Annotated in this window: 50 protein-coding genes, 11 pseudogenes and 1 riboswitch (1 of these 62 running past the window's edge); of the genes and pseudogenes, 30 read left to right on the top strand and 31 right to left on the bottom strand. The window is 60.4% G+C overall.

Translation table 11 applies throughout. From position 1 onward, the window contains the following. From JCM25414_RS02250 to mtnA, 3 genes are all read right to left on the bottom strand, one after another. Nucleotides 1–922, bottom strand: the 5' portion of a protein-coding gene (locus JCM25414_RS02250) for an adenosylmethionine--8-amino-7-oxononanoate transaminase (RefSeq protein ID WP_025840589.1). Its footprint begins 353 nt before the window's first position; the window shows 922 of its 1,275 coding nt (coding positions 1–922); its start codon is at nt 920–922; the stop codon falls past the left edge of the window. 11 nt (nt 923–933) lie between these two features. Beyond that, nucleotides 934–1,800: a DUF2272 domain-containing protein gene (locus JCM25414_RS02245; protein WP_051535654.1), complete on the bottom strand. Its 867-nt coding sequence runs from the start codon at nt 1,798–1,800 to the stop codon at nt 934–936. A gap of 202 nt (nt 1,801–2,002) precedes the next feature. After that, entirely contained in the window at nt 2,003–3,106 is a 1,104-nt protein-coding gene (mtnA, locus tag JCM25414_RS02240) for an S-methyl-5-thioribose-1-phosphate isomerase (protein WP_025840587.1), read from the bottom strand. Between the two features lie 221 nt (nt 3,107–3,327). Between mtnA and JCM25414_RS02235 the strand changes: the two genes are divergently transcribed. The 8 genes from JCM25414_RS02235 (at nt 3,328) to bioD (ending at nt 9,822) form a co-directional block, all read left to right on the top strand. Continuing rightward, nucleotides 3,328–3,960, top strand: coding sequence for an NUDIX hydrolase (locus JCM25414_RS02235; protein WP_025840586.1), 633 nt, complete (start codon nt 3,328–3,330; stop codon nt 3,958–3,960). Between the two features lie 4 nt (nt 3,961–3,964). Continuing rightward, complete coding sequence (locus JCM25414_RS24265; RefSeq protein WP_242403277.1) at nt 3,965–4,591, top strand: glycosyltransferase; 627 nt, start codon at nt 3,965–3,967, stop codon at nt 4,589–4,591. Further along, the gene (locus tag JCM25414_RS24260; RefSeq protein ID WP_242403276.1) at nt 4,507–5,043 is read left to right on the top strand and encodes a glycosyltransferase family 4 protein; all 537 of its coding nucleotides are present in this window, start codon (nt 4,507–4,509) and stop codon (nt 5,041–5,043) included. The genes JCM25414_RS24265 and JCM25414_RS24260 overlap by 85 nt, the downstream gene beginning before the upstream one ends. Before the next feature lie 81 nt (nt 5,044–5,124). Continuing rightward, entirely contained in the window at nt 5,125–5,553 is a 429-nt protein-coding gene (locus JCM25414_RS02225) for a hypothetical protein (RefSeq protein ID WP_025840585.1), read from the top strand. Between the two features lie 235 nt (nt 5,554–5,788). Further along, nucleotides 5,789–6,595, top strand: coding sequence for an SDR family NAD(P)-dependent oxidoreductase (locus tag JCM25414_RS16270; RefSeq protein WP_051535638.1), 807 nt, complete (start codon nt 5,789–5,791; stop codon nt 6,593–6,595). A gap of 31 nt (nt 6,596–6,626) precedes the next feature. After that, nucleotides 6,627–7,811 (top strand): aminotransferase class I/II-fold pyridoxal phosphate-dependent enzyme, encoded by a 1,185-nt coding sequence (locus tag JCM25414_RS02215; protein WP_025840584.1) that lies wholly within the window; start codon nt 6,627–6,629, stop codon nt 7,809–7,811. Next, the gene (locus JCM25414_RS21245) at nt 7,808–8,440 is read left to right on the top strand and encodes an alpha/beta fold hydrolase (RefSeq protein ID WP_025840583.1); all 633 of its coding nucleotides are present in this window, start codon (nt 7,808–7,810) and stop codon (nt 8,438–8,440) included. The genes JCM25414_RS02215 and JCM25414_RS21245 overlap by 4 nt, the downstream gene beginning before the upstream one ends. Beyond that, a complete protein-coding gene (gene bioD, locus JCM25414_RS02205) occupies nt 8,437–9,822 on the top strand; it encodes a dethiobiotin synthase (RefSeq protein WP_025840582.1) in 1,386 nt (461 codons plus the stop codon). Before JCM25414_RS21245 ends, bioD begins: the two co-directional genes overlap by 4 nt. Nucleotides 9,823–9,826: 4 nt before the next feature. Here the strand turns inward: bioD and JCM25414_RS02200 are convergent, their stop codons facing one another. After that, complete coding sequence (locus JCM25414_RS02200; protein WP_025840581.1) at nt 9,827–10,228, bottom strand: rhodanese-like domain-containing protein; 402 nt, start codon at nt 10,226–10,228, stop codon at nt 9,827–9,829. Between the two features lie 72 nt (nt 10,229–10,300). On the opposite strand from JCM25414_RS02200, the gene JCM25414_RS02195 reads away from it, so the two are divergent. The 3 genes from JCM25414_RS02195 to JCM25414_RS02185 all read left to right on the top strand — a co-directional run bounded on the left by JCM25414_RS02195 (nt 10,301) and on the right by JCM25414_RS02185 (nt 13,701). Beyond that, nucleotides 10,301–11,356, top strand: coding sequence for a cysteine synthase A (locus tag JCM25414_RS02195; protein ID WP_025840580.1), 1,056 nt, complete (start codon nt 10,301–10,303; stop codon nt 11,354–11,356). Between the two features lie 76 nt (nt 11,357–11,432). Then, the gene (locus tag JCM25414_RS02190; protein WP_025840579.1) at nt 11,433–12,152 is read left to right on the top strand and encodes a response regulator; all 720 of its coding nucleotides are present in this window, start codon (nt 11,433–11,435) and stop codon (nt 12,150–12,152) included. Then, nucleotides 12,136–13,701 carry an ATP-binding protein gene (locus tag JCM25414_RS02185; RefSeq protein WP_242403275.1) on the top strand — a complete coding sequence of 522 codons (1,566 nt, stop codon included), beginning with the start codon at nt 12,136–12,138 and terminating at the stop codon, nt 13,699–13,701. The genes JCM25414_RS02190 and JCM25414_RS02185 overlap by 17 nt, the downstream gene beginning before the upstream one ends. A gap of 119 nt (nt 13,702–13,820) precedes the next feature. On the opposite strand, the pseudogene JCM25414_RS16260 reads toward JCM25414_RS02185, so the two are convergent. From JCM25414_RS16260 to JCM25414_RS16245, 6 genes and pseudogenes are all read right to left on the bottom strand, one after another. Beyond that, nucleotides 13,821–14,470: pseudogene (locus JCM25414_RS16260) on the bottom strand (methionine ABC transporter permease). Then, nucleotides 14,451–14,816 (bottom strand): hypothetical protein, encoded by a 366-nt coding sequence (locus tag JCM25414_RS24255; RefSeq protein WP_242403274.1) that lies wholly within the window; start codon nt 14,814–14,816, stop codon nt 14,451–14,453. The pseudogene JCM25414_RS16260 and the gene JCM25414_RS24255 overlap by 20 nt, the downstream one beginning before the upstream one ends. After that, the gene (locus JCM25414_RS16255) at nt 14,804–15,481 is read right to left on the bottom strand and encodes a methionine ABC transporter ATP-binding protein (protein WP_242403273.1); all 678 of its coding nucleotides are present in this window, start codon (nt 15,479–15,481) and stop codon (nt 14,804–14,806) included. Before JCM25414_RS16255 ends, JCM25414_RS24255 begins: the two co-directional genes overlap by 13 nt. Continuing rightward, nucleotides 15,478–15,660: a MetQ/NlpA family ABC transporter substrate-binding protein gene (locus tag JCM25414_RS26340; protein WP_277910945.1), complete on the bottom strand. Its 183-nt coding sequence runs from the start codon at nt 15,658–15,660 to the stop codon at nt 15,478–15,480. The genes JCM25414_RS16255 and JCM25414_RS26340 overlap by 4 nt, the downstream gene beginning before the upstream one ends. Further along, nucleotides 15,606–16,292, bottom strand: a complete 687-nt coding sequence (locus tag JCM25414_RS16250) for a MetQ/NlpA family ABC transporter substrate-binding protein (protein ID WP_277910944.1) — start codon at nt 16,290–16,292, stop codon at nt 15,606–15,608. Before JCM25414_RS16250 ends, JCM25414_RS26340 begins: the two co-directional genes overlap by 55 nt. A gap of 144 nt (nt 16,293–16,436) precedes the next feature. Beyond that, nucleotides 16,437–16,724, bottom strand: coding sequence for a hypothetical protein (locus JCM25414_RS16245; RefSeq protein ID WP_051535637.1), 288 nt, complete (start codon nt 16,722–16,724; stop codon nt 16,437–16,439). A gap of 218 nt (nt 16,725–16,942) precedes the next feature. On the opposite strand from JCM25414_RS16245, the gene JCM25414_RS02160 reads away from it, so the two are divergent. From JCM25414_RS02160 to JCM25414_RS24250, 3 genes and pseudogenes are all read left to right on the top strand, one after another. Continuing rightward, nucleotides 16,943–17,269 (top strand): YnfA family protein, encoded by a 327-nt coding sequence (locus JCM25414_RS02160; RefSeq protein WP_025840577.1) that lies wholly within the window; start codon nt 16,943–16,945, stop codon nt 17,267–17,269. Nucleotides 17,270–17,318: 49 nt separating this feature from the next. After that, nucleotides 17,319–17,896, top strand: a pseudogene (locus JCM25414_RS16240) (YqaA family protein). Nucleotides 17,897–17,916: 20 nt separating this feature from the next. Further along, complete coding sequence (locus JCM25414_RS24250; RefSeq protein ID WP_242403271.1) at nt 17,917–18,558, top strand: SDR family NAD(P)-dependent oxidoreductase; 642 nt, start codon at nt 17,917–17,919, stop codon at nt 18,556–18,558. Here JCM25414_RS24250 and JCM25414_RS24245 read toward each other — a convergent pair. Continuing rightward, nucleotides 18,543–18,773, bottom strand: coding sequence for a hypothetical protein (locus JCM25414_RS24245; protein ID WP_242403270.1), 231 nt, complete (start codon nt 18,771–18,773; stop codon nt 18,543–18,545). The genes JCM25414_RS24250 and JCM25414_RS24245 overlap by 16 nt on opposite strands. Nucleotides 18,774–19,445: 672 nt before the next feature. On the opposite strand from JCM25414_RS24245, the gene JCM25414_RS02135 reads away from it, so the two are divergent. Next, a complete protein-coding gene (locus tag JCM25414_RS02135) occupies nt 19,446–20,921 on the top strand; it encodes a discoidin domain-containing protein (RefSeq protein WP_159101693.1) in 1,476 nt (491 codons plus the stop codon). Nucleotides 20,922–20,996: 75 nt separating this feature from the next. Here JCM25414_RS02135 and JCM25414_RS02130 read toward each other — a convergent pair whose 3' ends face one another. The 3 genes and pseudogenes from JCM25414_RS02130 to JCM25414_RS02120 form a co-directional block, all read right to left on the bottom strand. Then, a complete protein-coding gene (locus JCM25414_RS02130) occupies nt 20,997–21,401 on the bottom strand; it encodes a hypothetical protein (protein WP_242403269.1) in 405 nt (134 codons plus the stop codon). Between the two features lie 72 nt (nt 21,402–21,473). After that, nucleotides 21,474–22,378: pseudogene (locus JCM25414_RS16230) on the bottom strand (4-(cytidine 5'-diphospho)-2-C-methyl-D-erythritol kinase). Nucleotides 22,379–22,445: 67 nt separating this feature from the next. Further along, nucleotides 22,446–24,179, bottom strand: coding sequence for a tetratricopeptide repeat protein (locus JCM25414_RS02120; RefSeq protein ID WP_025840573.1), 1,734 nt, complete (start codon nt 24,177–24,179; stop codon nt 22,446–22,448). Between the two features lie 51 nt (nt 24,180–24,230). Here JCM25414_RS02120 and JCM25414_RS16225 point away from each other — a divergent pair, with 51 nt between their 5' ends. The 5 genes from JCM25414_RS16225 (at nt 24,231) to JCM25414_RS26325 (ending at nt 27,200) form a co-directional block, all read left to right on the top strand. Beyond that, nucleotides 24,231–24,545 carry a hypothetical protein gene (locus tag JCM25414_RS16225; protein ID WP_035442518.1) on the top strand — a complete coding sequence of 105 codons (315 nt, stop codon included), beginning with the start codon at nt 24,231–24,233 and terminating at the stop codon, nt 24,543–24,545. Then, on the top strand, nt 24,527–25,015 hold the full coding sequence (locus JCM25414_RS16220; RefSeq protein WP_051535636.1) for a uracil-DNA glycosylase: 489 nt from the start codon (nt 24,527–24,529) through the stop codon (nt 25,013–25,015). Before JCM25414_RS16225 ends, JCM25414_RS16220 begins: the two co-directional genes overlap by 19 nt. A gap of 229 nt (nt 25,016–25,244) precedes the next feature. Continuing rightward, entirely contained in the window at nt 25,245–25,658 is a 414-nt protein-coding gene (locus tag JCM25414_RS26335) for a hypothetical protein (RefSeq protein WP_369345972.1), read from the top strand. After that, nucleotides 25,588–26,211 (top strand): hypothetical protein, encoded by a 624-nt coding sequence (locus tag JCM25414_RS26330; RefSeq protein ID WP_369345971.1) that lies wholly within the window; start codon nt 25,588–25,590, stop codon nt 26,209–26,211. Before JCM25414_RS26335 ends, JCM25414_RS26330 begins: the two co-directional genes overlap by 71 nt. A gap of 8 nt (nt 26,212–26,219) precedes the next feature. Beyond that, nucleotides 26,220–27,200, top strand: coding sequence for a lytic transglycosylase domain-containing protein (locus tag JCM25414_RS26325; protein ID WP_369345970.1), 981 nt, complete (start codon nt 26,220–26,222; stop codon nt 27,198–27,200). 15 nt (nt 27,201–27,215) lie between these two features. On the opposite strand, the gene JCM25414_RS23255 is transcribed toward JCM25414_RS26325, so the two are convergent. The 5 genes and pseudogenes from JCM25414_RS23255 to hpnH form a co-directional block, all read right to left on the bottom strand. Continuing rightward, on the bottom strand, nt 27,216–27,503 hold the full coding sequence (locus JCM25414_RS23255) for an AAA family ATPase (protein WP_051535635.1): 288 nt from the start codon (nt 27,501–27,503) through the stop codon (nt 27,216–27,218). Next, a complete protein-coding gene (locus JCM25414_RS21235) occupies nt 27,500–27,838 on the bottom strand; it encodes an ATP-binding cassette domain-containing protein (RefSeq protein WP_051535634.1) in 339 nt (112 codons plus the stop codon). The genes JCM25414_RS23255 and JCM25414_RS21235 overlap by 4 nt, the downstream gene beginning before the upstream one ends. Continuing rightward, on the bottom strand, nt 27,835–28,872 hold the full coding sequence (locus JCM25414_RS02100) for a hypothetical protein (RefSeq protein WP_148300908.1): 1,038 nt from the start codon (nt 28,870–28,872) through the stop codon (nt 27,835–27,837). The genes JCM25414_RS21235 and JCM25414_RS02100 overlap by 4 nt, the downstream gene beginning before the upstream one ends. A 293-nt stretch (nt 28,873–29,165) precedes the next feature. Beyond that, nucleotides 29,166–30,456 (bottom strand): annotated as a pseudogene (locus tag JCM25414_RS16205) (hemolysin family protein). Between the two features lie 153 nt (nt 30,457–30,609). Continuing rightward, nucleotides 30,610–31,796 (bottom strand): annotated as a pseudogene (gene hpnH, locus JCM25414_RS16200) (adenosyl-hopene transferase HpnH). A gap of 728 nt (nt 31,797–32,524) precedes the next feature. Between hpnH and JCM25414_RS22790 the strand changes: the two are divergent. The 4 genes and pseudogenes from JCM25414_RS22790 to hpnK all read left to right on the top strand — a co-directional run bounded on the left by JCM25414_RS22790 (nt 32,525) and on the right by hpnK (nt 36,606). Next, nucleotides 32,525–32,926 carry an ABC transporter substrate-binding protein gene (locus JCM25414_RS22790; RefSeq protein WP_051535633.1) on the top strand — a complete coding sequence of 134 codons (402 nt, stop codon included), beginning with the start codon at nt 32,525–32,527 and terminating at the stop codon, nt 32,924–32,926. Nucleotides 32,927–33,021: 95 nt separating this feature from the next. Continuing rightward, complete coding sequence (hpnI, locus tag JCM25414_RS02075) at nt 33,022–34,209, top strand: bacteriohopanetetrol glucosamine biosynthesis glycosyltransferase HpnI (RefSeq protein ID WP_025840570.1); 1,188 nt, start codon at nt 33,022–33,024, stop codon at nt 34,207–34,209. 109 nt (nt 34,210–34,318) lie between these two features. Then, a pseudogene (hpnJ, locus tag JCM25414_RS16190) lies at nt 34,319–35,742 on the top strand (hopanoid biosynthesis associated radical SAM protein HpnJ). Nucleotides 35,743–35,748: 6 nt separating this feature from the next. Then, on the top strand, nt 35,749–36,606 hold the full coding sequence (gene hpnK / locus JCM25414_RS02065; protein WP_025840569.1) for a hopanoid biosynthesis-associated protein HpnK: 858 nt from the start codon (nt 35,749–35,751) through the stop codon (nt 36,604–36,606). 32 nt (nt 36,607–36,638) lie between these two features. Here hpnK and trxA read toward each other — a convergent pair whose 3' ends face one another. Further along, the gene (gene trxA, locus JCM25414_RS02060) at nt 36,639–36,965 is read right to left on the bottom strand and encodes a thioredoxin TrxA (RefSeq protein ID WP_025840568.1); all 327 of its coding nucleotides are present in this window, start codon (nt 36,963–36,965) and stop codon (nt 36,639–36,641) included. Between the two features lie 216 nt (nt 36,966–37,181). On the opposite strand from trxA, the gene JCM25414_RS02055 reads away from it, so the two are divergent. Next, nucleotides 37,182–38,150, top strand: coding sequence for a VOC family protein (locus JCM25414_RS02055; RefSeq protein WP_025840567.1), 969 nt, complete (start codon nt 37,182–37,184; stop codon nt 38,148–38,150). Further along, entirely contained in the window at nt 38,147–38,467 is a 321-nt protein-coding gene (locus tag JCM25414_RS02050) for a hypothetical protein (protein WP_025840566.1), read from the top strand. The genes JCM25414_RS02055 and JCM25414_RS02050 overlap by 4 nt, the downstream gene beginning before the upstream one ends. A 153-nt stretch (nt 38,468–38,620) precedes the next feature. Here JCM25414_RS02050 and JCM25414_RS26320 read toward each other — a convergent pair whose 3' ends face one another. From JCM25414_RS26320 to JCM25414_RS16175, 7 genes and pseudogenes are all read right to left on the bottom strand, one after another. Next, on the bottom strand, nt 38,621–39,589 hold the full coding sequence (locus tag JCM25414_RS26320) for a PD-(D/E)XK nuclease family protein (protein ID WP_369345969.1): 969 nt from the start codon (nt 39,587–39,589) through the stop codon (nt 38,621–38,623). Next, nucleotides 39,487–42,138 (bottom strand): UvrD-helicase domain-containing protein, encoded by a 2,652-nt coding sequence (locus tag JCM25414_RS16185; RefSeq protein WP_369345968.1) that lies wholly within the window; start codon nt 42,136–42,138, stop codon nt 39,487–39,489. The genes JCM25414_RS26320 and JCM25414_RS16185 overlap by 103 nt, the downstream gene beginning before the upstream one ends. Continuing rightward, nucleotides 42,135–45,128: pseudogene (addB, locus tag JCM25414_RS26915) on the bottom strand (double-strand break repair protein AddB). Before addB ends, JCM25414_RS16185 begins: the two are co-directional and overlap by 4 nt. Then, nucleotides 45,110–45,544 (bottom strand): tRNA (adenosine(37)-N6)-threonylcarbamoyltransferase complex ATPase subunit type 1 TsaE, encoded by a 435-nt coding sequence (gene tsaE / locus JCM25414_RS02035; RefSeq protein WP_025840565.1) that lies wholly within the window; start codon nt 45,542–45,544, stop codon nt 45,110–45,112. Before tsaE ends, addB begins: the two are co-directional and overlap by 19 nt. 253 nt (nt 45,545–45,797) lie before the next feature. After that, complete coding sequence (locus JCM25414_RS24240) at nt 45,798–46,223, bottom strand: trimeric intracellular cation channel family protein (RefSeq protein WP_081775754.1); 426 nt, start codon at nt 46,221–46,223, stop codon at nt 45,798–45,800. After that, nucleotides 46,224–46,373: pseudogene (locus tag JCM25414_RS24235) on the bottom strand (TRIC cation channel family protein); the annotation flags it as partial. A 61-nt stretch (nt 46,374–46,434) separates the two neighbouring features. Continuing rightward, nucleotides 46,435–47,457 (bottom strand): annotated as a pseudogene (locus JCM25414_RS16175) (threonine aldolase family protein); the annotation flags it as partial. Nucleotides 47,458–47,508: 51 nt separating this feature from the next. Further along, a riboswitch (SAM-I-IV-variant riboswitch) is annotated at nt 47,509–47,621 on the bottom strand. A 161-nt stretch (nt 47,622–47,782) separates the two neighbouring features. On the opposite strand from JCM25414_RS16175, the pseudogene JCM25414_RS16165 reads away from it, so the two are divergent. The 4 genes and pseudogenes from JCM25414_RS16165 (at nt 47,783) to JCM25414_RS16155 (ending at nt 51,260) form a co-directional block, all read left to right on the top strand. Beyond that, nucleotides 47,783–48,804 (top strand): annotated as a pseudogene (locus JCM25414_RS16165) (NAD(P)/FAD-dependent oxidoreductase). Between the two features lie 57 nt (nt 48,805–48,861). After that, a complete protein-coding gene (locus tag JCM25414_RS16160; RefSeq protein ID WP_242403267.1) occupies nt 48,862–49,803 on the top strand; it encodes an alanine racemase in 942 nt (313 codons plus the stop codon). Continuing rightward, nucleotides 49,770–50,006 (top strand): alanine racemase C-terminal domain-containing protein, encoded by a 237-nt coding sequence (locus JCM25414_RS24230; protein WP_242403308.1) that lies wholly within the window; start codon nt 49,770–49,772, stop codon nt 50,004–50,006. The genes JCM25414_RS16160 and JCM25414_RS24230 overlap by 34 nt, the downstream gene beginning before the upstream one ends. Then, nucleotides 50,003–51,260, top strand: a pseudogene (locus JCM25414_RS16155) (D-amino acid dehydrogenase). Before JCM25414_RS24230 ends, JCM25414_RS16155 begins: the two are co-directional and overlap by 4 nt. 77 nt (nt 51,261–51,337) lie before the next feature. On the opposite strand, the gene JCM25414_RS02005 reads toward JCM25414_RS16155, so the two are convergent. The 4 genes from JCM25414_RS02005 to JCM25414_RS01990 all read right to left on the bottom strand — a co-directional run bounded on the left by JCM25414_RS02005 (nt 51,338) and on the right by JCM25414_RS01990 (nt 56,142). Next, a complete protein-coding gene (locus tag JCM25414_RS02005; RefSeq protein ID WP_025840563.1) occupies nt 51,338–52,297 on the bottom strand; it encodes a DUF2971 domain-containing protein in 960 nt (319 codons plus the stop codon). Nucleotides 52,298–52,403: 106 nt separating this feature from the next. After that, nucleotides 52,404–52,694 carry a hypothetical protein gene (locus JCM25414_RS23575; RefSeq protein WP_035442530.1) on the bottom strand — a complete coding sequence of 97 codons (291 nt, stop codon included), beginning with the start codon at nt 52,692–52,694 and terminating at the stop codon, nt 52,404–52,406. 321 nt (nt 52,695–53,015) lie between these two features. Further along, the gene (typA, locus tag JCM25414_RS01995) at nt 53,016–54,839 is read right to left on the bottom strand and encodes a translational GTPase TypA (RefSeq protein WP_025840561.1); all 1,824 of its coding nucleotides are present in this window, start codon (nt 54,837–54,839) and stop codon (nt 53,016–53,018) included. A 325-nt stretch (nt 54,840–55,164) separates the two neighbouring features. Further along, nucleotides 55,165–56,142, bottom strand: coding sequence for an adenosine kinase (locus JCM25414_RS01990; RefSeq protein WP_025840560.1), 978 nt, complete (start codon nt 56,140–56,142; stop codon nt 55,165–55,167). Between the last annotated feature and the right edge of the window lie 515 nt (nt 56,143–56,657).

Genomic DNA, 56,657 nt, shown 5'->3' with positions numbered 1-56,657 from the left:
GGTTGGCCATGAAAGTCGGCCCATGCATCAGCGCGGCCATGGGCGAATCCGACAAAAAGGCCTCGAACACATGACGGCGCGCCACGGTGGCCGCCAGCGCCATGGTGCCACCGGTCAGCGCCTTGGAAAGCGTGATAATATCGGGAACAATTCTGGCCTGCTCACAGGCAAACATGGTGCCGGTGCGCCCGAATCCGGTGAAGATCTCATCGAGAATCAGCAGCACATCATGCTTGTCGGCGAGCGCACGCAGACGAACCAGCACATCGGGCGCGTGAAAGATCATGCCGCCCGCCCCCTGAACCAGCGGTTCGAGGATGATGGCCGCAATCTCCTGACCGCGTTGGGCCAGAAGCGCGTCGAGCGCGTCGATACCCGCCTCATCGCGTGGCAGATCGGCGAGCACCTGCTCGGGAAAAGCCCCGGCGAAAAGGCTGTGCATGCCTTCTTCAGGGTCGCAGATCGACATCGTGGCCAGCGTGTCGCCATGATAGCCATCACGGAAAGACAGCAGCTTTTTCCGCCCCTGCACCCCGCGATTGATCCAGTACTGGATCGCCATTTTCATGGCGACTTCGACCGCGACCGAGCCGCTATCGGTAAAGAAGCAATGGTCGAGATCGCCCGGCAAGAGGGCCGCAAGACGACGCGCCAGCTCTTTCACCGGTTCATGCACCAGACCGCCGAGCATCACATGCGGCATACGCTCAAGCTGCGCGCCGACACGAGCGCGTATATGCGGATGGTTATAGCCATGGCAGGCCGTCCACCACGAGGCGATGCCATCGACCAGCTCGCGCCCGTCTTCCAGCACAATCGTCGTGCCTTCGGTGCGCGTGGCGACCAGAGGCGTCGGCGCGGTTTTCATCTGGGTATAGGGCAGCCAGATCTGCGGCAGATCGGGCAGGGTTTCAGTGCTCATTGAAGGCTGCCTTACTGGCCGCTATCGGGCTCGCGATCGGCATCATAGAGTACCTGAAGCACGGCGCACCAAGGATAGCGCGTATCGTAGAACTGCCCCTCCGATGTGGCCAGCGCGCCGTTCGAATCGGTCGGCACATGGGTGAGCGACACTGTATCGTCCACATTGCCACCGATAATGCTCAGCTCATTGCCGAAAGGCGGCGCATTCTGATGCGTTGCCACCACAATGCCGCAATGCGACGGAAAGCCATAGGAGGTCGGGAGCATGGCAAAGGTCACGCTGCGGCTCTTGCCTCGACCCACGCAAAGCAGGTCGCCAAGCTGCGGCACATAGGTTTTTGGGTCCTGAGCGCGTAGCCCGGTCGACTGGCCCGAAGCGGCGGCGTTGATATAGGTCGAGTGGTTGGGCGAATAGGGAAAGCGGTTATTCGCTCCGGCCACGCGCATCACATAAGAGATGAACGCGGCAGACCAGGCGTAATGCCCGTCGTTTTCAGGACGGAAGAGCTGGCCGTCGGCATTGTATTTACCGCTCCACGAGACTTCGGTCTCATAGGGGTCCTGACCGATCCACCAATATTCACCCACGCGCTGCCACAAACCGGGAATACGCTCCGGCTTGAGCGACGGGACACTGGCGTCGGGGCGTTCTTCCGGGTCGTCATCGCTCACCGGCATGCCGAACATCCGCCACTCACGCATGGCGATCGCCACGACATCCTGACGATTGAAGGGTACAAAATTGCGCGAGGCAAAATCGGGGACATGCCCGTCATAGCCATAGGCCCCGGTTCGGCCATTGGCATATTGCGCCAGCGGCGTCTGCGCCGCGCCCCGCGCGACGGGCGGGGTCGTTGACGAACATCCTGAAAGCATCAGAGCCGACCCGCCAGCCAGCACGAGGCCGAGCGTCGAAACGGATCGATGCGATCGTGTTGATGATGAAGAAGTCAGCCCGGCGCCCATGATTTGTTCCTATTCCTCAAACGCATAACGAGCGCCAAACAGCGCCGGTTCATGAAAACGAGATAGGAACGAGAGCGGCCCTTCGGTCAAGTGCCGCCCTCTTCACACCATGTCAGCCTGCCAGATCGGGAAACAGGGTAGCCAGACCTTCGGCACTGGCATCGCAACGCCCGCGCTCGGTGAGAAGCCCCGAGACCAGCCGGGCCGGAGTCACATCGAATGCCGGATTGGCGGCCTTCGTGCCCTGCGGCGTGACACGCAGACGCGCTGCCTGCCCCTGCTCGTCGAGGCCGTGCACATAAGTCACTTCCTCACCCGAGCGCTCCTCGATCGGAATTTCCTTCACGCCATCGGTAACACGCCAGTCGATGGTGGAAGAGGGCAGCGCCACCCAGAACGGCACATCGTTATCCTGTGCCGCAAGCGCCTTGAGATAGGTGCCGATCTTGTTGGCGACATCGCCCTGACGTGTGACGCGATCAGTGCCCACGATCACCAGATCGACCTCGCCATGCTGCATCAGATGGCCGCCCGCATTATCGGCCACCAGCGTATGCGGCACGCCATGCGCGCCCAGCTCCCACGCGGTGAGCAAGGCGCCCTGGTTGCGCGGGCGGGTCTCGTCCACCCAGACATGGACCGGCAGACCGGCATCATGCGCCATATAGATGGGGGCCAGAGCGGTGCCCCAGTCGACAGTCGCAATCCAGCCTGCATTGCAATGAGTCAGGATATTCAGACGCCCCTGGCCGGGGCGGCGCTTTTCCCAGAGGGTGCGAAACAGCTCCAGTCCATGACGCCCGATGGATTCATTGACCTGCACGTCTTCATTGCAGATCGCATCGGCCTCTTCATAGGCAGCAGCCACGCGTGAGTCGGGAGCAACCGGGCGGAGATGAGCGACCATGCGCTCGATGGCCCAGCGCAGATTGATGGCAGTCGGGCGCGTCTCGACCAGCATAGCAGCAGCCTCGGTCAGCCCTTTGTCCGACGCGTCCTTCTGCAATGCAAAAGCGAGCCCATAGGCAGCGACGGCACCAATCAGCGGCGCGCCGCGCACCTGCATGCTGCGTATGGCATGCGCTACCTGCGCCTCGTCGCGCAGCGCAAGAATATCGAGTGTCCAGGGCAGTTTCGTCTGGTCGAAAATATGCACCAGCTTGGGGTCATGTGCGTCGCGCCAGACGCTGCGATAGGGCGTGCCGTTGATTTTCACGTGAATATCCGTCTTTCGGGCGTCAGGATCAGAGGGCTCTCATGTGGCAAATAAGGGGGCAGGACTCAAGTTATCTGCACGTTCTTTCCTGTTCTGCGCGCAAAGTCTTCATGGTTCTGACATGAGACGCGTGCGCTCAGAACACATCGCGGAGGCCGGGAGAGTGTTTTACGACTGCACCGATCCGGTCTATATTGAGACTTGAGTAGAAGGACCTCGGGATGAGCGCACCGCAATGGCTGGTTTGGGCAAGGGACGTACAGGCAATCGCCCAGAATGGTCTCACCTTCTGCCAGAATCCCTATGATCGTGAACGCTACGAACAGCTCCGCCTGCTTTCATCGAACATGCTTGCCGCCCTGAGCGACACGACACCCGAGCCCGTTATGGCGCTTCTGGAAAACGAGCGCGGCTATGCGACGCCCAAGATCGACGTGCGCGGCGCCGTTTTCAACGAAAAAGGTGAGATCCTGATGGTGCGCGAGGCGATCGATCAGGACCGCTGGACGCTGCCTGGAGGCTGGGCCGAAGTGAATCTCACTACAGCCCAGAACACGCTCAAGGAAGTGCTGGAGGAGAGTGGCTATACCGCCGAAATCGTCAAGCTGGCCGCGCTATGGGACCGTGATAAACAGGGTCACCCGCCCGATCTCTTCAGCTGCGCCAAAGTCTTTTATGTCTGTCGCCTGACAGGGGGCACGGCAACGATCGATAATCTTGAAACCTCCGGCATCGGCTGGTTCGATCGAAACGCGTTGCCGACCGATCTCTCTCTCGGTCGCCTCCAGCCGCATCAGCTCACACGCATGTTCGATCATTACGATCGCCCCGAACTGGCGACGGATTACGACTGACACCATGAGAGTTCTGACTGTTCTCCCCCGCCGGGAAGGCTATGCGCCAGACCGGGCGGGCGCCATCGCTCTTCTGGTGTCGCGTCTCGCCACACCCGACGATATCGTCATCGGCACCGAGGTCACGGGCACGCCTTTGCCGGGCGGGCAGTTTTTCGCCATTACCGAACCAGGGGGGCTGCATCGCTGGAGACGCGACGGCACGCGCTATCGCATCGCCTGCCAGCGCGAGATCCGTCGGCACAAGCCCGATCTCATCGAGGTGCATAACCGCCCTGCCCTCGCGAATGCCCTGAGCCGGTGCGGTATTCCCGTTCATCTCATCCTGCATAACGACCCGCAGGACATGCACGGCGCCAAACGTCCCCGCCAGAGACAGGAATTGATGCAGCGTGTGCGCGTCTTCACTGTCTCTTTCTGGCTGCGCCGCCGGTTTCTGGAAGATCTGGATGACGGCCCCGTCACGGTCATGCCGAACTGCTCGATCTTTCGGCCCTGCCCGAGCCGCCGGCAGAACGCTCGAAGCTTGTTCTGTTTGCCGGGCGCATGGTGTCCGACAAGGGCGCCGATGCGTTTGTGCGCGCCTGGGCGGCCATCAGCGCACAGGCGCCGGAATGGCGTGCGATCATGATCGGTGCCGACCGGTTTCGCTTCAATTCGCCCCGCACGACCTTCGTCGATCGGGTCGAAGCCAATGCCCGTGCAGCGGGTATCACGCTGTGCGGCTATCAGATGCATCATCAGGTACTCGAAGCCATGGCTGCTGCCTCGATCGTGGTGGTGCCGAGCCGCTGGCCCGAACCTTTCGGCCTGACCGCACTCGAAGCCATGGCCAGCGGCGCTGCGGTGATTGCCTCACCTCGTGGGGGCTTGCCGGAAGTGGTCGGAGATGCGGCCCTTCTCGCCCTGCCCGATGACGGCGATGCTCTTGAGCGCGCGCTGCTGCGCTTGATCGGCGACCCGGCACTCAGGGCGGAATACATGGCCCGTGGGCGCGAACAGGCGCGAAAATTTGATCTCGTCACAGCACGCCAGTTGCTGCAGAAAATGCGTGAGCGTTCGATCAAGAACCGGAAATCTTGATAGAAATCTGTCTTTTACGCCGCATATTCGACACATTGAGATCATCTAAAATACGCCATCAGTATTTATTAGAGAGGCATCATGACCAACACTCGTTTTTTCTCCGCCATGACGCTGGCAACTCTGCTTTCCATCCCATTGGCCCATGCACAGACTTCGGGGTGCAATAACAATACTTCCAGAACCGATATGATTGGCCGCCTGGCCAATAAGGAAAACTGCCTGAATCAGCGCGCAGAGAACTGGCAGCAGAAAAATCGCGACGCCTCGGCGGCACGCCAGAAGAAGATCGATGATCTGCGCGACAAATACACCAACGCTCCGGAGCGGGAGCGCGAGAAAATTCAGGGCAAGATTGACGATCAGAAGAACAAACTGAACCAGCTCACACAGGATCGCACGCAGAAAATCGATCAGCTCCGTGCGGATCAGAAGGCACAACACGAGCGTATGAAGGCGCTTTCTGACAAGACGAAGCAGGATTTTCGTAATTTCGGCCGTCTGAACTGATCGCCTCAATCTCTTGTTCCGAACCGGAGCCCTCTGCGCCGACAGGTCAGAGGGCAAGAGAAACTGAGATTAAAAAAGACTAAGTCGTACCGAATTCGCATGTCTCAAGCCGAATTTCAGGGGTAAGACGAAACGTATGACGGTTTCCTCCCCCCTGCCGGGCACTCCTCTCGCGGCTTCTTTCCCTCGCGAGACCGGACATAGCCTGAATGCTTTATCCCGGAATCGGAAGCGCGTGGTTCTGACCGGTGCGTCGGGAGGGATTGGCATCCTGATCGCGAAGCGTCTGCTGGCCCTGGACTATCAGGTTATCGCTCTCTGCCGTTCTGCTCCGCCAATCGAGCACGATGGCTTCATGCATCTCCCCTGCGATCTCGGCTCACCCGACGCGCTGGATAAGGCGTCTGCTCTGATTGGCGAAAGCCGCGAACCTGTTTTTGCCGTTATTCATTGTGCAGGCACGATCGCGCCATCACCGGTCGCCCAGACCGATGAGCGCGCCATAGCCGATCAGATCGCGCTTAATCTGAGCGCTCCGGTTCTACTGACACGATTGATGCTGCCTTTGATGCAGACGGTCGATGGTCCGGAGAAGAGCCGTATTGTTTTCGTCAACTCGATGGCGGCCGTCATGCCGCTGGCCGACAGTGCCGTCTATGCTGCCGCAAAGGCCGGGCTGCGCAGTTTTGCCCTGTCACTCGCCCAGGAAATTCGTCCACGCGGCATTCTGGTCAGTTCCGTTTTTCCCGGCGCCGTACAGACCGATATGCTCATCCGCGAGATGCAGCAGGGCGGATCGATGCTGAACTATGTCAGCACGCCGCTCGATCCCGATCTGGTCGCCAAGGCCGTAACGGATCAGCTCACCCGGCACCGGGAGGAGCGGTTTCTGCCCGCCATCGATGCATTTTCGGGCGGTTCTGCATGCTGGCACCCTGCCTGCTACGGCTCTCCCTGCCGTTGCTCAGCCTTCTTGGGCGGCGCGGCTATCGCAAGGCCATGGGGCGTTGAGGCAGCACAGGGCGTCATAACGCGCAATTGACAAGGGCGGGTCACGACGGCAGGGACAGGGCATGACGCGTTTCGATCCGCTTCTCAGACAGGCCCTCGACTCTCTTGAGGCACGCGCCCTGCGCCGTCGATTACGCTCCCTGCAACGCACGCCCGATCAGGTACTGCGTAACGGGCAGGCCATTCTCGATTTCTCGTCCAATGACTATCTCGGCCTCTCGGGCCACGAATTGCTACGCACGCGTGCCGCAGACTGGGCCATGCGCCACGGCACCGGAGCGCGCGCCTCGCGACTGGTTTCCGGCACGCTCGACCTTCATGAGCAGGTCGAAACGCGTCTGGCCCGGTTCAAGGGCACCGAAGCCGCGCTTCTTTTCGCGTCGGGCTGGCAGGCCAATGCGTCAGTCCTGCCTGCGCTGTTCCGCCTCGCCAAAGAGCAGACCGGCGAGATACCGCTCGTTTTCTGCGACAAGCTCAATCATGCCAGCATGCACCAGGGCTGCGCTGCGTCAGGCATCAAGCAGATCCGGTTTCGTCATAATGACCTCGACCATCTCGAAACTTTGCTCAAGCGTCATGCCGATCTGCCGGGTATGCGCTTCATCCTGACGGAAAGCGTGTTTTCGATGGATGGCGACACTGCCGATATTGCCGCGCTTTCGGCTCTCGCAAAGCGTTATGACGCTTTTTTCTATCTGGATGAAGCTCATGCGACCGGGGTGCTCGGTCCGCAGGGGCGCGGCCTCTCCCACGGCCACGAAGTCGATCTCGTGATGGGCACGTTCAGCAAGGCACTTGGCGGCATGGGAGCCTATATCGTCGGATCGCGTGCGCTCTGCGACTGGCTCATCACGACGAGTTCGGGCTTCATTTACAGCACCGCGCCATCGCCCCCGATGCTGGGCGCAATGGATGCCGCGCTTGAACTCGTGCCCGGTCTCGACCCGCAACGACAGGCGCTTCAACAGAACGCCCTGCGGCTGCGCGAGAGACTGAACAGCGCCGGAATCGATACGGGGCTGTCGACCACCCAGATCGTCCCCGTCATTCTCGGCGATGAAACAGCGACGCTCGCTGTCGCAAGCAGGCTGGAGCAACAGGGACTTCTGACCATTGCGATCAGGCCCCCCACTGTGCCGCCCGGCTCAGCCAGGCTGCGTCTGGCCCTCAGCGCCACCCATGACTGCGCAGCCGTCGAGCGTCTGGCCGAGGCTGTCGTTGCAGCCAGACAGCAAATCCCGGCATGAGACTCGTCTTCGCTCATGGCTGGAGCTTCGACGCAGCCTTCTGGCGCCCCCTCTATCAGGCCCTGGGCCAGCCTGACGCCGTGTTTGTGGAACGTGGTTATGGCGGCGCTCCTGCTGTCACGGCGTTGCCTGAAGACCCGTTTTTCCTGATCGGCCACTCCGCCGGGGTGCTCTGGGCGCTGACCCGCCACCTACCCCGATGCCGGGGAATCATCGCCTTGAATGGCTTCTCACGCTTCAGCCAGTCGGAGGATTTCGCACCGGGCATTCCGAAACGGGTACTCGCACGCATGCGCAGCCGCCTCGCCAGCGCGGCGGAAGAAACCGTCACGCAGTTCAGGCAGCAATTCGAGCCTTTCCTTCCTTGCGATACCGCGCTCGATAAACGGGTGCTCGAAACCGGGCTGACCGACCTCCTCGAAGCGGACGGACGCGAGGCCGCGCGTCAATGGGGTCGCGCCCTGACCGCCATCCATGGCGCACAGGACGAGCTGGTGTCGACAGCCATGCATGAAGCCAGCTTTCCCGAAGCGACGCGTCACGTGATGGAAGGCGGGCATCTCCTGCCAGTCACCGCGCCTCACGCCTGCGCCGACCTTATTGCCGAGATCCTGAAAGCGGCCTCATGACCGACGCACGCAGCACAATTGCGTCGCGATTCGACGGCGCCGATTTCTATGACAGGGCAGCGCGCGTGCAGGCCATCGCCGCATCCGCCCTCGCCGACAAGCTGGCGTCGCTCTATGCGGATCGCCGCGCGCCAAAGCGCATTCTCGAACTCGGCTGCGGAACGGGGATACTGACTCGCGCCCTGCGCAGGCTTTTCCCGCATGTGCAGATCACGGCAATCGATCTTTCTCCGCGGATGGTCGAACGTACCCGTCAAACCGTGCCGGATGCGGTATTTCACGTGATGGACGCCGAGACGCCGACGCTGGATGGCCCTTTCGACCTGATCTGCTCCAGCTTCTGCCTGCAATGGTTTACCGATCGGCAGGCAGCGTTTCGACGTCTGGGCCAGTTGCTGGCGCCGGGCGGCAGGATCGAGGTCACGACGCTTGCGCGCGGCAGCTTCGCCCAATGGCGCAATTCCTGCGAGGCACTCGGTCTTCCCTGCGGCTTTCCAGATTATCCGACGCTCGACAACTTGCAGGCCGAATGGCCCCCAACGCTTCGGGGCCAATGGCGTATCACGACGCTAAGCGACCCGGTCGGGTCGGCGCGGCAGTTTCTGCTCGATCTGAAAGCGATTGGCGCGACCGCCCCCAGAACCGGCAGCACGCCTCTGCCCGCACGCGATCTGCGTCGGGTCATGGAGCATTTCGACAGGAACGCAGACAGCATGGATTATCAGGTCGCTTTCGGCTCTGCCGTGAAACAGCCGCAGTTTTTCGTTACCGGCACCGACACAGGTATCGGCAAGACCCTCGTCTCTGCCATTCTCACCAAAGCGCTCGGAGCCACCTACTGGAAACCCTTCCAGACCGGACTGAGTGAAGAAGCCGGCGACACGGCAAGTGTGATCACACTGGCGGGGCTGACGCCGGAGCGTATCATCTCTCCGGCCTATGCCTTTCAGGCTCCGCTTTCACCTCAGGACGCGGGCGCGCTCGAAAATGTAACGGTCGCACTCGACAGACTTGCGCTGCCCGACACCAACACGCCTCTGGTCGTGGAAGGTGCAGGCGGGCTGATGGTGCCGCTCAATGATGACACGCTGCTGATCGACTGGCTGGCCGGGATCGATCTTCCGGTCATTCTTGTTTGTCGCAGCGGACTCGGCACCATCAATCACACGCTGCTCAGCCTCGCCGCCCTGCGTGAGCGTGGCATCGTCGTGGCAGGTATTGTGATGAGCGGGACACCGAATGCGGGCAATCGCGCCGCAATCGAACGCTTCGGCAACGTCAGCGTGCTGGCCGAAATCCCGCTTCTCGATGATGTCACGCCAGAGCGTGTCGCCATCGAGGCCGAAAAACTCGTCAGAGTGCTGCGTCTACAGGGGTATTGAGGGCTCAACCGGGAAAGAACAGCGGCAGATCCTGAAACTGCCAGCCGCAGACACGCCCACGCTGTCCCGTAGCATCAGGCGGGCCTTCATAACCTTCAACGATATTGACGCTTTTCTCATAACCGAGATGAGCAGCAAGCTCCGCCGTCTGCTGCGAGCGCACGCCAGAGCGGCAGAGAAACAATATCGGGGTCGTCAGAGAGGGCACCGCGTCGCGAAGCGCCTGAGCAAACCCGGCGGCATCATAAGGGTCCCAGCTCAATGCGATCACTTCCTTGTCGAGCGTGCTCAGATTGGGCAGGCCGACCGTCTGCCACTCATTGGGCGTGCGTACATCGACCAGAACTGCCTCCCTGTCGGCGCCCAGAACTTCCCATGCCTGGCGCGCTGAAATACAGTCGACCATCGTTTTTCCTCATTTATTTTACATGTCGCGACGTTAAACTCTCAAACCGCAGACGTATAGGATGGAATGCAGATGACCACGCAGACCCCGAATTCTCCGCTTTTCTCGGGCAAAGCTCCCGGATGGCAGAGCCCTTCCAACGGCATGATCGGCGCGATCGGGGGCACCCCACTCATCCGTCTGAAGCTCGCCTCCGAAGCGACGGGCTGCGACATCTACGGTAAGGCGGAATTCATGAATCCGGGTGGCTCGGTCAAGGACCGGGCGGCGCTCGCAATCATTCTCGACGCCGAATCACGCGGCACGCTCAAGCCGGGCGGCGTGATTGTGGAAGGCACAGCGGGCAATACCGGCATCGGGCTTACCCTCGTGGCCAAGGCACGCGGCTACCGCACCATCATCGTCATGCCTGAGACGCAGAGTCAGGAGAAAATCGACTTCCTGCGCATGATCGGCGCCGATCTGCGTCTGGTGCCTGCCAAGCCGTTCCGCGATCCGGGCAATTACGTTCATGTGTCGCGCCGCATCGCCGAAGAAACCGAGAATGCCGTCTGGGCCAACCAGTTCGATAACACCGCCAATCGCGAGGGCCATCGCGCCACCACGGCGCTCGAAATCTGGAACCAGCTCGACGGGAAGGTCGATGCCTTCACTTGCGCCTGCGGCACAGGCGGCACGCTGGCTGGCGTTGCTCTTGGCCTGGGCGAACTGGCAGAAAAAGCGGGCCGCAAGCGCCCCGAAATCGTTCTGGCCGATCCTGAAGGGTCGGGGCTTTATGGGTGGGTCAAATCAAACGATCTCAGCGTTTCGGGCGGTTCGATCACCGAAGGCATCGGGCAGTCGCGCGTGACGGGCAATCTGGAGGGGATCACCATAGATGATGCCGAGCGCATTCCCGATGCCGAGGCGCTGGAGCAGATTTTCTCGCTGCAGGATCGTGAGGGTATCTCGCTCGGCGGCTCAGCCGGAATCAACGTGGCTGCCGCGATTCGCGTGGCAAAACGACTCGGACAGGGGCATCGGATTGTAACAATCCTCTGCGATGGCGGTGCGCGTTATCAGTCCAAGATCTTCAATCCGTCCTTTCTGCGGGCGAAAAACCTTCCGACCCCTCCCTGGCTCGATTGAGACAGGGTTTCGCAACTTGTGACGGAGTGAAACACCCCCTTGTGGCGCGAGAGCGATTCGGACCAATGTTACATTTATGGATACGAACCCGCACCTTCTGATCGTTGATGATGACCGCGAGATCCGAGAGCTGCTCTGCCGCTTTCTGGAGCGCAACCATTTCCGCGTGACAGCCGCACGCGACGGGCGCGAAGCCCGACGCGCTTGGGCTGCCGGCCATTATCAGCTGGTGGTGCTGGACCTTATGCTGCCGGGCGAAAGCGGGCTGGATATCGCCCGCTGGCTGCGCAGTCAGGATAATGTACCCATCATCATGCTGACCGCCATGAGCGATGAAACAGACCGCATCATCGGCCTCGAATTCGGCGCTGATGACTATGTGGCCAAGCCCTTCAACCCGCGAGAATTACTGGCACGTATCCGTGCCGTTCTGCGCCGCACGGCCGATAGTTCGGACAAAAAGCTTTCTGCCGATTCCCGCACGATCCGCTTTTCGGGCTGGACTCTGGAACCGGCCCGTCGCCGCCTGCTCAACCCTGAAGGCGCCGAGATTCCGTTGACCGGCGGCGAGTACGACATGCTTCTGGCGTTTCTGGAGCGTGCCAACCGTGTTCTGACCCGCGACATGCTGCTCGAATTGCTGCGTGGCCGGCAGGCCGGTCCGTTTGATCGTGCCATCGACGTGGCCGTCAGTCGCCTGCGCCGCAAGCTGGAGGATGACGGGCGCAACGCGCAGATGATCAAGACTGTGCGCGGCGGTGGCTATGTTCTCGCCGCCGATGTCGAACGCCTCTAACGCTGTGATGCATCTGCTGCCGCGCTCGCTGAGAGCGCGCACCAATCTGCTTCTGATCGCGGGGCTCTGCGTGGTTCAGGCCGCCGGCCTGACTATTCACGCCCTTGATCACCTCAATATCGCCGATAGGGCCGAGATGCATGAGAACGAGCATCACGCCTTTTCGATCTATCATACTCTGGTCGAGCTACCCCCTTCCGACCGCGAGGCCGGCCTAGCCGCGATCGAGGTGCCGTCGAACTTCAAGATCATTTTCGACAACAAGCCCGATACCCATCTTCCCGGTGCTTTCATTCCGCTCCCCTTCGGCATGAACCCGATGATGCGCGGCGGACCGCCCGGCGGACAGGAAGAACCCAATTTCGGTGGACCTCCCCCTGGCGGCGGTCCCGGTGATTTTCCGGGTGGTGAAGGCCATCCGCCATTCCCCTTCGAAGGCGGCGCGCCCCCTTCGAGTGGTGGTGAGAGTTTTCCCTCCGAAGAGCGGCGAAACCAGGGTTTCATGCCACCGCCACTGGCGGGTATCGGCATGCTACCTGCGAGGCTGCGCCCCGAGCGAGTCATTATCGGCCACAAGCCCAGCACGCGGCATTATGCCCTGTCTTTCCAGATGCCCGACGATCATCGCTGGCTGGTCATGAGCTACACGGTGCGGCCACCCAATCCGTTCGGCTCGCCCACTTTCATGATCTCCTTCGCCCTCATGACTATCTGCGGTGGCGGGCTCATTCTGTGGGGCTCGCATCGCCTTATCGCGCCTGTCGCAACGCTGGCCAATGCGGCCACGGCGCTTGGGCGCAACGTACACGCCCAGCCTTTGCCTGAAGCTGGCCCGACCGAAATCCGTCAGGCAGCCGTCGCCTTCAACACCATGGCTGCCCGCATCCGGCGTTTCGTGACCGACCGCACACTCATGTTGACAGCCATCGGTCATGATCTGCGTACCCCGATTACCCGCCTGAAGCTGCGCGCTGAGTTCATCGACGATGACGAATTGCGCGACAAGTTTCTGGCCGATCTGGACGAAATGGAGAGCATGGTCGCCGCCACCCTCGCCTTCGGCCGCGACAGCTCGACACTGGAGCCGATGACCGCGCTCGATCTGAGCGCCATGCTGCAGACAGTCGCCGACGAAGCCGCCGAGGCACGCCCCGATCTTGCCGAAGACGTCAGCTATGAGCCGCCACAGGCGCCCATCCGCATCAAGGCGCGCTCTCTGGCCCTGAAACGCGCCCTGACCAATCTGGTGATGAATGCCCTGAAATATGGCGGCTCGGTCTCGATCAGCGTCGCCTGCGTGCGCGGGCCCGATCAGGAAAAATCCGTCTGCATCCGCATAGATGACAGTGGCCCCGGCCTGCCGCCGGAAGATCTCGAACGCATGTTCGAACCCTTTGTCCGCGCCGAAACCAGCCGCAACCGCGAAACCGGCGGTACCGGGCTGGGCCTTGCCATCGCCCGCTCCACCCTGCGCGGTCAGGGCGGTGACGTCACGCTGAGCAACCGCACTGAAGGCGGCCTACGGGCAAGCGTCATTCTGCCGATTTAACGTGTCTCGGGCTCTGCCCGAACCCGGCAGGGACCTCGGCCCCTGCACCCCGCTTCAACACAGACAAAGCGAGTCCAGAGGCAAGCCTCTGGCGGGGTTTGGGGCAGAGCCCCATCTACCTATCGTCGCACAGCTCTGACAGCGAGCGTTCCGGCCCCCTGAATCACGCCCACGAGCAAAATCAGCACCGCAACCACAGCTAACATGATGGTCGTGTTGAAGCGTTGATAGCCGTAGCGAATGGCGAGGTCGCCCAACCCACCGGCGCCTATGGCGCCTGCCATGGCAGAGGCTCCGACGAGGGTGATGGCGGTAACGGTCAGACCGGAGAGGAGGCCGGGCAGCGCTTCGGGGATAAGGACGTAACGAATGACCATCCAGCGTGTGCCACCCATGACGCGCACGGCCTCGATGAGACCCGGCTCGATCTCCTGCAGCGAGATTTCGGCAATACGCGCGTAATAGGGAATGGCTGCAATCGAGAGCGGTACGATAGCGGCAAGGGTGCCGAGCGACGTGCCTGCGATGAAGCGCGTGACGGGAATCAGCAGCACCAGCAGAATAATGAACGGAATGGCGCGGATACGTCGATCACCCAGCCGATGGGGCGCCCCAGCCAGGGCAGGTCATAAAGATCGACGCGGCGGGTCGCGATCATGAGTACTGCCAGAGGCAGGCCGAAGAGCACAGCGATGAAGCTCGACGCTGCGACCATCTCGACGGTCTGAAGCGTCGATTCAGCAATAAGTCTAGCGATCAGACGGTACATAACCGAGCACCTCCATCACATGGGTCTGCTGATCGAGAAACGCACCGAGAGGCTCGGTCACGGGGGCAGAAAATGCCAGGATCATGTCGGTCAGGAGATCGCCTCCGCAAGAGAGGGTGCCGCCCTGAACCAGCGTGATTTGCTGATCGAATTTCGTGGTGAGAAGAGAGAGAAAAGGCATTTTCGCGACCTCAGGGCCAAGCACGATCCGCATGAGCGTCAGACCGCCCTGAATGGGATCAGCGCTGAGCTGGTGCCTGATCGATTCAGGCAAAATAGGTCGCGTATCAGCCAGCAACCGCTCAAGCCTTGGATCGCCCCGGCTGTCACGCATCAGCGTGGCCATGCTGCCGTTCTCGATGAGCGCACCGTGTCGAGCACCAGAACGCGATGGGCGAAACGCCTCACAACTTCCATCTCATGGGTAATGAGAATGATGGTGAGGCCGAGCGTGCGATTGATATCGGCCAGCAGTTCCAGAATGGAGGCGGTCGTATGCGGATCGAGCGCAGAAGTCGCCTCGTCGCAAAGCAGCAGCGACGGCGAATTGGCAATGGCACGCGCAATCCCGACACGCTGTTTCTGACCGCCTGAGAGATGGGACGGGCGCTTGTGACCGTGTTTCTCAAGCCCGACGAGAATCAGCAATTCCTCGACGCGTTCGGCGATACGGGCTTTTGACCAGCCGGCGATTTCGAGTGGCAAAGCAATATTGGCAGCCACCGAGCGGGAATTTAGCAGATTGAAGTGCTGAAAAACCAGCCCGACCTGTCGACGCGCGGCTACAAGCTCGCGCTCGGAAAGCTGCGTGAGATCGGCACCATCGAGCAGGATGCGCCCTTCGGTTGGGCGTTCGAGCGCGCAAAGGCAGCGCAGAAGCGTAGACTTGCCCGCTCCCGAGCTGCCGATCACCCCGACGATCTCGCCCTTCTCAACCTGAAAACTGACAGCACTCAGCGCGGTCTGCGACCCGAAACGGCAGGAGAGATCCGAAACGTCTAGAAGACTCATGGAAAGGCAGGAATCACGGTATTGGCGTAAACATCGATCAGAGCCTGACGGATATTCGGCTGCTGATAGGCGCTCACCAACGGCTTGACCCAGGGTGCCTGGGAATCGTCGCTATTGACGGCAATCACGCAGATATAGGGGTTATCCTTGACCCCTTCACGGGCCAGACGCTCATGCACGACATCAACCCGGCCTTATGCGCCCAGTCGGTATTGACCACAGCGGCATCAAGATCTGGCAGCGCACGCCCCACCACACCGGCATCCAGCTCACGTATGGTGAAATCATGCGGGTTCTCGGTGATGTCGAGCGGTGTAGGCAGCAGGCCAGCCGAGGGCGAGAGCTTGATGAAGCCGAGCGACTGGAGCAGCAGGAGCGCACGCCCCTCATTGCTGGGGTCGTTCGGCACACCGATCACCGCGCCTTTCGGCAGGGTGGCAAGCGTTTTCCATTTGCGCGAATACAGCCCGATCGGCGCGACATAGGTATTGCCCACAGGCACGATCTTGAACCCGTGACCCTCGTTCTGGGCCTTGAGGAAAGGCATGTGCTGGAACGAGTTTGCGTCAAGATCATGCGACGCGAGCGCTTCGTCCGGCGTCGAATAATCGGAAAACGTGACGATCTTGAGCGTCAGGCCGGATTTCTGCGCGTTCTGACTGACAAGACGCCAGATATCCTCATCTTCCCCCGCCATGATACCGACGCGGATAGGCTTGTCGGCCGCGCGGGCAGAGCGCAGCCCCAGTGCCATAGGCGTAGCAAGAAGCGTGGACAACACCGTACGACGCGGCAGCGAAGCGAAGGACATGAGAGAGACACCCGGTTCCTGGCGCGAGGCAGGAGATTAAACGATCAATGATCGTTATTATAACCAGTCTCGACGCATTCAACGATTTCTGTGTGTTTTATACAGAACGCCCCATAAAGCAATGATCGATCTCGGTTGAAAAGTTCAGCAGTTGGACTCCGCTCGATCACCCACTTCGGTAACCTGCAAGGTCGTTATCACCTTGCGCCTGATCATCAGGAATGACCCACTCCAGTCGCCCGGGATAACCCAGTGCCCGGCAATCTCGTCGCCTGCCGCGTTGAGGATTCCCTCATAAAGCGCGTCATGATGTCGCCGACCGGTCTGGTAGATTTTGCGAAAATCCAGAGACCGCCCCTGCCGCGTTCCGATGCCTGTTGAAATAAAGAATGCGGAGTGAGATGTAATGACCGGTGCGCGCTCGGTGATCATCCTACCGAGCGAATGGCCGTTTGCAAAAAGAGACGCCTAGAAGAATTCAGACTCATAAGGGCGGGGACAGGAAAACCGCCCGATCCATTTTTCTGCACCCGAAAGCGCGTCACTCATGCTTTCACGTCCTCACGCGACCGGTGGCGCGCCTGAAGTGGCCACACCTTTGTTTCTGTGATTCCATGACGGCCTTCGAAAACCCGATTCTGGACGCAACGATGCTAACCCTTTTTTTCTATATCGCGGCTGGCTTTGCTGAAATCGCCGGCTGCTTCGCCTTCTGGGCGTGGTTACGCATGGAGCGTTCCGTCTGGTGGATCATCCCCGGTCTGTTCAGTCTGACGCTTTTCGCGCTCATCCTGACACGGGTCGACAGCGACAGTGCGGGCCGGGCCTATGCGGCCTATGGCGGTGTCTACATTACCGCCTCGCTGATCTGGATGCGCGTGTTCGAAGGACGCAGCCCCGACCGGTGGGAGCTGGCAGGTGCTGCAATCTGCCTGTGCGGTGCGGCACTGATTCTCTGGGCGCCGCGCTCGACATAAGGAGCGGCCTGGGTCATTGACGGACTTCCTGATTGCCGGAGGCCTGCTCGTGTTCCAGCCGCTTTATCGTCGCACACTCGCTTTGGCGGCCTCGCCTCATGCCAGCTGGTGGCTGTTTGCTGTCGCCTTTGCCGAGGCCTCGTTCTTTCCCATTCCGGTCGATCTGATGCTGATCCGATGGTGCTGGCGGCGCGTGAGCGAGCGTTCAGGCTTGCAGCAATCTGCACGATCGGTTCCGTCTCGGGGGCCATGCTGGGCTGGGTGATCGGCGCGGTTCTGCTACAGCATGTCGCACTACCGATCGTGCATTTCTATCATGCCGAACACAGCCTTGCGATGCTGCAGGACAAATTCCGTCACTACGGCGTGGCGATCATCCTGCTCAAGGGCCTGACCCCCATTCCGTTCAAGATCGTCACCATTGCCGCTGGCGCAGCGCATTTCGCCATTCTGCCGTTTCTGGCGGCCAGCCTCGTCACACGTGGTGCGCGGTTCTTTCTGGTGGCAACATTGCTCTGGTTCTACGGCGCGCCGATCAAGGACTTCATCGAGCGTCGCCTGACGCTGGTCATGGCGGGCTTTCTCTTTCTCATTATCGCTGGCATTCTGGCTGTCACCCTACTGTAGATTGTATGAGGATTGCCGCCATGCCCAACCAGATTGCCGTCGTCACAGGCGCCGGAGCCGGTATCGGGCGTGCCACGGTGCGTATGCTGGCATCCTATGGTTTCGACATTGCCCTCATGGGCCGTAACGAGCAGCGCCTGCAGGATGCTGCGGTTGAACTCGAAGCAAACGCCATACGCACGCTCGTCCTGCCGGTCGATATCTCGGATGCACAAGCCGTTTCCGACGCTGCTGAGCGCGTTGAACGCGAGCTCGGCGCGATCACGGTATGGATCAACGCAGCAGGTGTGACGGCTATCGGGCCGGTATTGTCGCTCGATGCCGAGACGCTCAGACGCGTGACTGACGTGACCTATCTCGGCTCTGTTTTCGGCACCCAGGCGGCGCTGGCCTGCATGCGCCGACGCGGTAGCGGCACGATCGTCAATCTCGGACTTGCCCATCCGCTGCGCGGTCTGCCGCTTCAGGCCGCCATAAACGGCGCCCATGCCGCAATCAGCGCGTTCTGCGACAGCGTGCGCCCGGAAATCAGGGCGCTATCCGACCGCATCGATCTGACTGTCGTGCATCTTCCTTCCATCAACACCCCGCGTCTGGGCTGGAGCCGCAATCGCTCGGGCCATGCGCTCAAGCCCAGCGGTCGTATCTATGAGCCGAAGTAGCCGCCCATGCGATCTGCCAGGCCGTACTGGGCCATCATCGCGATATCTGGGTCGGTGCGTCGTCGATCCTGCCGAGCCTGATCAATGGCGTCGCCCCCTCGCTGCGCGATCGCTATCTCGCCAGAAAAGGTATCACTGCCCAATACGCGTCGGGCAAGGCCGACACAGAAACCGACACGCTTGTTGAAAGCCAGCCCGGCGCTTATGCCGCCCATGGACCCTATGAAGGAATTCCCCTGCGCGATCAGGGGCGCAAGCCGCTGCTGCTGACAATTCCAAGGCGGATCGGCTTCAGCGCAACGGTTCTATCCGTAGCTGCATTAATGCTTGGCTGGGCAGCAATACGCCGAAGAGTCTGAACAGGCTCTGCCCCCCCATATCGAGGTGACGCGATCACCTCGACACGATCATCACAGGCACCAACAGGTTCTCGTTCTGCTGCCCTCGGCCCATGAGGACAGACTCACGAAGGCAAAGCAGGATGATCGTCTGCTCCATTCTGCCGCACCTTCTGGAAGGCATGAAAAGCCCTCATCGCCAGACAGAGTCGTCTCGCGGCACAAGAACCGAGGACGTCATTATCCTTGACACAAGGACACAGGACGGCCAGCCACAGCAAGACAATACAGACTCTCTATTCGTCACGCTGTATCGTGACAACAGAAGGGAATTGCGTCGCGATATAGTGAATATTTCGGAATAATAGACGAATTCCTCTCGGAACCAGCGCAGATCGTCGTGATTTCGACCTCGAAGGGACCTGATAATTTTCCTACGTGCCGCGCAAACAGTCATTTAGGGCAGTGTCAAACTTGACAAATTACAAGTAAAAATACGATCTATTCATCCTGAAATCTTTCAAAAATATGTTATTCGGAGATATTGTTATGATCTTCAAGATCAGGAGTCATGGAAATATAGGCAATAGAATAATACAGTATATATCCGCAAATGAAATCTCTAAACATTGGCCAGAGTCCACGATATTCAATGTCAAACTTGATGAATATGGCCTCACCACCCCCGACATAGATGAGTCGCCCTATCGTACACTCCACATAAACGATTTCTTTTCCTCTGAAGAAGAGGTGATTGCAATAATAGAGCAATACAAGCCTGATCTGGTCGTCTTCGACGGTTATCTGCAAAAACATTTTCTAATGAAGAATGCGGATCATTACCGCAGACTCTTTCCGATCATTCATCCTGTCGCTGTTGATAAAGACGACCTCGTCATCAATATAAGATGTGGAGAATTGATATTTGGATTCTCTCAATACCCTTTATTACCTATATCTTATTACAAGAAGATCATAGAAGAAACCAATCTGAATCCTGTCTTTATGGGTCAGGTGGATGACAGTCTATATTGCAGGATGCTCCGACAGGCCTTCCCTGAAGCGCGCTTCCTGGACCACGTCTCTCCACAACGGGATTTCGACCTCATCAGATCTGCTCATAATATTGTCATGGGCATCAGCACATTTTCATTCATTTCCTCATGGCTCTCCGAGGCAGAAAATATCTATACCCAGCTCTGGGGATTTTTCAGTGTTCCCTCATTTCTCGGAGAGATCGATCTCCTGCCAACACAGGATGCACGATACAAATATCACGTCCTTCCTTATTCCTACGCCCTGGTGGAGGGGCGGCAGATCGCCTTCAACCAGGGGATCGACGCCTATATCGACGCGATATCCGCTGATGAAGTTGACGCAATCAAACGGCGTTTTTCAGAAAAGCCGCCCATGCAGAAAATATTCCAGATCGATGATTTCTGGTATCTCAATATGAATCCCGATTGCGGCTATCAGATCGCCAATGGCCTCTGCTTTGACCCCCATCATCATTATATGACAATCGGCCTCTGGGAAGGACGATCACCGGCTCCCTACAAGAAAGGGCGGTATCGCAATGTGTCGCACGACAAGAAAGCCATCATCAGTTCGCATACAGAATATGCCGCCGGAAACTCCGCTGAAGAGCAGGCTTTGAATGCCATAAATGCGTCGAAAACGGATCTCATGGCTTTTCATACTGCGGACGAACAGAGTCCGTTCTTGATTATCGATCTATTGAGTCTCCACAAGATCGATCACGTCAGTATTTTTAACAGATGCGATAACGAGATCGTTGCCAGAAGATGCCTTCCCTTGCGCGTCTATTGCTCAACCGACAGCACCGACTGGTCACTACTTCATGTGCAACAGCGTCAATTCGGCGGTAGCGACGGCAAACCTCTGGAAATTGATCTCTACCCTGATGTCACCTGCCGCTTCATCAAGATTACGACGCTGAAGAAGACCATTCTTCACCTGGAAAAGGTCCATGTCTACGGTGAGCCTCTCGACCTCCCGATATAAGAAGATCCTGCGTGCGCGGCTTTCTATCCGGGGAAAAGACCACCGGACCGGGCATTGCTCCAAGGCAGATTCCGTCTAACTCGGCTGGCGGGAGGTATTGGCTGCCATCAGCGCTCGATGCTGTTTGAGACCCTTAAGCAGTTTTTCGATATCTTCGGGTGCGAAAACCAGTCCGACCGGTCCATATGCCGGGTGCTGGTAAGCCAGGGTCGACCCCTCAGTAAGGGCATCGATCTGTAACGCCCAGTTCGTGCTGTATACCGGTAGAAACGGCACATTTCCGATCGGCGGCTGAGGCTGGTTAGCCGTCATAGCATAGCGCACACGACCGAGGCTCGTGATAAGCTGGCTGAGCTGATCGAGCGTCAGGTCGATCTCCCCCTCGATTCCGCTCCCTTCGAGAAAACGGAGCGTCGCGCCTGTGCCATCCTCTTTCTGGATGACCTGCATTCTTGCACCCATGACCGAAAGATCCCTCATTTCAGATTGCCCAAAGCATGATGGCGCGCGAGAACAGCCGGGCTGAAAAAGGCCATGTCTCGGCTCAGAAGGTCAGATCTGGTCTCCTGCGATCTGAACCCACCCTGCTTCTGCCCACCATCCATGAGCACGCAAGGCCGTTGCCGCATGACGCGCCGCATCCACACCGTCATAAAGGCCGAAACACGTCGCTCCGGACCCGCTCATGCGGGCGAAATGGCAGGATTCGGAACGCTCCAGAGTGTTCAAGACTTCACCGATTACAGGAAAGAGAGCAATCGCCGGAGCCTGCAGATCATTCGAAGTTGATCTCAGGCTCGCGGCCATCCCCTTAACGTCATCCCAATGGCCGGGCAGCGAAGCAGCCTGACGGAACAGCACACCAGACTCCTTCCAGGCGCGAAAAACGGCGGGGGTTGGCACGGCAACGCAGGATTGACCAGCACCATGGCACAGCGCGGCAAGCGAGGGGCTGAGACCAGAACTTCGCCAATTCCCTGCATGCGCTGAGTCTTCTGAGCGAGACAGACCGGCACATCCGCCCCGAGCGATGCAGCAATCGGCGCAAGGTCGAGATCTTCACACTGCCAGGCCGCCGCCAGAAGACGCAGCGCGGCAGCAGCATCAGCCGAGCCGCCACCGATACCGGAAGCCACGGGCAGGTTTTTGGTAAGCCGCATCTGCCACGCAGGCAGGCTGTCAGCCAGATTTGCGGTTTCGCGCAGGGCCGCAGCGGCGCGCAGCACAAGGTTATCCGACCCGGCTTCGAGCCCGGCGCCGAAAGGTCCGTCGATTGCAAGGCTCATGCCGTGTTCGACAGGGCGGGACGCTTCGAGTGTCAGCACATCGGCTGTCTCGGCGAACACGGCCAGAGAGTCGAGTTCGTGATAGCCGTTCTCGCGGCGTGCGGTAATGTGCAGAAACAGATTGATCTTGGCATGCGCCAGCGAACAGGCAGAAAACATCAACGGACTCATCGAGGCGAGGGAATGGCACGCCCGCGCATGACAGGCAGATCCGGCCCACCGGCAAGGGCGGCATCGATCAGCACCTTTGTCTCGGGCTCGGGCTTGTTGTTGAGCGCCTGGCTCCACTGATCGCGCGCTTCCAGCTGACGCCCCTGATACCAGTAGGCGACGCCAGATGATAGGCGATCTCCGCATCGGCGGGCGCCGCATTGACGGCAGAGAGAAGCAGAGGCAGCGCCTGTGCCAGATCGCCCTTCTGCTTGAGCAGCGCCCAGGCATAGCTGTCGCGTATCTCGGCATCGTCGGGCGCCATATCCATGGCGCGACGCAGTAGCAGAAGAGCCTGTTCAGGGCGCTCGTTATGTTCGACATCCGAATAGCCCGCGTAATTCAGCAGGACAGGCTCGGAAGGGGCCAGTGCCAGTGCGCGATCAAGATCGACCTGGGCCTTGTCGCGACGTTTGAGGTGATCCCAGGCGATGGCGCGCCCCAGCAGCAGAGGCCAGACACGCGATTCCATTACGCTCACATGGTTGAGCGCATGGGTAAACGTCTCGATGGCGGCCTCGGAATGACCGAGCTGGTCCTGAACCGCACCGAGCTCGTTCAGAATATCGGCGTTATCCGGGTTGGCCTTGACCACACGCTCCAGCGCATGAAGCGCCGCATTCAGATCGTGACGCTTGAGCGCGACCTGCGCCTGGGCATGGTCCGAGAGCGGCGCCAGAGGATCGTCCTCGGCTACGCCATCGAGCGCCGATTGCGCCATGTCGAGCTGGCCGTCATTGCGCAGTTCTTCGGCCAGCAGAATCTTGCCCAGCGTCAGGTCCGGGTCGAGAAACAGGGCCTGACGCAACAGGAGGATCTTGAGCTGACGCAGATCCTTGAGCTTATCATCATCCGGGCTCGGCGCTCCGGCGTTACCGCCATCATGCGCTGTCGTATCGCCCAGAAGGGCGGTGACACCGATATAGAACTCTGCCAGCCCCCAACTTGGAGAAAAATCGCTGCCGATCCGACCCGGGCGCAGACGCCCGGCGACGAGCTGGAAAGCGGGCAGAAGGCTGCCGACATTTTGTAGTTTCTGGCGAGACTCGGCATCATGATGACGAAAAGCGAGCCAGTCCGCCTCGAATTGCAATGCCTGAACCCGCAGCAGAGGCGGCACGGCGGCGGCGCTGCGATCGAGCTGGGCGAAAAGACTATCGGTACGCGCCTCGTTGCGCAGCGAGGCGATGCGCGCCTGCTGCAAAAGCGCAAGCCAGGTCACCGGGTCGATTGCCCCCTGCGAGAGCGTGATATCATCTTCCTGCCCATTGGCAGGGTTAGCCCCATAGTGACACCAGTCTCGCAGGCCGCGCCCTGCCATGCGCAGCAGGCCATCGGTCTCCTTGCTGTGGAGGGAGAAAAATCCCTCGGCGCTTTTCCAGTGACGGTCGCGAAACGCCGCCGTGCCGAGAATAATGCGCGCCAGATTTTGCTGCGGCATCAGCCTAGCAAGCGTGACTGCCCGTGCGGCGGAGTCAGGCCCAGCATCCATCGCGGCAAAACGCAGGGCCATGAGCACGAAATCGGGATCGCGGTAACCCTGCATCACGGCCGCGTAGAGGGCATGATCGGCATCGCTCACATTATTGCGCTGCACCGAGACGATACTGCCGAGCAGACTGCCCGTCAGCGAATAATCGGGGGCCATCAGTGCCACACCGCCCTGAGGTCCAGCGGCCGAGGCATTGGCAGCAGACGCACCGGTGACAGAGGCCAGACAGGCAAGAAGGACGAACCGGGACGGAGAGCGCTTGGTTTGCATCGTGTGACAATCTAGACTGAACCCGTTCAGACACCAAACTGATAAGAAACCATGTCCCTTTCCCTGTCCGGTCAGAACCAATCCGAGATTCTCGCCCTGCTGGACCTTTATCGGGACTGGGGGGTCGATTGTGCGCTCGACGAGATCGCACCCCTTCGACTTGACCGCGCGGCCGCGCTCGCTCTGCCTCAGGTCATGCGGCAGCGCCCGGCGCGAGCGCTCGCCGCGAGAGAGAACGCTCCTCCTCCCGCACAGCCGCGCCAAACCCCGTTCGACCCGCAAGCTGCGCTGGCCTGGGGGGTGGAAACCTTCCAGAATGCGCCCTTGCGCGCACAGCCTCGACCAGTGTGCGCCCGCGTATCGTGACCGGTGCCACGCTCATGCTGATCGGCGATGCACCGGATGCCGATGAAGATCGCTCCGGCGAGGTTTTTGCGGGAGAGACCGGACGTCTGCTCGATATGATCCTTCCCAGTATCGGGCTCGACCGCGCCACCCTCTCCCAGGCACCTGCCCTGCCCTGGCGCCCGCCCGGTGGGCGTGCCGTCTCACTTATCGAAAGCCGCGAATGTCGGGCGCTTCTCAATGCTGCCATCATCAAGGCGCGTCCCGCGAGGCTTGTCCTGCTCGGCTTGACCCCGTTACGCCTCCTGATGGACGAGCAGGCGAGCATGGCCCGGTCACGCGGCGCCTGGCACTCATTACGACTCGATGATGGCAGCTCGGTAGAGGCGCTGGCCATGCAGCATCCGCAGCAGCTGCTTTCCAGCGCCAGAGCCCGTCGGGAGATGTGGAAAGACCTCGTTTTCCTGGCTGAATCGCTCGCTTCGTCGTGAGCACAGCCCCCGTCGCAAAAGCTATGGAAAAAAAAGTGATTCGGGGGCCGAAAAATGCGGTTTTTTGGCGATATCCCTCTGGTAGAATTTAGGAAACGATCATAGAATAGCGAACTCCTTTGGTGTGCTTTTTTTGCCACTCTTGCTTTATCGAGCAAGGGGGGATACCAGCATCCCCACCATGCGAGGAATTTCTTATTTCGCGTCGAGTAACAGCGCCCGTGCCTTGATGCTGTGCGCTGTGCTTGTGGCGGGAGCGACGTTCAATCCGCTTCGTGCCCAGGAAAGCAAATCGACGCTCAACCCTGCCGATCATGACAACACCCAGAGCGAGGAAACGGCGTTTGCTACGCCGCGTTCCTCTGCGCCCGGGGGTTCGAATGGTCTTCCCCATCCCCTTTCCGCCTCAGATGCTGCGCTTCTGAAAGAGGCTTTCCGCGCCCAGCGCTCCGGCGATTTCGAAACCGCCATCGCCCGGTCGCGAGCGGCCCATGACAATGTGCTGATCGGCGACCTGCTCGCCGAACGCTATCTCAACCCCGCCTATCATCCGAGCCCGTGCAGCTGCGTCTGTGCTCAAGACCTTCTCGAGCCTGGCCGATGCGGGTGCTGTCCAGAGCCTGCTGATCGCGATCAGTCCTAAAGGCAGCGTAGCACCGCAGAGCTTCCCCACACCGCTCGCGCCGTCAGATGTGTCATCGGCAAACGCGACCTCCGCGCCCGATCCTCTGGCCCATATCCTCAATCGCAACCCATTGCTCGATCGCACGATCGGCGAACGTCTCTCCTGGGGGCTCAAGGGTGGGCAGAGCGCCGTCAAGCTTGTGAATTCCACCCCAGGCATGACACCGCTCTATGCAGCCCAGCTCAAGGCAGAGATTGCGTTGGGCATGCTCAGCGCGGGCGAAACCGGCTTCGCGCTGCAAACCGCCCATAACGGCTTCACCCAGAGTGCGCATCAACTCGGTTATGCCGGGTATGTCGCAGGGCTTGCTGCCTGGCGTCAGGGCGCACTGCACGAGGCACTGGGCTATTTCGAACAGGCCTCACGCGCAGGCACGACCACCAACGAGCTGCGCGCTGCCTCCGCCTATTGGGCCTCGCGTGCCCATCGCCATCTCGGCAATGCTCCAACCCTGACCACTTCCTGCTGCAGCGCGCCGCAGCCGAGCCGGGCACATTCTACGGCATTCTAGCGCGACAGATGCTGGGACTGCATCATGCGGGCATGACCTCCGGGCAGGATCCGGCACAAAATGACGGGCATGAAGGCATTTCCGCCGACGACACGACAGCGCTCCAGAACCCAATCCCGGTCATGGGTGAAATCGATGTCGAAGCGGTCGCCGCAACGCCTCATGGGCACCGTCTCTTCGCCCTGCTTCAGATCGGTGAAACTTCTCGCGCTGAAGCCCTGCTGCGCCGCATGTGGCCTGACATCGCTTCGGACACGGCCCTGTGCCATTCGGTGCAACTCGTGGCCGCTGCCGCCGGGCTGCACGACCTGTCCGAGCAGATTGCCACAATTCTTGCTGCGCGTGATGGTCGCCCCGCTCATCTGGCCGGGTTCCCGACACCGCAACTAGCTCCGCGCCACGGTTTCAAGATGGACCCGGCGCTCGTCTATGCGCTGACCCGTCTGGAATCCAATTTCGATCCCAAGGCGTCTTCAAGTGCCGGCGCACATGGGCTGATGCAGATCCGCCCGTTGACCGCAAGCTTCGTGAGCGGCCCCAAACCTGCACTCGACTCTCATGGTGTTGCCATCATCAATGTGCCCGCTGACATGGTAGGGCGGCTGCACAACCCGGCCGTCAATCTCGAAATCGGCCAGCTTTATGTGCAGTATCTTGCAGGTCTGTCAGAGCGTTCCGAAGAGGCCCCCAAGGGAGGTGATCTCATTCATACCCTCGCCTCCTATAATGCCGGACCGGGTGCCATCGCACGCTGGGAAGGCGGCGCACCGAACGAATCCGCTCAGATTCATGATCCGCTGCTCTTCATGGAGCTGCTGCCCAATGGCGAAACGCGGGACTACGTTCACCATGCCTTCGCCTATCTCTGGATCTACGCCGACAAGCTGGGCCTGCCCGCACCGTCGCTCCATGCTCTGGCCCGCGCCCAATGGCCGCGCTTTGCCGATGAGCAGGAAATCGCCAGCGCGCGGCCTGTGACCTGGCACTGAGTGCGCCGGTCACCGTCAGGAGACGCCGAGGCTCTCCTGACGAATGATCGTTGCCCCCTGCGCTTCGAGAAACGCCCCGTCATGCGTCGAGAGCAGAACGCAGGCTGAGCGGGATCTTTCGATCAGAAGCGCGCTGAAGAACGCGCGAGACGATGCATCAAGGCCGTTCGCAGGCTCATCCATCAGAAGAACCGCCGCCTCGCCGATGAAGGCGGAAGCGATCAGCATTTTCCGCCTCGTGCCCAGAGACAGCGCATCGTAACGCTTGTCGAGATGCGGCGTGAGGCCAAACCCCTCTATCAATGAGGCGCTATTTCCGGCGCTGCGCGCGCCCAGGCGCAAAGCGCCATCAGATCGCGCCCGGTCATGAACGGATAGACCGCCGCCTCGTCCGGCACATAGGCCAGGCCTTTCCGTGCTGCGACGGGATCGCGCGTCAGATGCTTTCCGGCAATCCAGACATCGCCATGATCGGGCTTTGCCGTACCGGACAACACACGCAGCAAGGTCGATTTCCCGGTACCGTTCGCCCCCCATAGGCCATGAAACCCGACATCGAGCGACAGGCTGACCGAGGAGAGAACGGGTCGACCACCATAAGCCACACAGAGGTCGGAACAGCGCAGAATGGCGGTCATGCCGTCACCTCCATCAGAATGAAACTGACCCAGAGAATGCTCAGTGCCATGCTGGCCATAGGCCGCCAACGCGTATCGATGCACAGGCTCAACCGTATCGCACAGAGCAGCAGACCATAGGTCACCACGATTGCAGCCAGCGCGACCGGAGAAACAAGCGCGTGCACACACAGAGGCAGCAAGAAGAAAAAAACCGATGGGGCGAAGACGGCCAGAACGAGTATCAGATCGCGCCTGACCCAGAAAAACCGCGGCAAGGGGAGCGTCCTGATGAAGGGCGACGCACGGCGATGCGCGGTGTCGAGCACAACGAAAGGCACGAGACTGAACTGCGCGACGAGTGCCATCCCGACAATCATCACCGGGATCGAGCGTCCATCATAGGCAAAGACCGAGAGCAACACCCATAACCCGATCGGCAGAAAAAGGGCGATCACCAACAACACCGAAACGCCGCTGCCCGGTTCGAGCCAACTGCGCAATTGCAGCCGCAACACGGGGGAGAGGCGTGCGAGCCGGTCGACAGGCTTTGCCCTGACATAGGATGGAACCCTCCGATGGGAAGCCAGCCATATCGAGAGAGAGGTGAGTCCAGGCTCGCGACCGACCAGAATGAAACCAGCCACACCGAGCCCGGCGGCCCCAATCAGACAGAGAGCCCCCGACCAGAATGGCTGCGTCATACATCCGGCGGCGAGCAGGGAGTTGGCCAGAAAAATTGCGACGCAGAGAGAGAAGAGACGCTCGACGAGCGCCGCCTGCAAGAGCAGGACCAGCCCCACGAACACGATCAACGCCATACCATAATGAGGAAGGGCCGAGAGCGACGCCGAGCCGATCAGAACACCTCCGATGATGAATGGGAGGAACAGCGGCAGATCGAGCGCCGCAAGAAGTATCCCCGTTATCTGCAGTCGGTGCTGAGGCGTAATGGGCAAGGTATCGGTAAAGGCGCGAAAACTACCGCCACGCACGAAGCCGCTCAGCCCTTGCGACCAAGCGATAAAAACGCCCTGGGCCGCCAAAACTGCCACGAAATGCGCCCTCAGACCTCCCGGACCCGCCAGCACCGCAAGGATAAATGGCCGAGATGCAGAAAAATGGCCATGAAGGGGATGGAGGGCGACGCCAGTGCGCCCCCTATCAACAACATCCAACGCTGCACCAGCAGCGCTTTTCCGGCATGAAGCAGATAACGGGCCCGCAGCCCGAGGAAAAACGCAAAACCCGGCTTTGCGCCCGCCGATCCCAAGCCTGTCATTTGTCTCCCGCCCGATCCATTCAGAACGATAGTGTTACAAAAGAGCGGGTGACAAATGGCTTTAGTTTAATTTTCCGCCAGAACCTGGCGGCTGGCGCGCACTTTGGTCACGCGGCGCTGTTCCATCTCGACCACTTCGAACAGCCATCCGGCGAATACCACCTTGTCACCCTTGGCCGGTACGCGACGCAGCAGGGCAAGAATGGCGCCGGCAAGCGTGTGATAGCTGCCAGCAGCGGGCAGATCCGGCAGATCGAGCACCGAACGCACCTCATCGGCGGGCATGAAACCATCGAGCACATATTCGTCTCGCCGTTGCGGGTTTTCACGCTCGGTCTTGTTCTTTTCGGCGTTCTCATCACCGACAATGGCTTCGAAGATATCTGACGGCGTGACGATCCCTTCGAAAGAACCATATTCATCGAGCACGAAAGCGATGCCCAGACGCTCACCACGCATGCGTTCGATCATGTCCTGCGCGGTCAGGCTGTCAGGCACCACAATGCTGGCGCAGCGCCGCCTCGATCGAGATGGGCAACCCCTGAAGCAGGCGATCCATGAGATCCTTGGCCAGAACGACGCCGACCGGGTGATCCACATCGCCTTCGCAGACGAGAATGCGCGTATAGGTCGACTGACGCAGCTTGACGATCAGCGCATCACGGCTCGCATGACGATCAACCCAGAACAGCTCGTTGCGTGGCGTCATGATGGCGCGGACGGGGCGGTCGGCCAGACGCAGCAGCCGTTCGATCATGATGCGCTCTTCGGTTTCCAGCACGCCGGCCTGCGCGCCCTCGGCCAGAATGGCACGAAGCTCCTCTTCCGTTATGGCCGCGCGTGTCAGACCGCCGACACCGAACAGACGCAGAACGAGCGACGAAGCCCCGCTCAGCAGCGCCACCACAGGGCGCGAGATTGTCAGCAGCGCTGAAAGAATAAAGGAAAGGCGTGCTGCGATTTTTTCCGGCTGCTGCAAGGCAATCTGCTTGGGCACCAGTTCGCCGAAGACCAGCATAGCGAAGGTGATGCCCATCACAACGATGCCAATAGAAAGCTCATTGGCAAAAGGACGCAGCAGATCGCTGCGACGGATCAGAAGCGCCAGATCCTCTTCGATCTGACTACCGCCGAATGCGCCTTCGAGAATGGATACCAGTGTCATGCCGATCTGCACGGTCGGCAGAAAGGAATGCGGCTCATCCGCCAGACGCAGCGCCCGCTCCGCCCCGCGCACCTGCCGCTTGACCAGCGCCGCAAGGCGCGGCCGCTTGGCCGAGATCAGCGCCATTTCGCCCATGGCGAAAATGCTGTTCAGCGCAATGAGAAGACAGATGACCAGAATGGGGGTGAGCATGGAGTCCTTCGTTCGGAAAAAAGAAAAGGCGGACATACACATCGTATGTCCGCCTTTTCAGGATAAAACTGTCACGCCCTGTTTGACCAGAGCGCCGGAGAACGCGGCTTTTACCCGGCTCTCCCGAGCGCTCACGCCCTCGAATCCGAAGTGTCAGTCTGCGGCGTCAGCCACTTCGACCGGCTTGTCTTCGGCTTTGTGCACACGCACGCGCGGCCCGCGAGCCGGCTTGCGTGATTCGAGCAGGGTAACCTGCTCGGCCACCTGAGCCTCGTATTTGTATTCAGCCTTGCGCTGGTTCGCGAGAGAGATCTCGGGGACCATCGGCTTTTCGGTCTCGGGGCCGAACAGCGCAACCTTGGCGATGTGCCAGGGACGCTTGACCGCATCCATGACGGCCGTGGATTCGTAACCGGAATGCACCATGCAATCGGCGCATTTCTCGTAGGCGCCAGTGCCGTACTGATCCCAGGCCGTATCGTCCATCAGTTCCTTGAAGGTCTTGGCATAGCCTTCGCCGAGCAGATAGCAGGGACGCTGCCAGCCGAACACCGTACGGAGCGGCTTGCCCCAAGCGTGCAATGATAGTTTTCATTGCCAGCCAGGAAGTTCAGGAAGAGCGGCGACTGCGTGAAGCGCCATTTCTTGCCCTTGCCGAGACGGAAGATGTCACGGAAGAGCTGCTTGGTCTTCTGGCGGTTCAGGAAGTGCTCCTGATCCGGCGCGCGCTCATAGGCGTAGCCCGGAGCCGTCATGACGCCATCAACGCCAAGCGCCATGACCTCATCGAAGAACCGTGCCACGCGCTCGGGCTGGGCGCCGTCGAACAGGGTGCAGTTGATGGAAACGCGGAAGCCGCGCTCCTTCGCCTTACGGATAGCGGCAACGGCACGCTCGTAGACGCCTTCCTGACAGACTGACGAATCATGCATCGCCTTGTCGCCGTCGAGATGGATATCCCAGGAGAAGAACGGATTGGGCTCGTAATCGTCGAGCTTCTTGTCGAGCAGAAGTCCGTTCGTGCAGAGATAAACGTATTTCTTGCGCGCGGTCAGACCCTTGACGATCTCGGGCATCTCCTTGTGGAGAAGCGGCTCACCACCGGCAATGGCAATGACGGGGGCGTCTGCCTCGGCATCGGCATCCAGACATTCCTGCAGACTCAGGCGCTGGTTCAGGATCTGTGCCGGATAATCGATCTTTCCGCAGCCCGAGCAGGCCAGATTGCAGCGGAACAACGGCTCGAGCATCAGAACGAGCGGATAGCGCTTGCGACCCAGCATATGCTGTTTGACCACATAGCGTCCGACACGGACGGCCTGCATCAATGGAACGGCCATGTATCTCTATGCTCCTACACCAGATGACATGCGGGCGCGGTGTCAGAAAAGGCCCGACATGATTACCGCGTCGCCGTCATACGTAAGACCCGTTGGTCATATGATTTCGAAAAACAACACCGGAATAAGAGGCGGCGTGCAAGACTGAAAATGATACAATCGGGATGGTAAAACGTGGCCTATACACCGCGCACAGGCCTCTCCTCAACATCGGAGATGCTTCGTAGCGCCTACTGTGTCATTTTGGCGACATTTATCGATAATAACTAACCAAATTTTAAGCTGAAACCTGTTGCGTCACTCGGGACGATGAGCGAATTCGCAGACCTCGTTATTGCAAAATGGCAGAAAGATTGCACTTTTCAACGTTATGTCAGACATAAGCCGCCGCAGTCGGGCCGTGGATGACTTGTTTTTGATACGAGACACCCCAGTTTTCCGGGTACGGATTCAGCCATATGTCTCTCCCGATCAGCGGGACAGATTTGAGGACGCAGCATGACACAGTTCACCCGCAGAGTGCCCGAAACCGCCCGCATCGTGCGCACGAAGCGCGCTATTCTGGGACTGATGGCCCTGTTTTCTGCCCCTGCTGCACTGTCTTCTACTGCATTGATTGCACCGGCATTTGCCCAGTCTGCTGCAGTTACACCGATCAACGATCTTTATGCTGTTCTCGGACAGATCCAGTCGCCAGCCAGCGGCTCGGCTGAAGCCCGTGCCAGATCGTGGCACCTGTCATTGATCGCAGCTTCGATCTCTCGACCATCCTGCACAATTCGATTGGCATGCGCTACACGACGCTCTCGGCCGATGAACAGAGCAAGCTGCTGACGGCGTTTCGCCAGTTCACCGTCGCCCGCTACGTGTCGAGCTTCAAGAAAGGCGGCGACGCCAAGTTTACCGTCAGCCCGACCACACGTCCCGCCCCGACTGGCGGCAGCACGATCGTCAATACCACGATTGGCGATGGCAGCGATTCCTCGACCGCGATCAATTATGTGATGATGCCCTCGGGCGGTGGCTATCGGATTGTCGATATTCTGCTCAACGGCCATATCAGCCAGGTCGCGGCGCAACGTGCCGATTTCAGCTCAACCCTGGCCCGCGGCGGCGCCGATGCCTGGTGACGCTGCTCAACCGCAAGACCGCAAAGTTCATGAATAATTAAGATGCTTGGCCAGTTTCCCCAGATAGCATGCCCTGAGAAGGGAAAAGGGGTCTCGTGGCTCTCGCTCTGAACTGGCTTGGCTATGCCTCAGCCTGCCTTGCCGTAGCAGGCTGTGCACAGTCGGCTATCGGGGCGGGTCTGATCGCCGCCTTTCGCCGTAACGAGAAACGACGCGCCGCCAAAGCCGAAATATCCCATCTTCCGCTGCCTGCAGTGTCGGTGCTCAAACCCCTGCATGGCGACGAGCCCCTCCTTGAGGAGGCACTGCGCAGCTTCTGCGAACAGGATTATCCCGAATTCCAGATCGTTTTCGGGGTTCAGCGCCAGGACGACACCGCGATTGCAATCGTCCGGCGTCTCATGGCCGAGTACCCCGAGCGCGAGATCACGCTGATCATCGATGGCGCGACGCACGGCACCAACCGCAAGATCGCCAATCTCATCAACATGTATCCTTCGGCGAAACACGACATTCTCGTGATTTCCGACTCGGATATTCATGTACAGCGCACTTATCTGCGCGATGTGGTCGCGACACTCTCCCAGCCTGACATAGGGCTCGTCACCACGCTCTATGCCGGTCTGCCGGCCTCTTCCTCGCTGGTCAGGGAGTTCGCTGCGTCACAGATCAATCATAATTTCATGCCGGGCGTGATGATGTCGCGCCTGCTCGGACGTCAGGACTGTCTCGGCGCCACGATGGCCCTCAGACGCTCTCTGCTTAATCGCGTCGGTGGACTGGCGGCTCTGGCCGACCACGTCGCCGACGATGCCATTCTGGGCCAGTATGTCCGCGCCCATGGCAAGTCCATCGCTCTCGCGCCGTGCATGACCTGGACCACTGTTGCAGAATCCTCTGCCGGTAACATGATCGAACATGAGCTACGCTGGGGACGCACGGTCAAGAATGTCGAGCCGGTGGGGTATGGGCTCTCTGCCATCCAGCTTCCGCTCTTCTGGTCGAGCGTCGTACTGCTCTGCTGCTGGCCTGCCCGCTGGGCGCTCTGGTTCTTTCTCGGCGTCTGGGCTGTGCGTGTTCTTTCGGCGCTCATGATCGATCGCAGCCTCGGTCGACTTACTCCTTCGGTTTACGGGCTGTTTCCCCTGCGTGAGTGGCTGTCAGCCGCCATCATGGTTGGCAGCGCAAGAGGCCAGCGCGTGGAGTGGCGTGGGCAGACACTTCACATCCGTCGAACCGCTCCGATTACACCGCCGATACACCCCGTCGAGCCCGGAGATTAGACTTTTTAGGGTTTCGGCCTCATATGCTGGGGCATTCGTCAGAAATTTCTGATCCCTTCACCTTTGCGGATCTCGCGATCCGACGGTTTTCCCAAGGATTTTCACCACCATGATGCGCACGCTGTTCCTTCAGCCCCCTTCATTCGACGGTTTCGATGGCGGAGCCGGTTCGCGTTACCAGGCCAAGCGCGAGATTCGTTCCTTCTGGTTCCCGACCTGGCTGGCACAGCCTGCCGCCATGGTCGAGGGATCGCGTCTGATCGATGCACCTCCGGCCCGTATGGGCATGGAGCCGATCCTGAAAGACGTGATGAATCGCGACCTGGTGGTGATGCATACCTCCACGCCGTCTTTCGCCTCCGACGTACGCGTCGCGCAGATGCTGAAAGACGCCAATCCCAATCTGATGATCGGCATGGTCGGCGCCAAGGTTGCCGTACAGCCTGACGAATCGATGGCCAAAGGTGGCCCGATCGATTTCGTGGCACGCAACGAATTCGACTTCACGATCAAGGAAATCGCCGAAGGCCGCGATCTCAAGGACGTGGATGGCATTACCTGGCGCAACAAGGATGGCGAGATCATCGCCAATCGCGACCGCGCATGATCGAGGACATGGACAGCCTTCCCTTCGTGACGGAAGTCTACAAGCGCGACCTGAAGATCGAAGATTACTTCATCGGGTATCTGATGCACCCGTATATCTCGATCTACACGGGCCGCGGCTGCAAGTCGCGCTGCACGTTCTGCCTGTGGCCGCAGACAGTAGGTGGCCATCGCTACCGCACGCGCAGCCCCGAGCATGTGGCGGCGGAAATCCGTCTGGCCAAGCAGTATTTCCCGCAGGTGAAGGAGTTCATGTTCGACGACGACACCTTCACAGACGACCTGCCCCGCGCCGAGGCCATTGCCCGCGAGATGGGCAAGCTGGGCGTGACGTGGTCGTGCAATGCCAAGGCGAACGTGCCTTACGAGACGCTCAAGATCATGAAGGAAAACGGGCTGCGCCTGCTTCTGGTCGGCTATGAGAGCGGCAACCAGCAGATTCTGCACAACATCAAGAAGGGCATGCGCGTCGAAACGGCACGCGAGTTCACGAAGAACTGCCACAAGCTGGGTATCAAGATCCATGGTACCTTCATCGTCGGCCTGCCGGGCGAGACGAAGGAGACCATTCAGGAAACCATCCAGTTCGCCCGCGAGATCAACCCGCACACGCTGCAGGTCTCTCTGGCAGCGCCCTATCCCGGCACGGCCCTGCACAAGCAGGCTACCGAGAATGGCTGGTTCAACGAGGCTGAAGCCGAGCTGATCGACGAACATGGCGTGCAGATCGCCCCGCTGCACTACCCGCATCTGTCGCATACCGAGATCTTTGCCTCGGTTGAGGAATTCTACCGCAAATTCTACTTCCGTGCGCCGAAGATCGCCTCGATCGTCAACGAGATGGTGCGCAGCCCGCAGATGATGAAGCGTCGTTTGCGCGAGGGCGTGGAGTTCTTCCAGTTCCTCAAAGACCGTAACGCCGCCTGATCTTTCATGCGTCGTCTTATCGTCTCGGCCGATGATTTCGGGCTGAGTGAAGAGGTCAACGAGGCCATCGAGATTGCCCATCGTGACGGGCTTCTCTCGACGGCCAGCCTCATGGTCGCTGGCCCCGCCAGCGTCGATGCGGTGCGCCGTGCCAAGAGACTGCCCGATCTGCGTGTCGGGCTGCATCTGGTCGTGATCGAGGGTGATACCGCTCTGCCGGGTGCTACGATCGGCGCCATTGCCACCCCCGATGACCGGTTCGGCACCAGCCAGCTTGGTCTGGGGGTGTCCTATTTTTTCCGGCCTGCCGCCCGACGCGCTCTGTCACGCGAGATCGAAGCCCAGTTCCGGTCTTTCATGGCCTCTGGCCTGCGTCTCGACCATGCCAATGCCCATAAGCACATGCATCTCCACCCCACTGTCGGGCGGATGATGATTGAAACAGGACTACATTACGGCCTGCGTCATGTGCGAACGCCCTGCGAACCGCCCGAGCCGCTTGCCGCCGCCGAGACCCATTTCGATTCACTGGGGGCCGCGGCCTTGCGTCGCTGGTGCGGGGTGCTGCGCCATCAGATCGTGCGTGCGGGCATGACAACCAATGACCACTGTTTCGGCCTGGCCTGGAGCGGCCAGATGCGACCGGGTCGGGTCGCGGGACTCATGCCGCATCTACCTGAAGGTCTGTCCGAGCTTTATTTTCACCCGGCGCTGGAACAGAACACATTGTTGCAGCGACTGATGCCGGAATATGACCAGCGTGGCGAGTTCGACGCCCTGATAAGCCCCGAATTGCGCCAAGCCGTGCGCTCAGCCGATATCATGCTGAGCGATTGGGCAGGAAATACCCTGCCTCGCGCCTGAGAGCCTCCTTTACAGAAGGCTCTCCCGACGACTCAGAGAGCCGAGTCGACCCAGGCCTTGAGTGCGCTCTTGGGCAGGGCCCCGGTCTTCTGAGCCACGACTTCACCGTTCTTGAAGACCATGAGCGTAGGAATGCTGCGGACTCCAAAACGCGTCGGGGCTTCGGGGTTCTCGTCAATGTTGATCTTGGCGACTGTCAGACGGCCCTTGTATTCGCCACCGATCTCATCGAGCGCAGGCGCGATCATCTTGCAGGGGCCGCACCATTCTGCCCAGAAATCGACCAGAACAGGGCCTTCAGCCTGCAGCACGTCTTTTTCGAAACCACTGTCGCTGACAGCTACGGTGTTGTCGCTCATCCTGTTCTCCATTCGCAATGCAGACCGACGGGGTCCGTCTCAAGACGTCATATCAGCAGTTCAGGCAAAGCGTTCAAGAGCTAGTGAAGCAGGAATCGCCTCGCATCGAGAAACAGAGTTCTTTCCGAAACGTTTTATGCAGCAAGGTCATCACGTTACCAGAGAGGTTCTCTTGTTGATGCGTCATGTTTCGCGCGTATTCTGGCTTTCCGTGCTTTGCAGCACGAGCTCCTGAAAGCAGCGCCTGCCGCGCTGGCCCAGCCGACGCTGGCGCCCTTGCCGCCTGCGCCTGAGAACTATGCGCCGGAACTCCTGCCCTCTCCTGCCGTGGTGCCTCCTCCAGCGCCAGGCACATTCGACCCTCTGACAGTACCCGCCACGCATCGCCTGTTACCGGGCAAGATAGTGTTTTCAATGCTGGTCACGCCCAATCTTGCTCAGGCAGAACGCTTCTATGGCGCGCTGTTCGGCTGGGGGTTTCGTCCTATCGTCGATGGGAGGACACCGCGTGTCGAAATCACGCTAGGCACCCAGCCGATCGGTATGATGGTGGCGCATAAGTTCGATCACCCCGGGCAGGACGTGCCTTTCTGGATGCCGTTCCTGTCGACCTCGGACACCGCGACTGTGGCCCGTGTCACGAAGCAGCAGGGTGGCAAGACACTCTTCGGCCCGAAACCCATCGCTGGTCTGGGTCAGGTGGTGGTCGTTTCCGATCCGCAGCATGGTCTCTTTGCCGCCCTCAGCGCCCAGTCCGGCGATCCTGTCGACCGCGATACCGACCCGGCTCTGAATGGCTGGTCCTGGGCAACGCTGCTTTCTCCGGCTCCGAGAGCGGCTGCGGGCTATTACCAGCTTTTGTTCAACTACAAGATCGTCGCCGCCCCTGAAGCTGACAGCCCTCAGCACTACATGCTCACCGCACAGGACAAGGAACGCGCCAGCATCAACACGCTGCCGCCGGGCACTGAGACGCAGGACTGGGCACGCTGGGTCCAGTTCATCTCGGTGGATGACAGCGCGAACGTTGCTGACCGGGCGCAGAAACTGGGCGGTCGGGTGATTGTCCCGACCCATGTCGATCGTGACGGCGCCCAGATTGCCGTGCTGGCCGACGCGGAAGGTGCGGTGTTCGGTGTGATCGAATCCCAGAAGGATATGCTCGAAGGAGTAGTGCCCCGGTGAGAAAAGCGCGCGCCCTTTTCGCCCTTGCGGCGATCTCCTCCCTCGGCCTGTCGGGCTGTGGCAGCTATGATGGTTATGGCGGCGGCTATTACGCTATCCAGGAGGATGGGGACGCCAAGGCTGGAATGGCGGTTATTCTGTCGGACCGCATTATACCGGTCGCGGCTGGGGCGGTCGCCCCGGCTATCGCCAGCGTTATGACGACAGGCGCGGCAATCGCGGCCAGCGTCACGGCGATGACGGTCGCAATCATGGCGGTGATCGTCACCACCGCTGAAGAAAGAGTCCCGCCAGATCCTGTAACCACGACGCATTGAGGAGCCTGTTGGAAACAGACAGCGCCTTCGTGCTCTGACCTCTCGAATCCGCAGCGATGGGTCCGTCGCAACTAATCCGGATCATGGACGCGTCATGGCGCTGCTCTTCAAAGACCCCAGTTCTTTGCGGCGATAAGCCCGTATCGATCAACGCTACTGCTCTGTCTCCACGAGGCTGATGGTCGGGCCTTCTGTCCAGACCAGCGCCATGACGAGTTCGCGGTCAGGATAGAGCTGTCTGAGCACCGCTCCATAGGCCGCCATCTGACGTTGATAGGCCGCAGGCACGGCTTGACCCGGTCGGGGTGGATACTGGTTCGTCTTGAAATCGCAGAGCATGACGCAGTTTTCCGTCACACGCAGACGATCGACCTGCCCGAGCACGACCTGACCGAAAGCGAGCCCGGTAATCGGCTGCTCGGCCAGACTGCCAGGCGCAAAAAGAGGCGCGAGCGTCTCATCCTTCAGAACCGCCAGAACCTGAGTCACCAGCCGCTCGATTTCTTCAGGTGCTAGGCCGTGCGCAGGCTGTGCCAGAAAATCCTCGGCGAGAAATCGCCAGTCCGCCTCATCACGATCGGGCAGCCATTGCAGAAGACGATGCACGAGCGTACCGCGATCGAGCGCGCGCCTGCGCCCGCTCTCCTGCCCTGCGGCAATTTGCAGAGGCGACAATGCCGGCGGTGCCGCGCCGTAAGACGCGTTCTCCGGTCGGCTGGGCGCCAGAGGCCGGGTTAGAGGCGCCTCATGCGGAGCAGGGAGTGCGTGCCAGCCAGGCGCCGTGCCGAAAAGAGCGGGCATGGGCGCGGGTAAAGCGGACGCACTCTCCCTGGGGGTGTGAGACACGCTTTCAGGCTGCGCCTCGATCACCAGATATTCTCCCTCCCAGCCACCTTCGAATGGATGATTCGTGGCACCCAGCTGGGCAAGCCCGGCCGCGCAAAGGGCATACCACGAGGTCTCGCTCTGCTTGCGTCTCGGCTCCCAGCCACACACCACCAGCCAGTCGCTGGCGCGTGTCAGAGCAACATAGAGCAGCCGATTGCGCTCGGCCTGAGCGGCAGCTTTTTCCTGCTCCTTGAGCTTTTCTCCAAGGGCGGAGGGCAGTTCCCTGCCCGGCATCCAGACCGGCAGATCGAGCCCGCTCTGGCGCGTCCAGAGAAGCTTTGTCTCGCCTGAACCTCTCCCGTCATATCTGGCAGGATCACAAGACGGGCCTGCAAGCCTTTCGAACCATGTACAGTCATGATGCGCACGGCATCGATCTCGGCTTCTGCTTCACGCTTGACCGTCAGACTGCTGGAGTCGAGCCAGTGCAGAAAGCCCTGCATAGACGGCGCATGAAGCGCCTCGAAACGTAACGCGGCAGAAAGCAGATCGTCGAGCGGTTCCGCCGCCTCCGGCCCCAGCCTGGCCAGAGCCCGGGCGCGGCCCTCATGACGGCCCAGCGCATCGGCCAGGATCTGATAGGGGGTGGCGAAATCGATACGGGTCTGGAGCGCAGAAAGACGCTCCCACGCACTCTGCCATTCCGGGCGCTCAAGATGGCGCTCGCGCAGAACGGTCCAGAGAGGACGCTCACCGCGCTCCACGGCCAGATCCATCAGCGAGGCATCACTGACCCCGCCGAAAGGCGAGGTCAGCACGGCTGCCAATGTCAGGTTGTCCTGCGGCAGAAGCAGCGCATGGCACAGCGCCATCAGATCCTGCACGGCCAGCGAATCGGTCAGCCTGACACCGACGAGCGTAGCGACTTCGACGCCTTGCCCTTTCAACGCGCGGATGAGCGCCCGCAGAAAAGCCGAACGACGCGGGACCAGAACCAGAACCTCACCCGCACGAAGCGGCGCCTGGCCCGGCTGGGGCGGCTTGCCGATCTGCACTGCGATCCATTGGGCCAGCGTATCCGCCAGTTTCTGCGGGGCGCGGCTCTGACCGGCATTGCCGGTGGGGGCCGCCCAGGGATCGTCGATCGCGTCTTTCTCGTCTTTCGGCACCAAGGGCCAGAGCTCGACACGCCCCCCCTGACCGGGGCGGGCAGAGCGATGCGGCGGCAGGGAGTCGCGCCCCGGCTCGCGCAAGCCGTCCGCCGCAAGAGGGCTGTTAAAGACCGCATCTACCAGATCGAGCACAGGCGTGACAGAACGGAACGACACGCCGATTTCGGGCGTACGCCAATCCTGCGCCGCACCGAGAACCATCTCGCGAAACCGGTCTCGAGCGCCGAACAGCCCCTGAGGATCGGCCCCCTGAAACGCATAGATCGATTGCTTGAAATCGCCCACGGCAAAGACCGTGCGCGGGCGGCCTTCCATCTCGCGGGCACTTTCACCCACGAAGAATTCCTCGATCAGCGCCGTAGCAATCTCCCATTGTGCGGCAGATGTGTCCTGCACCTCGTCGAGCAGAAGATGATCGAGACCGCCATCGAGCTTGTACAATACCCAGGAGGCGCCCGGATCGCGCAGCAGATCACGCGTGCTGGCGATAAGATCGTCATAATCGACCAGACCGCGCAGCGTCTTGTCCCGCGCATAACGGTCGAGCGTCGGCGCAGCGAGGGCGAAAAGCGCCAGATTGAGCGCAATCAGACGCTGCACCGCAATCGCCCGATCCAGCGCAATGAGCCGTTCGGCCTCGGCCGTAAAAGCCTCCATGATATGAAGCCGGTCGCGGGCAATGGCGGCAGGGACGAAAGCACGTGCGGCGCGTGGCGTGCCGGTGCCTGTCACGAAAAGATCGCTCCACAGAGCCTGATCGCGCTCGGAAGCCGGTCGGGACAGCGCGTCGAGCATCTTGCCCAGCGTCGCCTGCATCGTGGCCGTGCCGAGCGGTAGCGCCTCCTGCGCGCATCGACGCAGAGCGTCTTCCTGCGGTGAAACACAGCGCTGCGCTTCGAGGTCTGCCAGATCGACTTCGTCCTCGGCGCCGAAGGCCTTGCGATAAGCACGTTCAATAACGCCCGGCTCGATCTGCCAGCGCGCGAAGCTCTGCCTCAGACGCGACACACGCCCCTGCAACGCCCTGATGCGGTCGAGATAATCTTCAAGCCCGACCTGACCAGCCAGAAGCGTCAGACGCGCTTCCATCGCGGCGTCACCCTTGGCACGAGACAGAGTCTGCTCGATGGCATTGGCCAGAGCGAGGCTCGAATCGGTCTCCTCCATCAGGGTGAAATGCGGATTGATGGCAGCTTCGAGCGGAAAGCGCCTGAGAAGCGACTGACAGAAAGCATGGATCGTGCCGATCTTCATGCCGCCCGGCAGATCGAGCACACGCACGAACAGGGCGCGTGCCGCCTGACGGGTTTCAAACGAGGCCGGCACGCTGAGCCCATGCAATTCGCGGTCGAGCGCCGCATCGGAAAGAGACACCCACCGACCCAGACGGGATTGCAGGCGATTGGCCATTTCCGCCGCCGCCGCACGAGTAAAAGTCAGACACTGGATACGTGCGGGGTCGCTGCCCGGCAGCAATACAGGTGCCCCGGTTTCGGGGTCAGGCATCAGAACCGGTAGCATCAGGCGAAGCAGGCGGTCGATCAGCAGTTTCGTCTTGCCGCTTCCCGCCGAGGCCGAGACGAAAACCGACGCCAGCGGATCGGAAGCCTGTCTCTGGATGTCATTAGCCGAGGCGATGACCTGCGCGTTCAGCTTTGCCAGATCGTTCATTCCCCGCCCTCCTCACGCGCAGCACTCCACTCCGAAACGCGCGCCAGATGAGCATAATGCTGTAACGCGGCACGTAATCGGGGTGAGGGTGAGAGCGATAAGCCGTGTTCGGATCGTCGAACACCTCGACCCGTCGGCGCAGCCTGTCGAGCGCGGAATCGATCAGAGGGTCCAGATCTTCCGGCTTGCGTGGCACGCTGAGTTCTTCGCCACGATGACGATCACCCGTCAGACGCCAGTAAAGCAATGAGGCGGTTTCCGCCGCAGGCAGATCGGCAAAACCGCCAAGACGCAGCATGGCGGCTTCAAGCACAAGCTGTGAACTCCACCCGGCTTCGACATCGCTCACCTTGGCAGAGTGCCGGTCTTGTAATCGATGATCGTAGCGCGCCCGTCCCGCCCTATCTCGATCCGGTCGGCACGTGCGGTCAGGCGGAACGGGGCGTAAGGCGGGGTCAAGGTAAGCGTGCCTTTCTGCTCGGTCTTGAGCTGGGCCGGTTTTTCGCGCTGGGCTTCGCGCTCACACACCCATTCGGCAATGCGCAGCACACGCGGACGCCACCACGCTGCGAGGGCCGGGCGCAGCTCACGGGCTTCGAGCACGGCAAGCAGACAATCATGCAAGGCGTTGCCGCCTTTTTGCCCCTGTTTCAGCCAGAGATCGATTCCATCATGAACCACGACGCCGATATCGGAGCGATCAGCGGCTTCCTCCAGTGCTGGGAGCGCCTTCAGCTTCAGCACATGGCGCGCATAGATCGCATAAGGATCGCGCAGCCAGGCATCGATTTCGGTCACGGACAGTCGACGCGGACGCAAGGCAACGGGCGGGCGTGGCTCTGGCGGTGGTACCGGGCGCGCCGGCCCTGCAGGCTGATCCATCGCCGCCTGCCAGATCAGGGCGGGATGAGCGGGCAGCTTCTGGCCCCGCCCTTCGAGCAGGGCATCGAGCCGCACCAGCCAGCGCGCCGGAACGGCAGGAGCACCGTCGCGTCTGGCCGCGCTCGAAAGCACGATTTCCTCACCTGAGAGAAAGGCAGTGGTGAAGTCATGCGCCGCCGTACCGATCAACCGCTCGGGAGAGGGCAGACCGGCGCGTGTGCGCATGGGCCGACTCAACCAGGGGCCAGGATCGGTCGCAGGGGGCCAGATCCCTTCATTCAACCCGCCCAGAATGACCAGATCGGCAAATTGCAGACGCGCCTCCAGCACCCCCAGAATCGACACGCGTGGATGCAGGGCCTCACCATCGCGCCCCTGCAGCACGCGCTGGCCGAACACCATTTTTCCCGCCATGGACGCCAGCAGGAAAGCAGGCAGCCCATCCAGTCTCTGGGGCGGCATAACGGCGCCATGGGTCATCAACCCGACCAGATGGCGCGACAGGGCATGACCCTCTGCCCCCATCCAGAGTCGCTCTTCACCCGGTTGCTCCTGCGTGCTGGCCAAAGCTTCCGCCGCCTGAATGAGGCGCGTCAGCAATGCCGGCAGAGGCAGGGCGCCGCAATCGAGCAAAGGCGACACCGCCGCGTCCAGACGGTCGAGAAACAGATCGAGCGGTTCGGCCTGATCGGGGCGATCGGCACTTTCGGCCTCGCTCTGGTCCTGACGGTCCAGCGCCTGTCGCAGTCCCTTCATGCCCGGCGGAGGCGCAGGCCCCCGCAGAACGAGGCGTTCCAGACGGCGCGCCGTAGCGCGACAATTGCCCGGCGTGCTGCCCAGCGCCACGAGCGGATGTTTCAGCAGCGCCAGAAGTGCCACAGGGGCGAGATTTTCGGCGGCGGCTTCAGTCAGAAGGCGCAACAGAATAGCAGCAGGACTGAGCGCAAGACTTTCACCCGCACTGTCATCGGCCACAATGCCATAGCGCAGCAGCTCGGTTGCAACGCGACGGGCCAGAGCACGATCGGGCGTAACGAGAGACGCGGTTCTGCCGGGGCGTTCAACCGCCTCTCGCAAAATCATGGCGATACTGGCCGCTTCCTGCTGCTGATCAGCGGCATCAAGACGCGTGATTCCGGTCAGGGGCAGCGGCGCAACAGTCTCACCCCAAGCCGAAAGTCCCTCCATGGGCCGCATCATCAAACCCGCCAGAGCGATACGACCCTGCAAGGCCTCGCGGGCAGAGGCATTTTGTGGGGGCGCCCCATCATCCCACAGGGTGATGGTTTCACGGGAAACGCCCAGATCCTCGATAAGACGACGGAAACCCGATTGCGGATGGCTTTCCGGCAGGGTTCCCCACAGAGTCTCAGGCAGATCGAGATCGACACCGGGCAGGATCACGCAGCCTGAGGCGCGTCAAGCACCGCACGAAGAATGGCGCAGACGGCAAACATGCCATCGGTAAACCCGACCGCCCAGAGCCTGCCCTGCGGCGGCGCCTGCATCCAGCGTTCGGCCTGCGCCCTGAGCACCGCCACCTGACGCGCCACGGGATTCATCAGACCGGTTTCGTTCAGCCAGGCGGGCCAGGCCTCGGTGACGATATGCAGAAATTGCAGTGTCTTGTGCCAGTGATCGGCAAAGCGCGGCTCGGCGGCATCGGGAAGGCGCTTACGCAGATCCACCCCCACGCGCTCGGCATCATCCATCAACTCCGCCAGAGCGGAGGCGAGCGGCCATGCCTGTTCGAGCGTCAGCTCCGCGCTGAACACGCCCTTTGCGCGCAAAACCAGCGCCGCCAGAACCGACAGGCGGCGCAGCGGATCGACCGCAGCAGGAAAGGAAAACGCCTCGACACCCGAAAGCGCCAGATCGTCTTCGCTCACATCGCCTACAGGCAAAATGCGTGGCAACAACGCCGCCTTGCCGTCAAGACAGCGCAGAAACGCCTCGGTGAGATTACGCGCTGCGCGACGCCCCGGCACAAGAATCAGCGCATTGGCGTCATCCTGCGCGGCGCCCCCCTCAAGCCAGCGTCGTGCCACATCATCCAGAAAGGATCGGTCTGCCGGGATAGTCGCAAGAATCACAGCCGGTCGCTCCATCCCGTAATGGTCACTTTCCGTGCCTCTTCTTCATTTCCCTGAGTCAGGGTCAGATGAAGCGCATGATCGGGCAACTCACCTTCGGCGCGCTCCGGCCACTCGACCAGCATGATGCCCTCCTGAAGCTCGTCCCAGCCCAGCTCGAATAATGAGTCAGGCCCATCGAGACGCCACAGATCGAAATGCGCCACAGCGCCTTTGCTAGTGTCGTAAGTCTGAACCAGAGAAAAGGTCGGACTCGGCACTTCGAGCGCCGGATCCTGCGCCAGCGCCCGCAAGAAAGCCCGGGCAAAAACGCTCTTGCCCATGCCCATCTCGCCATGCAGCGCAATGACATCGCCCGGCTGCGCCAGCCCCGCCAGACGAACGGCAAAAGCTTCAGTGGCAGGCTGATCGGGCAGGTCGATTTGGCTCATACCGACAATGTAAAGCCCGGCTCACGCTATGGGTAGAGGCAAGCGCAGGGCTCAGCCCAGTCCCCCCTCCTCCCGAAAGGGGCAAGCCCCTTTCATTCGCTCCATCATACTTGCGTCCGCACGACTTCAGATCGCACATGTCTCGTATTTGGCATGCGGGTCGAGACGCAATAATCCTGAAACCGGGTTTTGAAAGGGCGACCGCCCTTTTGCGGAGAGCTGGGCAGCGCCCCGCATCCGGCCGCGCTAGCAATTACCGACGATAAGCAGGCAGATCGACCTTGCCGATAATGGCATAGCCTCTCAGGCAGAAGCCTAGCACGACGGCGATCGCACCTGCTGCAATCGGAGAGAGGCCGACAGCATCCAGACCGACGTACAGTCCTGCAGCAAGGGCGGCAGCAGTGACATAGAGCTCGGGGCGGATCACAATGGACGGCAGATCGGCCAGAACGTCGCGAATAATACCGCCCATACAGGCAGTAACGACCCCCATGATCGCCGCCGGTAACCACGGAATGCCATAGGCAGTCGCTTTTGCTGCGCCATAAACGGCATAGGAGGCGAGGCCCAGCCCGTCGAACCAGTCTATGGCGCGCTCATGCCAGACCCGATGGGGCGTGAACCAGACCAGAAGGGCGATTCCCAGACAGACGGCAATCGGCGCTGTGGCGTGCATCCAGAAGACAGGTGCGCCGATCAGCAGATCGCGCAGCGTGCCGCCACCCACGCCCGTCATGGCGGCGAAGAACGCGAAAGTGATCATGTTCTGCCTTGCCCTGGCAGCAACCAGCGCGCCTGAAATCGCAAACACGGCCGTGCCAGCCATGTCCAGATCGGACAGCGTCGACGCCGAGAGCGCATGAATGCTGGCAAGAGTGGCAGGGCTCACGCGCAAGGGCCTCGATATCGGCAGCAAGCTGCGCCACACGTACGGATGCGGCATCCCAGGCGAACATGAAACGCGCGCCACCGCCGATGAACGTGTAAAAACGCCATCCCCGCTCACGCAGCCCTTCGAGCACGGCTTCAGGTGCCTTGAGAAACACGGCATTGGCCTGCGCCGGAAACATCAGGGAAAGTCCGGGCAATGCCGTGATCCGCTCTGCCAGCGCCCGGGCGCTGTCATTACCGTGCTGGCCGTTACGCAGCCAGGCGCCGCTCTCCAGCAGACCGACCCAGGGCGCCGAAATAAAGCGCATTTTCGAGGCCAGCTGCCCTGCCTGCTTGCAGCGATAATCGAAGCCCTCGGCGAGTGCAGGATCGAAGAACAGAATCGCTTCTCCGACAGCCATGCCGTTCTTTGTGCCGCCGAAACACAACACGTCTACTCCGGCCTGCCATGTCATCTCGGCAGGCGTGCAGCCCAGAGCCGCGCAGGCATTGGCGAAGCGGGCGCCATCCATATGCAGGCGCAGCCCCAGTTCGCGGCAGGTCTCGGCAATCGCGCGTATTTCTGCCAGCGAATAGACCTCACCCGTCTCGGTAGGCTGGGTGATCGTCACGACCTTTGGCTTGGGATAGTGGATATCGCTGCGACAGGTCGCCAGCGCCCTTATATCTTCGGGAAAAAGCTTGGCGTGATCGGTGCGGGCCACCAGCAATTTGGAGCCGTTGGAAAAGAATTCAGGCGCGCCGCATTCATCGGTCTCGACATGGGCAAAAGACGAACAGATGACGCTGTTATAGGACTGGCAGAGCGAGGCGAGCGCCAGAGAATTGGCGGCTGTGCCGTTGAAGGCAAAGAACACCTCGCATTGCGTACCGAACAGGGTACGGAAGCTGTCAGAAGCGCGGTTGGTCCATTCATCGTCGCCATAAGCCGGAACCGAACCCGCATTGGCCTGCTGCATCACATCCCAGACTTCGGGACAGATACCGGCATAATTATCACTGGCAAATTGCTGGGCCACGGCAGAGAGTCCTTTCTGGACGTACAGACGCTCCGAACGAAAAGGGGGTGTGGCTTGTCCCGAGATTGCCGGAGCGGCCACATCTCTTCGGTCAAGACCGAAGATACCACCTTGCCCGGGAGCAGGTTGGCGCCGACAGGATCTGTCGACTCTTGATGCTGGCGACTTTCGTATCAAAGGTGTGAGTGACACGCAATGCGCCTGTATCTGTCAGACGCTGCGGCAGGGCGGGGTCTGGCTCCAGTTCCGGCTCTGGGCGAGGCTCTCGCTTTCTGTTAGCTGCTAGGAGGATCACAGGACGCAACAGACAGGAATGAACGCGCTTATGGGCCAGACTCCTCTCGATATCGATGTCGCCATTATCGGTGCAGGACCGACCGCCCTTTTTGCGGCTTTCGAATGCGGGATGCTCAAACTCTCCTGCGTTCTGATCGACGCGCTGGGAGAGATCGGCGGTCAATGTGCGGCGCTTTACCCTGAGAAGCCGATCTATGACATTCCGGGCCATCCTTCGATCGAGGGTGGCGCGCTGATCGCGGCGCTCGATGCGCAGATCGCCCCCTTCGATGTGCTGCGCCTGCTCGGCCAGCGGGTCGAAAAACTCTCCGGGACGCGCGGCGATTTCACGCTCGAAACCGACAAGGGCAATGTGGTGACGGCACGCGCAGTCATCATAGCCGCCGGTGCGGGTGCCTTCGGGCCGAATCGCCCGCCGCTGGACGGGCTCGATGCTTACGAGGCAAGTGGCGCCGTTCAGTATTACGTGCGCAAGCGCGCCGATTTTGCTGGCAAGCGCATCGTGGTGGCGGGCGGTGGCGACTCCGCCCTCGACTGGGCGCTCTCGCTCTCCGATATCGCCGACAAGATCTATCTGCTGCACCGCCGCGACCGCTTTCGTGGTGCGCCGGAGACACTGGCCCAGATCGAAACCCGCGTGGCCGAAGGCCGCATCGAGAAGGTCGTACCCTATCAGCTTCACGCGCTTGAGGGAGAAAACGGCGCGCTTTCGGCGGTCGATGTGATCGATCTCGAAGGGCAGGTGCGCCGTATCGAGGCCGATACGCTTCTGCCTTTCTACGGTCTTTCGACCGATCTCGGCCCGATTGCCACCTGGAATATCGACAGCATACGCACCACCCTGCCCGTCACCCCCTCGACCATGGAAACCAGCCTGCCCGGCGTGTTCGCCATCGGCGACGTCGCGACCTATCCCGGCAAACTCAAGCTGATCCTGCAGGGATTCAGCGAAGGGCCATGGCCGCCCATGCCATCCATCCCATCGTGCATCCCGATCAGGCGCTGCATTTCGAATATTCCACCAGCAAGGGGGTACCCGCGGGCTCTTGAGCGATGGCAGGGGGCAGTTTAGAATGATTTCGAAATGATCGAGAGACCCGGACCCGAATGACAGTGCAGCAGAGCGAGGTGGAAGCAGGCGCGAAACAGCGCGCCGGAGGCTGGTTACGCATCGACCTCGATGCCCTCAAGCAGAACTACACACTGCTGACTCGGAAAGTCGGCCGCGGCGTAGCGGTAGGCGCGGCGGTCAAGGCCGATGCCTACGGGCTCGGCGTGGCGCGTGTCGCCCCTGCCCTCTACCAGGCCGGGTGCCGCCGCTTTTTTGTCGCAACCGTCGAGGAGGGGCTCGGCCTGCGCCCGCTTCTGCCGGACGACGCGGCAATCTGCATCCTGAACGGCCCTCCCGTTGCAAGCGAGAGGGTTCTTGCCGCTTCGGGCCTGACTCCCGTTCTGAACAGCCTCGATCAGGCGCGTCGCTGGGCGGCGCTGGGTCAGGAGACAGGTCGTAAACGACCCTGCCTGCTTCAGCTCGATAGCGGCATGTCGCGTTTCGGGCTCTCGGGCAAGGATCTCGACACGCTTTGTGCCGAGGCGCTGCCGGACGCGCTCGACATCGCCTATGTCATGAGTCATCTCGCTTGCGCCGACGATGCGACCTCACCACGCAATGAGGGCCAGCGCCTGCGTTTTGAAGCGCTGAAGCGCAAGCTGCCTGCTTTGCCCGCCAGCCTTGCCGCATCGAGCGGTATTTTTCTGGGCGAGGCGTTCCATTTCGATCTGGTCCGCCCCGGCTATGCGCTCTACGGCGGCAACCCCACTCCCCCTCTGCCCAACCCGATGCAGGCTGTCGTCACGATGCTGGGCGGGCTAGTTCAGGATCGATGGATCGCGCCGGACACGGCAGTCGGTTATAGTGCGCGCTTCGTGGCAACGCAGAAGACGCGCATCGCCACGCTCTCTGTCGCTATGCCGACGGATTTCATCGTCGCGCCGGTGGCTTCACCAGCGCGGTTCTGCCTGCAAGGCCAGACATATCCCTCCCCGTAGTGGGGCGGATCTCGATGGATTGCATGGCGCTGGACATTACCGCGCTAGGGGAACTGGACTTGCCCCCCGGCACGGGTTTCGAGCTGATCGGCCCCCATCGTCCGCTGGACGATCTGGCCTCAGCGCTGGATACGATCGGATATGAGCTGCTGACCAGTCTCGGAAAGCGCTTCCATCGTGAATACATTGAGAGTTCACAATGAAGATCATCGTCATGGGCGCCGGTGTGATCGGCGTCACTACTGCCTGGTATCTCGCTGAACAGGGCCATGAGGTTGAGGTTATCGATCGCCAGCCCGGAGTCGGGCTTGAAACCTCGTTCGCCAATGCCGGTCAGGTCTCGCCGGGTTATTCAACCCCCTGGGCCATGCCCGGCCTGCCACTGAAGGCTACGCGCTGGATGTTCCAGAAGCACGCGCCGCTGGTGGTGCGTGCCGCTGCCGTCAATGCGCCGATGCTGCGCTTCATGACGCAGCTTCTGACCAACTGCACGCATCATGCCTATGACATCAACAAGAGCCGTATGCTGCGTATCGCAGAATACAGCCGCGACTGTCAGGCCGAACTGCGCCGCGCGACCGGCATCACCTATGATGATGGGCAAAAAGCTGATCCAGCTCTTCCGCACCGACAAACAGGTTGAACACGCTCATGAAGACATGCGTCTGCTCGCCGAAAGCGGTGTGACGCATGAGCTTCTGAGCACGGAAGAGGTCCTGAAATACGAGCCCGGTCTGTCGGGAGCGCGCGCGCTGCTCAAGGGCGGGCTGCGCCTGCCGGGCGACGAATCGGGCGATGCGTATCTCTTTACACAGCGTCTGGCCGCCATGGCCGCTGAAAAGGGCGTCAGCTTTCGCTTTCGCACCGAAATCGAAGCCATCGAGGCAGCGAGCGACGCCATTTACGGCATTCGCACCAGCGCTGGCCGCCTGACCGCCGATGCCTATGTGCTGGCGCTCGGCAGCTACTCGCCTCGTTTGCTCAAGCCGATCGAACTCGATCTGCCGGTCTATCCGGTCAAGGGCTACTCGCTCACGGCACCGATCACCGATGAGAGCCGCGTGCCGACCTCGACGGTCAATGACGAGACCTACAAGGTAGCCATGACACGCCTTGGCGATCGCATCCGCATCGGCGGCACGGCGGAACTGACCGGCTGGCGCCTCAAGCTGAGCCAAGACCGTCGCGAAACGCTCGAACTTTCGTTCAACGAGATGTATGGCGGCGCCGATCTTAGCCGCGCCCGTTACTGGACCGGTCTGCGCCCCTGCACCCCCGACGGCACTCCCGTCATCGGGCCGTCTGGCCGTTACAGCAATCTCTGGCTCAATACCGGCCACGGCACGCTGGGCTGGACCATGGCCTGCGGTTCGGGTCGCATTCTTGCCGATCGCATCAGCGGCAAGCGCACGGATATTCCGGCGCTCGATCTCTCGCTGGATCGCTATACATCGTAAAGGTCTTCAGGGCTCTGCCCTGAACCCGGAAGGGGCTTGCCCCCTTCACCCCAACCAGCATTGGCGCTGTTTCTCTGTCACCTACGTAGGGGAATATCTGAATTGATAACGCGATCACCTTGATTGCCAAAACTCGCTGTTATCATAGCAGCTTCAATGGCCTCCTTGAGAACGATACCGTAAGGCGACGGGCCTATGATCACTCTTTCTATAATCCGATCAGCGTTCAATGGTTGTCCCTGCCTGTCTTGAAGGTGTTTGAACTTAACCTTTGCGATCCTTTGCGGTACGCCCCCAACAGAAACCAGCGTGGTCTCCAAAGGAATCTCATGATTCGGTGACAAGTATTTACCCGTATAAACTCTCCATTCCTTCTCTTCATGAAAGCCAGGATGCTTTAGGAGAACCGAAAAATGTGTAAATAAACTGTATAATAATTCGATTATATTTATATTATGAATAATACCGATATTTTCGTTCATGCGATCTATGATTTTAGAGAAGCGCCTTATGAAGCCATTAGGGCTTTCATAAAGAACCGGACTTATAAATAGTCCATCGTTACGCTTTTCGTCTCTGATAACGACAGGATCAATAACAAGGCACGCGTTCGTGTCGCCTCCATAGGCACGCCACATCGACAATCTACCAAATTCGTTCTCAGAATCATTCTGCCCGTGTTCAGTCAGAGATGTGATATAGGTTCCAGCGTAACGGTCCCGGCTAATGCCCGTCAGCAAAGACCATAGCTGAGCCGCACCACCCGGTTCGATCTTCTCTATCAGTTGACGAAGCCTGTCGCCCTCGCTTCCCGCCCACAGCGCGTCGATGCATCGATGGCCGTGTTCGATTTCCAGAAAATCATTCATGACTGTCGCATTACGCAGCCAGATTTCGCTTTTTTCGATAATTTTTATCGCGGTATCCGCACTCGTATAATAGGCGAATCGCTTGGCACCACTCCTGAATGAGGCACGTTGCTCGTCTTCGTCGGGAAAGAATATCTCGTGCAATATCTTATCTACATCGACGGTCATCAGCGCCACACCCTCTCAATACCCGCCATCATAGCGCCAGCCAGATAGTACACACAAAAAAAGGGGCCGTTTCCGGCCCCTTTTCCATAACCAGTCCCAAGACCGATCAGTTGCCGGAAGCGTCCTTCTCGGCGGCAGCTTCTGCACCCTTCTTGTGGTGCTTGTGCTTGTGCTTGCCCTTATGCTTGTGCTTGGCAGCCTTGTCGTCGGTCGATGCCGCCGGAGCAGCTTCAGACGTCGGAGCCGGAGCGGTGGCTTCCGGAGCAGCAGGAGCGGCCGGTGCAGCAGCGGCAGGCGCCTGGGCAGCCGGAGCGGCGTCCTGAGCGAAAGCAGGAACGCTCAGCGTCATGGCAAGAGCGGCAACACCGGTGAGAAGGCGACGATTGAAAACGAGCATGAAACGAGCTCCAGAAAGCGAATTCACATAATCACAGGCGTCAGGCAGGCCGAAGAAACCGACCCTCTGAACTCATGACCTCGTGGACGCTATCAGTATTTTTTCAAATCGTCTCGAAAGAAATTAAATAAAATGACTGTAATCGCACGGTAAAGGCGCATATTCGCCTTAATCGCGACATGTTCATTAAAAAAGGCCACCGCTACCGGTGACCTTTTTCTGAAATCCGCTCCGCTCACACTGGCTCACGAATGGATTTCGCCGTCCTGAAGTGCCTCTATCCGGCCGGGTGAGGCCACCCGGTCGGATAAGCGACAGGAATCAGACGTCAGACTTGACCTTGGACATACGCTTGCGCTCGTTCGGGTCAAGGTAACGCTTGCGGATACGCACCGCAGACGGCGTCACTTCGACCAGCTCGTCGTCTTCGATATAGGCAATTGCCTGCTCGAGGCTCATCTTGCGCGGCGGGGTCAGAAGCAGGGCATCGTCCTTGCCGGCGGCGCGGATGTTGGTCAGCTTCTTTTCACGCACGGCGTTGATGTCGAGATCATTCTCACGCGAATGCTCGCCCAGGATCATGCCCGTATAGATCTTCTCGCCTGCGTCGACGAACATCGTGCCGCGATCCTGCAGCGCGAACAGCGCATATTGCGTGGTCGCACCGTCTTCCGAAGAGATCAGCGAACCGTTGCGACGGCCGTCGATCGTACCGGCGTAGGGCCTGTAACCCGCGAACAGACGGTTCATGATGCCCGTGCCGCGCGTGTCGGTCAGGAACTCGCCGTGATAGCCAATCAGGCCGCGCGACGGGATCAGAAAAGTCAGACGAACCTTGTCGCCACCCGACGGACGCATATCCTGCATCACGCCCTTACGGATCGACATCTTTTCGACGACCACGCCCGAATAGGGCTCGTCAACGTCAACCAGAACTTCTTCGTACGGCTCTTCACGCTCGCCGGTCTCTTCGTTGGTGCGGAAAAGCACGCGCGGACGACCGATGGTCAGCTCGAAGCCTTCGCGGCGCATCATTTCGATGAGCACGCCCAGCTGAAGTTCACCACGGCCAGCCACTTCGAAAGCTTCGCTCTCGGCGCTCTCGGTCACCTTGATGGCAACGTTGCCTTCGGTTTCCTTGAACAGACGATCACGGATCTGACGCGACGTCACCTTCTTGCCTTCACGACCGCCCAGAGGGCCGTCATTGATGCGGAAGGTCATCGACAGGGTCGGCGGATCGACCGGGGTCGAGGGCAGCGGGCCATCGAGCGCCGGATCGGCGATGGTGTCAGGAATGGTAGCGTCGGACAGACCGGCCACCGCCACGATGTCACCGGCTTCGGCTTCTTCCACCGGCACGCGCTCAAGGCCGCGGAACGACAGCAGCTTCGTCAGACGGCCGGTTTCGACAACCGAACCATCGGGACGCAGCACGCGCACCGGCATGTTGAGGCGCGCACGGCCCTGCTCGATACGACCGGTCAGGATGCGGCCCAGGAAGTTGTCGCTCTCAAGAATGGTCGCGACCATGCCGAACGGTGCTTCCTTGTCCAGACCCGGCGTGGGCACATGGCGCAGCACCAGATCGAACAGCGGGGCGAGATCCTTGCGCGGACCGTTCATTTCCAGATCGGCCCAGCCCTGACGGCCCGAAGCGTACAGCATCGGGAAGTCGAGCTGATGCTCGTCGGCACCGAGAGCCGCGAACAGATCGAAGATCTCTTCATGCACTTCGTCGGGACGGGCATCACCACGGTCAATCTTGTTGACGACCACGATCGGACGCAGGCCACGGGCCAGAGCCTTGCCCAGCACGAACTTCGTCTGCGGCAGAGCGCCTTCAGCCGAGTCGACCAGGATGATCGCGCCGTCCACCATGCTCAGGATACGCTCGACCTCACCACCGAAATCGGCGTGGCCTGGGGTGTCGATGATGTTGATGCGCGTGTCGTTCCAGACGACCGAGGTGCACTTGGCAAGAATGGTGATGCCACGCTCACGCTCGAGGTCGTTGCTGTCCATGGCGCGTTCTGCAACGTGCTGGTTCTCGCGGAACGAACCGGACTGCTTGAGAAGCTGATCGACGAGGGTGGTCTTGCCATGATCGACGTGCGCGATAATGGCGATGTTACGGATTTCCATGAAGCGGTCCTGATCGGGCTTGCAGGGTCATGCCCTGCCGGATCGCTCCCTTGGAACGATACAAAGCCGGGACTGACGGATTGGCCGTGTTCTGCACAATTTCCCGTCAGAGTGCAATGAAAGGTTCCGAAAAGACGGGTTTTTCAGGTTGCACAAGGTGAAATTGTGCCTAACTGACGGATCTGGACTTCCAGCAGGCAAGGTATGCGGGGCGCTGCCCCGCCCCCCGGAAAACAGCGAGCCTCTTTCATCCCGCCTTATTCGAACCGCTTTCCAAAGGGCGACTGCCCTTTGGCGAGGAATGGGGCAGAGCCTCATGAAGACCTTACGCCTTAAGAGCGAAATCCTCGGCGGGGCGCGCGCCCATGCGGGTGATGATGGCGGCGGCAGACTGGTTACCCAGCATGGCGCAGGTCTCAAGGCTGTGGCCCTTGGCGAGACCGGCGAGGAAGCCCGCGGCGAAGGCATCGCCAGCGCCCGTGGTATCCACAACCTTCACGGGCTCGGTCGACACGACGAGCTTCTGGCCTTCGGAGAGAATGACGGCGCCTTTTTCGGCGCGAGTCAGCACGACCAAAGAGGCATCCGCGCCAGCCTGAGAAGCGGCGGAGTCGAAATCTTCGGTGCCGTAAAGGGCACAGATCTCGGCCTCGTTGGCAAAGAGAATATCGATATGACCGGCGACCAGCGCACGGAAAGCGTCGTGATGACGGGCAACGCAGAATGTGTCGGACAGGGTGAGTGCCACACGACGACCCGCCTTGTGCGCGGTCTCGGCAGCGAGGATGAAGGCGGCCTGGGCGCGATCCTTGTCGAAGAGATAGCCTTCCATATAGGTCACGGCGGCGCTGGAAACGGCATCCTGATCGACGTCTTCCGGCCCGAACTCGGTGCAGATACCAAGATAGGTGTGCATGGTGCGCTGGCCGTCGGGAGTGACGAGGATGATGCAGCGCGCGGTGGGGCGATCGGCTGCCTCGACCGGAACGGACGGGTAAAGCAGGTTCTGGGCGGTCAGGTCTCTGGCATAGCCAAGACCAGCCTCATCGGCAGCGACCTTGCCCAGATAACCGACGCGGGTCCCGAGACGCGCGGCAACGACAGCCGTATTGGCGGCTGACCCGCCGCCCATGATCTGCTCGGGCGTGATCTTCGCTTCGATTTCTGCGGCCTGGGTGGCATCGATCAGGGTCATGCTGCCCAGAGGCGAACCGAGAGCGGTCAGCGTCTCCTGGGAAACCGGGGCCAGAATATCGACAATAGCGTTGCCGATGCAGAGCAGATCGAGAGCAGGCGCAGTCATGAAGTCTCCAGAGAGATGAATTAAAGCGAAAGAACCCCCATTCACGCCATGAAATCAACACGATCAATGGCAATCGTAACGCTGCGTGAACGACAGGTTCGGCATTCTTCGCCAAAGGCCATGACACAAGACACGGTCAGGGTCAAAAACCGCGAAAACCTGCCGTTTATCGGCTTGTCGCTTGCGCATCTTAACGTGTAAGCCGGGTAAGGACATGGGGTGTCGTTTCGATGGTATCTCGCCCGTCCCAAGCCGCCAGCGGCACCCGAACCGCCACCTTATTGAACGCGCAGCGGGGTTCTCTTGTTCAAACGACGCAAACCAGAAGATACAGCTCCTCAATCTTCAGGTGCTTCGGCCAGTAATGGTCAAAAAGCGACTGCCCCGGCTCGGGCAGCGCTTCGCTCTTCCCTGAGCGTCCGGCCCCCGCGGCTGACGCTTCACCAGCCTCTCAATTCAAGGATTCTGCCGCGATGGGTCGTTCGCCGTTCCCCACCCCTCCCTCTCCTGCTGCG

This window comes from Asaia platycodi JCM 25414 (assembly GCF_000614545.1).
Taxonomy (GTDB): domain Bacteria; phylum Pseudomonadota; class Alphaproteobacteria; order Acetobacterales; family Acetobacteraceae; genus Asaia; species Asaia platycodi.
Note: the sequence above shows the minus strand (reverse complement) of the source record. Positions and strands in the feature narration are given on the sequence as shown.

What these genes read in the sequence shown, in the direction of transcription:
- bioD (WP_025840582.1), top strand. Translation starts at nt 8,437, where the DNA reads ATGACCGACGCACGCAGCACAATTGCGTCGCGATTCGACGGCGCCGAT.
- JCM25414_RS24260 (WP_242403276.1), top strand. Translation starts at nt 4,507, where the DNA reads ATGGTGTCCGACAAGGGCGCCGATGCGTTTGTGCGCGCCTGGGCGGCC.
- JCM25414_RS16160 (WP_242403267.1), top strand. Translation starts at nt 48,862, where the DNA reads ATGACAGTGCAGCAGAGCGAGGTGGAAGCAGGCGCGAAACAGCGCGCC.
- JCM25414_RS16250 (WP_277910944.1), bottom strand. Translation starts at nt 16,292, where the DNA reads ATGTCCTTCGCTTCGCTGCCGCGTCGTACGGTGTTGTCCACGCTTCTT.
- JCM25414_RS02190 (WP_025840579.1), top strand. Translation starts at nt 11,433, where the DNA reads ATGGATACGAACCCGCACCTTCTGATCGTTGATGATGACCGCGAGATC.
- hpnK (WP_025840569.1), top strand. Translation starts at nt 35,749, where the DNA reads ATGCGTCGTCTTATCGTCTCGGCCGATGATTTCGGGCTGAGTGAAGAG.
- JCM25414_RS02225 (WP_025840585.1), top strand. Translation starts at nt 5,125, where the DNA reads ATGACCAACACTCGTTTTTTCTCCGCCATGACGCTGGCAACTCTGCTT.
- JCM25414_RS16255 (WP_242403273.1), bottom strand. Translation starts at nt 15,481, where the DNA reads ATGAGTCTTCTAGACGTTTCGGATCTCTCCTGCCGTTTCGGGTCGCAG.
- JCM25414_RS02135 (WP_159101693.1), top strand. Translation starts at nt 19,446, where the DNA reads ATGATCTTCAAGATCAGGAGTCATGGAAATATAGGCAATAGAATAATA.
- JCM25414_RS24250 (WP_242403271.1), top strand. Translation starts at nt 17,917, where the DNA reads ATGCCCAACCAGATTGCCGTCGTCACAGGCGCCGGAGCCGGTATCGGG.
- tsaE (WP_025840565.1), bottom strand. Translation starts at nt 45,544, where the DNA reads ATGAGCCAAATCGACCTGCCCGATCAGCCTGCCACTGAAGCTTTTGCC.
- JCM25414_RS02005 (WP_025840563.1), bottom strand. Translation starts at nt 52,297, where the DNA reads ATGACCGTCGATGTAGATAAGATATTGCACGAGATATTCTTTCCCGAC.
- JCM25414_RS02245 (WP_051535654.1), bottom strand. Translation starts at nt 1,800, where the DNA reads ATGCTTTCAGGATGTTCGTCAACGACCCCGCCCGTCGCGCGGGGCGCG.
- JCM25414_RS26335 (WP_369345972.1), top strand. Translation starts at nt 25,245, where the DNA reads ATGCTGTGCGCTGTGCTTGTGGCGGGAGCGACGTTCAATCCGCTTCGT.
- JCM25414_RS16185 (WP_369345968.1), bottom strand. Translation starts at nt 42,138, where the DNA reads ATGAACGATCTGGCAAAGCTGAACGCGCAGGTCATCGCCTCGGCTAAT.
- JCM25414_RS02120 (WP_025840573.1), bottom strand. Translation starts at nt 24,179, where the DNA reads ATGCAAACCAAGCGCTCTCCGTCCCGGTTCGTCCTTCTTGCCTGTCTG.
- JCM25414_RS24265 (WP_242403277.1), top strand. Translation starts at nt 3,965, where the DNA reads ATGAGAGTTCTGACTGTTCTCCCCCGCCGGGAAGGCTATGCGCCAGAC.
- JCM25414_RS02130 (WP_242403269.1), bottom strand. Translation starts at nt 21,401, where the DNA reads ATGAGGGATCTTTCGGTCATGGGTGCAAGAATGCAGGTCATCCAGAAA.
- JCM25414_RS16225 (WP_035442518.1), top strand. Translation starts at nt 24,231, where the DNA reads ATGTCCCTTTCCCTGTCCGGTCAGAACCAATCCGAGATTCTCGCCCTG.
- typA (WP_025840561.1), bottom strand. Translation starts at nt 54,839, where the DNA reads ATGGAAATCCGTAACATCGCCATTATCGCGCACGTCGATCATGGCAAG.
- JCM25414_RS02200 (WP_025840581.1), bottom strand. Translation starts at nt 10,228, where the DNA reads ATGGTCGACTGTATTTCAGCGCGCCAGGCATGGGAAGTTCTGGGCGCC.
- JCM25414_RS02160 (WP_025840577.1), top strand. Translation starts at nt 16,943, where the DNA reads ATGCTAACCCTTTTTTTCTATATCGCGGCTGGCTTTGCTGAAATCGCC.
- JCM25414_RS24245 (WP_242403270.1), bottom strand. Translation starts at nt 18,773, where the DNA reads ATGGGCGGCATAAGCGCCGGGCTGGCTTTCAACAAGCGTGTCGGTTTC.
- JCM25414_RS24240 (WP_081775754.1), bottom strand. Translation starts at nt 46,223, where the DNA reads ATGCACGCCACAGCGCCGATTGCCGTCTGTCTGGGAATCGCCCTTCTG.
- JCM25414_RS24255 (WP_242403274.1), bottom strand. Translation starts at nt 14,816, where the DNA reads ATGGCCACGCTGATGCGTGACAGCCGGGGCGATCCAAGGCTTGAGCGG.
- JCM25414_RS01990 (WP_025840560.1), bottom strand. Translation starts at nt 56,142, where the DNA reads ATGACTGCGCCTGCTCTCGATCTGCTCTGCATCGGCAACGCTATTGTC.
- JCM25414_RS02185 (WP_242403275.1), top strand. Translation starts at nt 12,136, where the DNA reads ATGTCGAACGCCTCTAACGCTGTGATGCATCTGCTGCCGCGCTCGCTG.
- JCM25414_RS02235 (WP_025840586.1), top strand. Translation starts at nt 3,328, where the DNA reads ATGAGCGCACCGCAATGGCTGGTTTGGGCAAGGGACGTACAGGCAATC.
- JCM25414_RS02215 (WP_025840584.1), top strand. Translation starts at nt 6,627, where the DNA reads ATGACGCGTTTCGATCCGCTTCTCAGACAGGCCCTCGACTCTCTTGAG.
- JCM25414_RS02195 (WP_025840580.1), top strand. Translation starts at nt 10,301, where the DNA reads ATGACCACGCAGACCCCGAATTCTCCGCTTTTCTCGGGCAAAGCTCCC.
- JCM25414_RS23575 (WP_035442530.1), bottom strand. Translation starts at nt 52,694, where the DNA reads ATGCTCGTTTTCAATCGTCGCCTTCTCACCGGTGTTGCCGCTCTTGCC.
- JCM25414_RS16245 (WP_051535637.1), bottom strand. Translation starts at nt 16,724, where the DNA reads ATGATCACCGAGCGCGCACCGGTCATTACATCTCACTCCGCATTCTTT.
- JCM25414_RS21245 (WP_025840583.1), top strand. Translation starts at nt 7,808, where the DNA reads ATGAGACTCGTCTTCGCTCATGGCTGGAGCTTCGACGCAGCCTTCTGG.
- JCM25414_RS21235 (WP_051535634.1), bottom strand. Translation starts at nt 27,838, where the DNA reads ATGACCGCCATTCTGCGCTGTTCCGACCTCTGTGTGGCTTATGGTGGT.
- JCM25414_RS26320 (WP_369345969.1), bottom strand. Translation starts at nt 39,589, where the DNA reads ATGCCGGGCAGGGAACTGCCCTCCGCCCTTGGAGAAAAGCTCAAGGAG.
- trxA (WP_025840568.1), bottom strand. Translation starts at nt 36,965, where the DNA reads ATGAGCGACAACACCGTAGCTGTCAGCGACAGTGGTTTCGAAAAAGAC.
- JCM25414_RS26325 (WP_369345970.1), top strand. Translation starts at nt 26,220, where the DNA reads ATGCTGGGACTGCATCATGCGGGCATGACCTCCGGGCAGGATCCGGCA.